Source organism: Streptomyces sp. NPDC005784, assembly GCF_042871525.1.
Classification (GTDB): domain Bacteria; phylum Actinomycetota; class Actinomycetes; order Streptomycetales; family Streptomycetaceae; genus Streptomyces.
Window position 1 is genome coordinate 1 of the sequence record NZ_JBIAIQ010000052.1, and the last position, 47,155, is coordinate 47,155.

Here is a 47,155-nt window from a genome sequence, read left to right on the forward strand (position 1 = left end):
CCAGGAACACCACTGGCCACACACCTGGGTTTCTGATGGCCACCAGCCTGGTCATCCAACGGCCACCCACCTGGGCATCTCAGTGGCCGTTGACAGTGCTCTGGCCGAGCAGCTCGATGCCGACGAGACCCCGGACCCTCACCACGCGGCGGCTCAGCTGATGCTGCAGGTCGGCCGGAGGCGTCGGCACGCCGAGGCAGAGGAAGAACTTCAGCACCACCGGCTGATGCCCGGTCCCGGCTACGGAGGAGTGCGGACATGACCGCCTTGAAGGCCGTCTCGCTACGAGACCAGCCCGGCCGCCCTCGGCCGACGGATGCGGACATCCCTCAGGGTGACGGCGCAGCCCGCGGTGACCGAGCCGACCGCGTACGGCTCGCGGACAAGTCGCTTCCGCTGTTCGTGCTTCGCGAACACGCCACCGACTACGCTGCACTCTTCACCCGGGCCAGAGCCGAAGTGGGCCACGGCCAATGCCTCTGCCAAACACCGGCACTCCGGCTGGTCATCCGGTGCAGCCGGGCCGGCCGCTACCACCTGGCCGGATGGCCCGGCGAAGGCGAACTCCACGATCCCAGCTGCAGTTTCCACAAACTCGCCTCGGAGCTGACCGGCCGCGACGCCTACAGCACGGAAGCCATTCACGAGGGAGATGACGGCGTCGCGATCCGCTTCTCGGCTGCACTCGCCCGCAAGCTCAGCGCCCCGGAGCCGGCCAAGGCCTCCACCGAACAACGCGAAGGCCGCGCTCGCCGTACCGTCGGCCTGCTCGGCCTTCTCCACTGGTTGTGGGAAGAAGCCCAACTCACCGCCTGGCATCCGCGCTGGCGACGACGCACCTGGTGGGTCTGCCACGCCCGGCTGAGCGAGCAGATCGCCGGATGCTCCATCAACCACGAGGAGTTGACCGAGGCCCTGTACGTCGTGCCCCCCTTTCGGGAGGAGTACGCCCGCCGCAACACCGCCGCCTTTGAGACGTTCCGTGTTGCCCGCCTGAAACGACGCGGGGACACACAGCGCCGGGGGCTCATCCTCGGCGAGATCAGAGATGTCAGACCGACCCGATACGGCGTCCGGTACGCCCTGGCTCACCACCGCGGCGCCCTGTTCGCCACCACAGCCCTCGACGAACGGCTTCGCCGCTCATACCGTCCCGCCTTTTCCGAGGCCGCAGCCGAACACGGAGCCCGACGTATCGGCCTGTTCCTGGTCGAACTCAGCCCGAAGGACAACGTCCGGGTGGTCGACATGGCTGCCATGCTGGTCAGCAAGCTCTACATACCCGCCGACTCCTCCCATGAAGTCGTCATGGCCAACGCCCTCGCCGACGGCGGCCGTGCCTATGTCAAGCCTGTGCGGTACGACGGCAGCGATCTCGTATTCCCGGACTTCGTCCTCACCGACACCCGCCCTCACTCTTATGTAGAGGTGTACGGAATCCATGGCAGGGAGTCGTATGACCAGCGCAAGAGTGTGAAGCAGGCCCACTACCAACGTCAAGGTGGCGGCTTGATCGAGTGGGACGTAGCCGACTCGATTCCTGAGGTTCGGCGCCGCTAGTTTGTGAGCGGATTGCCCGCGTCACGCGGGAGTTGGGTGGCGCTGGGGTCTGCCCCGCCAGGAACGCGGTCCTGCCCGTCTCCACCACGGTGATGTGGTGATACCCCGGAGTCGGATGGAGCTGCGAGGGATTGATTCGCGTGATCTCGGCAGTCATGACGCGAGTCTGGCGACCCGGCCGACGCAGCGCACCACGTTTACAGCAGGCCCACCCGCAAACCGGCCCACGGGCATCCGAAGCAACCCCACCAGCTCCAACCACGAGACCGCGAAGACCATCAACCCTGCGGAGCAGCACTAAGCGGTCTCGGTGATGTGGTCTTCGGTTTGGGTAGTCGTTCCAGTGGGGGTGGTGCCCGATGCCGAAGGTCTTGAAGGTGTCGCTGTCGCCGCAGGAACGGGCCGAGTTACGCGCGTGGCTCCAGCGGCGGGACCTGCCACGGTTCGAGCGGTTGCGCCTCGATGCGGTCCGGCTGCTCGACCGCGGCATGAGCGCACCGCGGACGGCCGGGGTGCTGGAGTGCGACGTGACCACGGTGCGCGGGGCCGTCCACCGCTTCGAGGAGGGCGGTCTTGCCGCGCTGGCCGAGGCGCCCCGGGCCGGGCGGCAGCCGCGGATCACGGCCGAGGACATCCATGCGGTGGCCGAACTGCTGGACGCCTCCGCCGAAGAGGGCCGGACCTGGACAGCGGGGGCGCTGACCGACTGGCTGTGGGCCGAGCGCGGCGTGAGAGTCTCAGCGGCCTGGCTGGCCGAGCTGCTGCACCGGGAGGGCTTCCGCTGGAAACGCACCCGCGACAGCCTGCGGCACAAGGCCGACCCCGCCCTCCAGCACGCGGCACGGGCCCGGCTGGAGGGCGCACGGCTGCACGGCTGGAGGCCGCCGCGGGCAGGCGCGATCTGATCTTCCTGGACGAGTCCGGATTCGCCCCGACCATGCCCACCGGCTACACCTGGTCGAGGATCGGGCAGCGCGCCGTGGTGGGACGCGAGGACACCCGGGGCCGGCGGGTCAACGTGCTCGGCGCGCTGGTCTGCGGCACCGCTGCAGATCTGGTCTGGCAGCGCACCGAAGGCAAGATCGACGCCGGGATGCTGCTGGACTTCGTCTGCAAGAGGCTGGCCGGCCTGCCGGGCGGTGCCCGCGTGCTGGACCTGGCCGCCGACGGGACCGGCACCCCTATGCCGCTGTGGTGCCGGTCGAAGCCGTGCACGGTGGTGCTGGACAACGCCTCCGCGCACGTGGCCAAGGCGTTCAAGGGTCGCCGTGACCAACTCGCCAGGATCGGCGTGGAGTTGTTCTATCTCCCGCCGCGCAGCCCCGAGCTCAACGACATCGAGCGCGTCTGGCGCTCGGCCAAGTACGAGGACTACCCGCAACGCGCTCACACCAGCACCGATGCCCTCGGCGCCGCCGTCGATCAGGCCCTGACCCGCCAACGCGACCGCATCCGCCAATCAGCAGAGAACCTCACCGAAGCCGCTTAGTTCATCGATCAGGGCTAGCCGAGCATCCTCGGCACCCTTCACTGCCCTCACTACTCGGGGAGCGGGGAGAGATGGGGTGGAGGCAGGGTCAACCCCTGCCGTCCTCTGCTGGCTACGGAGAGGGTTCTTCCTGGCTGCTGTGGTCACGGTGACTGACTCCTGTGTCCGTCCCGCTAGACAAGTGCCTGTCACCCAAGCGTCTTGCGTAGCGGGGTCTGCATGGTCAGTCGCAGCACCAACGAGAGAGGGGCCCAACCTGCTAAGTCGCAGGTCAAGCCCCTTCTGGCGGAGGATACGAGATTCGAACTCGTGAGGGGTTGCCCCCAACACGCTTTCCAACTGTCCGCGTGGCCGTACGAGGGCGTGCGTACGGGTTCACGGGGCAGGTCAGACGGGGTGCGCGTACGGCGGTGAACGGTGGCGGCCGTCGGCGCACTGGACAAAGACCAGGACAACGAGTGGCACTGAGCCGAGCTCCCACACAACATGCGGCTGCCGTCTGCGCGAGGCAGGCTGGGAGAAAGACCCGGGGGAGGCGGACGGTCTACGAGCCGGTCAGGCCGAGCTGTGGGTGCCGCTGCACGCCGAGATGGTGTGGGAATGTGCAACCCCTCAGGCGTAGCTACCTGTGCGGTAAGTCGTAGCTACCTGTGCGGTAATTTCGGTGGAGGTAATTGTAGGAGGTCGGCATGAATGCTGAAGGAATGCTTGATGAAGTTGTGGAAACACTGGAACCTCACGCAATGTACTACAACCATGGCCGTGACGATAACGCCAGACACTTTCCTGACGCGCAGGTACTCCACTATCTAAGTCTCGTGTTGACATCTGTTATTTTGCCAATCCTGGCCAATGTCATCAGTGATGAGATCAAGGAAAAGTTGAAGAAAAAGCGAGATGCGTCCGATATCAATGAAGCAGTGAGGCAAGCATCGGCTGGTTCAGCGCCATCCCGAGAAGCCGTGGAGGCCGCGACCGAGGCGGCGGCTCAAGTATTGCACCGATATGGCTGGCCTTCAGCACCCGCGGACTCGGATGCGGAGAGCGTGGTCACGAGAGTGACGGACTCTATTTTCAGGGCGACGCGAATGGAATGGTCCGATCTGCGCCATCTCCAGGATGCTTCGATTCTCGAAGGTGCGAATGTTTATGTAGGAGCGTCCGAGATTTGGGGCCGTCCACTTAATGGCGAAGCGGCCTTGGGTCGCACTCGGGCCGCCCTAATGGATTTGGTCAGAGAGTTCCCGCATCGCAGACCATCTGACGGCTCCCTTACTGTAGTAAATCATCCATCTCTGACGATTGAGTCGGGTTCTGGTTACCGCATTGTCCGGGGGTCCGTAGATGTTTCGACCTATTGGAATAATTGGGAGACCTGCTGCGACGCATGGTTCTTTACCCCTAATAAGCCTGACGAAAGTCATGCCTCGGCCAGCGCGATATTCCGGGCAATAAACGAAGAGAGTGATCTATCGTTCCTTGAGCGTCGTGACTTGGTTCAACGCCTTTGGAGCGATAGATGGATTTTCGAAGCAGATGATGCTGCGCTCATAATGCGCCTATTTGAGCAGATGGCGAAAATTCCGCAGGATGCCGATCGCCTTGAGGGTCTAGTCGAAGAGGTGACTTCGCGACTGGCGGTTTTGAAGAACAACTGTCGTTCGCTCGACGAGTGGTTTGAGGGTTTGCGGGAGCTTGTGCCGCTCATTATGCGAGGCTATGTCATGGCGATGAGGCTTAGGGATAACACGACACATCGACTATTTGACGAGATGCAGGCAGACCTTCGTGTGGTCCTTGGCCTTCCGTTCGATATGTACGCTAGTCGAAGCAATTTCTTCGAACGTCAGATAGGCATTATGAGTCGTGATCGTACAGAACGGAAGCGGGAGTTGCGCTTCAAGTTGAACGCACGGATCTTCTTTCCGAGGTTCTGGTATGACAGCGCTCTAGCGTATCTCGAAGCTGGCGAAGTCGACGTGCCGACGGAACTTACCCAATTTGACATCCCAACCGCAGTGGCTTGTTGGATGACCGCAGACCTGGGGTTTGCTATGGATAGAATAAAGGGGATGGATGTTGTACCCCCCGATAGGCCCCTGACCGCCGAGGTGTTGCCGTTTCCGCCTTTCTAGGAAGGCTGACCTCCGGATCACCGAACACGGCTGCTGCGGCAAGGCGAAGCGCGACACCGCCAACGCCCCGACACCTGCGCCGGCCGCGTCGCGGCGCACAGCCATGCGGTGCAGGTAGAGGGCTGCGGCTGGTTCGTCGTCCTTCGTCCAGAACTCCGGATCGGCGAACTCGTCTACCTGGAGCGTTGCGACTGTGGGTTCGCTGGGCAGGTCAGGCGGGGTGCGCGTACGGCGGTGAACGCTGGCGGCCGTTGGCGCACTGGATAAAGACCAGGACAACGAGCGACCCAATAGGGCCAGGTCAGTGCATTGCTGGACTGCCACAACTAGCCCAGAGTGTCAGTGGCTGCCGCTACCCTGACAGTGACCGACTTCCGGGGGGTGGCAGTGTCAACTGTTCGTGCGAGCCGCAAGATCGAGAGGGCGGGCGTCAACGCCTTGCGCGCACTTCTTGAGGAACACGAGCACATCGTTCAGGAGATCGATGGAGGGAACGATCATGGCGAGGACATGATCGTCAACTTCACGCGCGCCGGCAAGAGAACGCCGTATTGGATCGCCATTCAGGTGAAGAGCGGCAAGAAGTACAAACGGGCGAACGGTTACGCAATTCCTGTCGAGGATCACTTCGACGATTGGCGGCAGAGCCGAATTCCCATTCTTGGTGTCGTCTACGACATGAAGAAGAGGGAATTGTTCTGGGTAAATCTCACTGAACAGTTACGGTCCGTGGACGAGAGTCCCGGGTGGGTTCAAGTGGCAAACTCCTCTATGCTAAATCCTGAAACTGTCGAGGACTTCTATAAAGAAGTAGCCACTTATGCTGGCGACGCAAGGATGCGGATCCGTGCAGCGACTGATGACGAAGCGTTGACTGAAGCGGTCCGGGCTAGAAAAGGGCTGGATCCTTTAACTGCACCTAACCCGTTGTATGAAGGCCTTGCGGATATCGCCCTTCAGTATGAGGAGCGCATTAAGGAAATTCGCAGGAATCTGTTTAGATCCTTGCCGGTACTGATAGTGGTAGTGCTCATGCTGTGGGCGTGGCCGTACCAAATTCGCTTCGTTGAGGGTTCCTCGGACATGAGTCCCGTGCTGTGGGTTTCCAACCTCTACACGTTCATGGTCATGATGGCTCTGACTATATTCTTTGAGTTCAGGGCTGGAAGGTTTCCAATTGAAACCGGAAAGTGGCTATGGATGATCGCTGCCAACTTCTTCTGGCTTCCAATTATGGACCCTGGCGGGGATCGTGGCTGGTGGGGGACGTGTTGGATCTGGGCTGGAGTTATCGTTCCGTCCTTTGGTACGAAATTGCTACTCCTCACATTCGTTGGATTTGCCGTGGATCGGAAAAGGAAGCAGCGCGAAGCGGAAATCTGACAGGCTGTCGTGGACACTGTCAGCCTGCGAAGTCGTGGACCGGCGCCATGTGCGCAAACGCTGCGGCCTTACTTGCGAGCCGCCGCGGGACAGGGCTTCGGCAGCTCCCTGGGACCCCTCCTTCTACAAAAAGTCCGGGAAGTGGTCGGGGTTGATGCGCCAGACCATCTACAACTGATTCCAGCGGCTGCTCGTCGCCGAGGGCGACCGGCGCTGCGTAGGCATCGAACTCCATGAGCCCGAGCCTGAGGAGCAGTCCGTGGCTGTCCTCGCCGTCGCCGACTACAAGAAGGATCTCGGGCTCGCTGAGTGACGGAATCGGCGCACCGGTGTCCACCCCATGACTGCGTTCTAATCCGCTGTCATGGACGGAAGCACAGCGACGGTCTTAGGAACTTTCATCGGTGCCCTGGGAGGTGGCCGCCAGCAACGCGCCGAACACGCGCGTTGGCGAGACGGGGTCCGGCGCGACGCCTACACCACCTGCGTCAGCGCCTCGAAGCAGCTCTCGGCAGCGTGGTGGAAGATGGCCGACCTTCTCGCTGATGACAGCAGCACCCGAGAACAGCGGCAGGCTGGCTTCGTCCGAGCGCATGACGCCTGGACTGAGTTCAGCGGTGCTGTGGCTGCGGTGGCAGTCGTTGGGCCCCGGTCCGTTGCTGACGCTGCCGACACGTTCCGGCAAGCCCTCTACGAGATGGACATGATTGGCCTGGCTTGGTACGAAGCCGCCCGCACGTCCAGTCGCGGGCACGTCGAAGAGTTCAACTCCCGCTTCGTGAGCGCCGCGAGGGCCAAGCGTCAACCGGACAAGAACTTTCAGCTAGCCGCACGTGCGGCTTTGAACACCGAGACGTAACTGTGGACCCTACGGCTGGGGGCTCATGCTCACGACCTGATGGCCTGGTCAGCCTTACTCGAATTGATGGATCTCGCTCTGACTGGCCAGCAGCATCTTGGTGACCGGCGCTGGGGAGTGTCCTGTTTGGAGGACGACTTGTCGTGCGGCTTGGTGTACGAGCATCGGCAGCCCTCCCACTACGCGCCTCCCGGCTTCTTGGGCGGCGTGCGCAAAGCGGCTGGGCCAGGGGCGGTAGACGACGTCCATGAGGATGCCGGTGCCTGGCGTCCACAGCGGTGCGAGGGCATCCGCGGCGTAGGGCGGCAGAGCGGAGACGACGAGGTCAGTGGCCAGGTGGTATCCGGCGGCTGCCCAAGGTTCGATGGTGGCTGTGATGCCGATTCGTTCGGCAGTAGCGCCGAGGAGGGAACGGGCCCTGCCTGTGTCGCGAGCGATCACGACTGCCTGATCGCAGCCCAGTTCGTACGCGGCGGCGAGAGCTGTGCAGGCTGTCGCCCCGGCGCCAAGGACGGTGACGCCGGGCGCGGTGGTCACGCCCGCGTCGCGCAGTGCCTGCACCATCCCGTACAGGTCGGTGTTCTCGCCGACGAGCCGGCCTCCGGGCGTCACGACGACGGTGTTCGCCGCGCCGATCCGCGAGACCGTCTCCGACACCTCGTCCAGGAGCGGGACGACGGTGCGCTTGAGCGGCATGGTCAGCGAGAATCCGCCCCAGCTGTCGTCAAGGGTGTCCAGGAAACGCGGCAGGTCCTGTGGAAGGCATTCGATGGCGTGGTAGGTCCAGGGCAAGCCCATCGCCGCGTAGGCCGCCTGGTGCAGAACAGGTGACAGCGCGCCGTCGAGTGGGAAGCCGAGCAGGGCCAGCCGTGTCACGGCGCGTGGTGGAGCATCGCGGCAACTCCTTCGTCGCTGCCCTCGTAGGCGATGCCCCGCAGTACGGCGACGGGGGCGCCGCGTCCGCGTTGTCCGAGGATCAGGCCGGCTGCCGCGGCTACTAGGTCGGTCAGAGTCTCCTCCTGCCGTTTGGTCTTCCCGCCGGGCTCGGCGTGCTCGGTGACGCGCAGTGGCGCGATGCCCGCAGCCCCGATGCTGATGACGGTGGCGCCCCGCCGGTCCGGGCGTCCGTCGGAGTCGGCGATCACCACGGCGACGGTGACGCCGCTGAACGCCGTGATCGCGTCGCGCAGCGCGCGGGCCGACGCGTCGGGGTCCTTGGGCAGTAGCCACGCCCCGTCGGCTCCGGCGCGGTCGATGCCGGCCGACGTCAGCTGATACCCGAGGTGATGTCGGGCGATGATCGGCCCGCGCTCCCCGGCCACGAAGTGCTCGCTGGATTCGTTGAGAATGAGCTCCACGATCTCGGCCGGTTTGCCGGTGCGCGCGGACAGGTCGAGGGCGGCCGGGCTGGGGGTCACACCCGCGAGATCGACGAACCGCCCTTCGGCGATCGAGACGACCTTCGAGGCGACAACGATCACGTCGCCGTCCTGCAGATCCGTGTCCTGGGCGGACAGGACATCCGTGATCACGCCGGAGATGTCATCGCCGCGAGCGATGGTGGGAAAGGGCTCCAGGGCGAATGCGCAGAAAGCGCCGGTCGGGGTGCTCATGAGATGCGGCTCCGGGTGGAGTGGGTGGTCAGGACGCCGAACAGCCGGGTGTGAGTGGCGGCGAGCTGCGCCGCCCTCTCGTTCGGTGGTGTCGCGGCGGTGAGCCAAGTGCGGACGCGGTGGACGTAGTGCGGCCACAATCCGTGGGCTGCCTCGTGAGGGACGGCGCCGTTCCTGACGGAGTGCCAGGCGTCGGCTACAGCCACCGGCCACGGGCAGGCATCGTATCGGGGGTCCGGGGGCGCGAGTGCATCGAGCGTGGCCAGCATGGCGGCGCGGCGGTCGGGGGCGAGGGTGCGGTGCGCGGGACGGTAGGGCGGCGCACTCGCTCCCGGTACGGGCCGGTGGGGCCAGCTGGCGGTGAGAGCCAGGAGGACCGGCACGGCCTGGTCGTAGATCTGTGGCAGGTGTGGGAACGACGCGGCGTGCGTCTTCGGGGCCTGCACGGTGACGGAGGTGAGGCGGTCGGTGGAGGCGGCAGTCAGCAGGAGGAACGCGTCGATGCCGTATCCGTCGACAGCCCGGCGGAGTTGGGCGTCCACCGTGTCAGTGGCGGTCCGTACGGCGCGGATGGCGCGGGCGGAGAGTGCGAGGTCGCCGGCGAGCGGCTGGGGGACGTCGTGGCCGGTGGCGGCGGCGATCAGCGGGCGAGCGAGGTGGGAGGTCAGGTTGGCCTCGTCCCAGTAGCGCGGGTAGTCGGCGATGGCGTACCCGTGTTCTCCGTGTGCGAGGAGTTCGCGGTACACGTCGGGGTCGGGGTTGCGAGTGTCGGTGTCGGCGATGAGGACGGAGCCGTCCGTGTCCGGCAGGTGTGCGAGCGCCTCCAGGATCTGCGCGCCCTTGCCCCGGGGGAGATTGGTGAGGCTGATCTTTCGGGCGAGGGTCGCGGTAGCGGTGAAGTGGTCGCTGGTCGCGGGGTGGTCGGAGGAGTCGGCATGGATGATGACCGCGCGCGGGTCGTTCAGCGCGGTGTCGACGGCCGTGGTGACGGCGGCGATGGTGGCGGGTTCGTCCCGGCTGGGCAGGATCGCGGCGGCGGTCGTCACGCGTACTCCTCGATGATGAGATCGGCGGCGGTCTGCGCATCGGGGGCGTAGAGGTAGGCGTACGGGTGCTGTTCGAGGCGCGCGATCAGATGGGCGCGCCAGCGGGCCAGTCGGGGGCTGTCGAGCGGCCAGACGGGTCCGTACGGTGCTCTGCTGGGGCCGGTCAGCGGGGTGGGGAGGCCGCTGATGTAGCGGGCGAGGGCTTCGTGGAGGCGGAGCTGTTCGTTCGCGGAGAACGGTGTGGCCGACGCCAGGACCGCGCGCGGTATGGCGGGGTGGACGGTGAGGCGGACGGCCGCCGTGAGCGGGACGGGATCACGGATGAAGGGGGCGAGGATGATGATCGGCTTCGGCGCCTGCCACAGTTGTGGATCCTGCGGTCGCACGGCTGCGGTCGCCTTGCCCGGGTACAGCAGCAGCTGCGGGTCGTGCTCGGCCAGGATGGCCAGGTCGTCGCCGGCGTGTGTCCATCCGCGCTCGCCGAGCGCGAGCGTGACGCTGGTCTTCCCGGCGCCTTTGGTGCCCAGCAGCAGGACGCCGCGCCCGCTCGGGGTGACGGCGGCGTTGGCGTGCAGGGTCAGCATCTGCCGCTGTTGTCGCGTCCGTTCCAGCGCGGTGTACGTCGCGTAGGCGAGGGTGGCAGCCCCGGCGGCGGTGTGGCTGAGCCGCATGCGGACCGTCCGCCCCTGAACGGTGACGGTGGGGTCACCAGCGGTGCAGGCCACCGTGACGACCGGGTAGTCCCCGTCCACCGTGCCGGAGAGGTGCCAGCCGCCGGGGAGCCGGTCGGCCGCCGCGGCGGCCGGGCCCGTGTCCAGCCCCGGCGGAAGCTCCAGGGCAGCGGTGACGTGGCCGGTCGCCACGGCGGCCCGGTTCACGGCAGCGCGGGCGGGTCGAGTTCGGCAAGGAGTTCGTCGACCGGCAGGACGACGGGCAGATAGCGCTGGCCGTGAACGAGGTCCGGTACCCAGTCCGTGCGGCGCAGCGTGTCGCGCACCAGCTCGGGGCCCGCCGCGTCGGGGCCCGAGGTAGTGATGTCGAGCGAGGCGGGTTCGGGGTAGCGGTCGCCGTTGCGCCACATCACCGCGATGCGGCACGGCCCGGCCTGCTCGGCGAGTGCCCGGGCGGCTTCGTCGACCAGCCAGCCGCCGACCTTGCCGACGTGGTAGGCGGGGTTCTTCCCGAACAGTGCTTCGTTGCCGGCCTGCTGGCCTGGAGTGATCAGCCCGGAGCGGGCGTTGCCCCGTCCGACCAGCCCGTCCTCGCCGTAGTCGATGGCCGAGCCGGAGACGGTGAAGTACTGCCCCGACAGCGGTCCCGTCCGGGTGTTGCGGGTGTTGCACACCACCGTGACCGGGCCGGGCAGGCGCTTGAGGAGTTCGGTGGTGAGTTCCTGGACGGTGTGGCGGACCGCGTCGTCGAACTCGGCGCTGCTGCTCAGGTGCCCGGCGACGGTCGGCACGCACGTGGTGACCGTCAGCGCGTGCCCGTCGCGGATGACCAGGGCCTTGATGTCGCTGCCTGCCCACGGCTGCCGTCGGAACCACGCCTCGGTGAGCAGCGCGACGCTCTCGGCCGTGGTGCGCGGCGCGGTGCCGACGAGGAACGCGTTGTCGTTCGAGAATGCGGTGGGACGCTCCGGGAGGTCCTCCAGGCCGCGGGGGGCGAACCAGTGCGCGAACTTGGAGGAGTCGGTCGTCTCGTGCTGGACCTGCCAGGTGATGCGGTTGAAACCCGGGAGGGCGGCGGCGAGTTGCTCGGCGGCGGCGTCTTCGAGGATCTCGCGGACGGGGATCGCACGGCCGGCGAAGGACGTGGAGATCCGCCCGCCGAAGATCACGCGCACGGGCCGGTCGTACGTGCCGTCCCTGTCGCCGAAGCGGGCGCGGCCACCGAGGACGGCGACTTTGTCGAGGTTGTGGTGCAGGACGGCGCCGAACTCGCGCAGGCAGTAGGCGCTGTAGCGGATCGAGGCGAGTTCGGCGATGGAGTCGGCCAGGGTGTCGGGGTGTCCGACGCCCTTGCGCTCGACGACCTCGACGCCGAGGTCATGCGGCAGAACCGGCCTCAGGAACCTCGTGCGCGCTGCGGTAGACATGGTCGATGACCTCCAGGGTGCGCCTGAGCGCCGGGAGCGGGAACAGGGAAGGGTGGTGCGGACCCGCATCGCCCGCGGGCAGGGCGCGGTACAGGGCCTGGCGCAAGTCCAGATCGCTGGGGGCACGCGCCGGATCGCCGAGGCCGGCTTCGAGGTTCCGGCCGCGCACATGGAGGGTCCGGCCGTCCTCCAGGTGCAGGGTCAGTTCGTGGCGGCGTGGCTGGTCGCTGTCGACCCGTGCGTCCACCGTGAGGACGGAGCCGCCTTCGATGACGGCCTGGGCGATGATGTGGTCTTCGGATTCGGCCCACTGCCGGATACGGCGCACACCGGCAGTGCAGGACGTGATCGGCGAGGGCGGCAGGAGGCGCAGGGCGAGGGCGAGGCCGTGGATGGCCTGCTGGTGCAGTACGCCCCCGGCGGTGGCGTACCGCGTGCGCCAGGTCCTGTAGTACCCGCGGTCCCTCCGGCACACCAGCGTCACGTCGGCCCGGCGTACCGCGGGCGCCCGGTCGAGCAGTTCGGCGAGTCCGGGGGCGAAGTGCGGCTGGAAGGCGACGAAGATCCGTCCGTCTTCTGCTGCCGGCACCAGAGCGGAAGGGTCGAGTGTGGCGGGCTTCTCGACCAGTACGGTCGCGCCGCTACGGGCGGCGGCGCGTGCCGCCTCCAGGGCGATGCCGGGGGGAGTCGCCACCACGACGACGTCCGGGGCCAGCGCGTCCAGCGCCGTGCCCCACCGGGCGAGCAGCGGCACCCCGGTCGGCGGCACAGCGTCCGGGCGGGGATCGGCGACGCCCACCAGATACATCCCCTCGGCACGCGTGAGGGCGTCGGCGTGCTTGGCCCCGACCTCTCCGGTCCCGATCAGGAGAACCCGCCTCACGCCAGACCACCCGGAAGGGACGCGCGCAGGAACGCCGCACCGCGGGTCAGCGCGTCGCCCGGACTCTCCCGCACGTGCGTCTCCAGGGCGTACGGGAGCGCCGGCCTCACCCTGCAGAGGGCAGGGAGCAGCTCCGCGTACGGAACGTCGCCGTCGCCTGCCGCGACGAACTGCTTCATGCCGTCGTCGCGAGGCACGTAGTCCTTGATGTGGACGTACTCCGCGTACGGTGCGAGGGCCTCGACGGCTTCCGCCGTGCCGTGGCCGACCTCGTACAGGTTTCCCAGATCGAGCCACAGTCCGAGGCCGGTGTGCGCACGCAGCACGTCCAGGAGCGGCGTGGGCTCGGCGACCGTGCACACCGGCTCGTTCTCCAGCAGCAACCGCACTCCCGCTCGTTTGGCGTGTTTGAGGGCGTACGTCAGCAGCGGGTCGTCCACGAACGACTCGGTGAGGTTGTCGCCCACGGACAGGTGGGAGAAGACACGGACCAGGCCGGTGCCCAGGATGTCGGCCACGGCGAGCGCGCGATCCACCCAGCGTTCCCGGTCCTCGGCCGGCATCCGTGTGGGGAATCCGAAGCTGTCGACCTTGCCGGGGACGGCTTCGGGCCGACACCACTTCCACAGCGGGGACGCCAACGCCGTCACCTGAAGGCCCCGTTCGTCGGTCAGGCGGCGCACCTCGCGGAGCCGGCCGTCGTCCAACATCAGGGCGTTCGCGCCGTAGGCGGTGCGGATCTCCAGGTGGCGCACGCCGAGGGCAACGGCTAGGTCCATTCCGACCGCGGGGTCCTGCCCCAGCTCGTCGGGGTTGAGCACGATGAATTCCTGCACAGTGGTCTCCCGTGTCGTTACCTGGACTTGAGCCGGGGGGCGGCCGTGCGCCCTGGAATCGGGACGCACGGCCTGGAGCCGGGACTTACGAACCACCGCCCGGTGGTGGCGGGATCGGGATCGGTCCCGGAGGAGGCGGCGGAGGGGGTGGAGGGGGAGGCTGCGGCATGTCGGAACTCTCCTTAGGGATGAGCCCAGCGCAGGCCGGCGGAAACTGGCGGTTACCGGGGGCTGTGCCGGAGATGGTCCGTGCACTCACAGACTGGAAAGAAGCGATGGGAAAACCCATCCGAAGGCCCTATAGGACGGGCCTCTGGACGTCTGGCGAAGGCCCTGACAGGCAGTCATGGCGCCTCTACGCTGAGGTCATTCATGCCGCTGCCTCGAAGGGGGAGATCGCCGTGCGCAGCCCCTCCCAGCTCGCCGTTCCTGCCGACCTGTGGGATCGGGAAAGGGCACGGCGAGCCCTCGCGGAACGCGACATCGCCACCGTGTTCAAGCACTTCCGGCAGTACACGGGCGCCAGCCAGACCACCGTGGGCTCGCTCGTTGGGCTCGCCCAGTCAGACATCAGCGAGATCGAGCGCGGACTGCGCCAAGTGCAGAGCGTCGACGTCCTGACCCGAATCGCCGAGGGACTGGGCATCCCACCCGGCCGTCTGGGCCTGGGCGACGATGCAGCCGACGCCGACCACCCGTCGCGCCGCAACGCGCACATCCCCCTGCCGACGGCCGCTAAGGTGACCGAAACCGAGCAGGAGCAGGAGGACGATGTGCGACGTCGCGAACTCATGGGTGGTGCACTGGGACTCGGCGCCAGCCTGATCGCCGGCACCAGCTCCGAGCCTGCCGCGGCAGCACCGGCCACCCACAATCCGGCCGCCGCCATGGAACGGGCCTTGTTCGAACCGGTGGCTGGACAGCCGACAAGCCTCAAAGACCTCGACACGGGGCTCACGATCGCCCGCGAGTTGTTCTCCGGCGCCCACTACAGCGCCCTGGGAAGCGCCCTGCCCTCGCTCATCGCGACGGCGGAAGCCACCCGGGACGCCACCACCGGCCGCACGCGGGAGCACGCCCAGGCAGCCGTCGCCCGCTCCTACGTCCTGGCCACCGAACTCGCCGTCAAGCAACACTCCGAGGCGGCCTGGGCCACCGCCGACCGCGCCCTCATCGCCGCACGGGCCAGCGGCGACCCGCGCCCCCTCAGCGACGCCGCCCGAGTCCTGGCCATCACCATGCGCCGCGCCGGCCGCAGCGCCGCCGCCGTCGACTTCCTCGCCCGGACCGCGACCACGCTCACCGCGGAGAAGGGCCAGCCGCAGGCCGACACCCTTGCCGCCCGCGTCTGCCTCCTCATGACCGCCGCCTACACAGCCGCCTCCGGAGGCCGCCGCAGTACCGCGCTCGACCTGCTCCAGGAAGCCGAAGAAACCGCCGGCCGTATCCCTCTCACTCAGAACGGGAAGCCAGCCGGGCTGTTCACCATCTCGGCAAGCCCCGCCGAGGTCGCGATGTACCGGATCAGCAGTCTCACGGTCCTCGGAACGCCCGATGACGCCGTTCCGTACGTCCAACGTGTCGTGCCGACACAACTGGCCAACACCGAAAGAGTCGCGCGCTACCTCACCGACACAGCCCGCATGTGGCACCAACTCGGCGACGGGCGTCGCACCTTCAGCGCGCTGCGAGCCATCGAGTACACCGCACCCGAAGAAGTCCGACGCCCCGCAATCCGCACCCTCACCGCCGACCTCCTCTACACCCCGGGAAGCCTGCCCGGCCTGCGGGAGTTCGCGGTACGTACCGGCGCCGTCGCCGCCTGACGAACAGCGCGTGGCCATGGGGATTCGCCCCCAAGGCGGGCAAGCTCCGCCAGACCGTGCACACCGACGGGCAGCGGCGCTACCCCCACGCCGCGGACATCGGAGGGCCGCCATCAAGCGGTGGTGTCAGATGCCGCGCTCCAGCCCTGCTCGGTAGTCGAACGGGTAGAGGGCGGCGTGCAGCGCGAATTAGACTTTTGACCTAAAGCGGGCGCTGCTTCTTGTATGGCGTCGGTCCTGTCAGTGGCACCATCTACATTTTCGTCTATGGACCAGCACCGTCACTGGTCAGCCTCTCAGCGGGTGCTCCCTGCATCCGTGCCAGGAAGGACAACTTAAGTGGTCGACCTGAACAAGGACGTCTGGGCCGTCGCCGACACCCTGCGCGGTGTCTATGCCCGCAACAAGGCAGGTGACGTCATCCTGCCTATGACGATCCTGCGCCGCTTGGAGTGCGTCATGGCACCCCACCGCGCTCAGGTTGCCGCGATCATCGCCCAGCAGCCGAACGAGACGCTGCGCGTGAAGATGATCAAGTCCTTCACTGGTGGTGTGAAGTTCTACAACACGACGAAGCACACCCTGGCCTCGGTGTATGACTCCGGTGACGACATGGCCGACAACCTGCTGGAGTACGTGCGAGGGTTCAGCACGGACATCGACGTCTTCGCGAACTTCCATCTGCCCCAGCACATCGAGCGGATGAGGAAGGGGGGCATCCTCGCCACGATCGTCCGCCAGTTCCGCGACCTCGACCTGACCCCCGAGGCCGTGCCGAACTCCAAGATGGGTGAATTGTTCGAGCACCTCATCTATATGGACTTCGAGTCGTCCAACGCTGAGTCCGGTGACCACTACACCCCCCGGGACGCGATCAACCTGCTTGTCGACTTGCTGTTCGCCGAGGACGACAACGCGCTGTCCGGGGACGCCATCCGCAGCATTTACGACCCCACCGTCGGCACCGGCGGCATGCTCAGCGTGGCAGAGGAGCACCTACACCGCATGAACGTGGATGCCGAGCTCCTCCTGTACGGGCAGGAACTGCGCCCCGAGTCCTATGCCATGTGCCGCTCCGACATGCTCGCCAAGGGCCAGAACCCGCAGAACATCGCGCTGGGCAATACCCTGACCAACGACCTGTTCCCGGACGACAGGTTCAACTACATCCTCTCCAACCCGCCCTACGGCGTGGACTGGAAGAACATCGCCGAGGACGTGGAGAGGGAGCACAAGAAGGGCTTCAGCGGTCGCTTCGGGGCCGGCTTGCCCCCGACCTCCGACGGCGCCCTGTTGTTCGTGCAACACGCGATCGCCAAGATGAACCCCGCTGACAGCCAGGACGGCGGAGCCCGCGCCGGCATCGTCCTGAACGGCTCCCCGCTGTTCTCCGGCGGAGCCGGGAGCGGCTCCAGCAACATCCGGGGGTGGCTGCTGGAGAACGACTTGATCGAGGCCATCGTCGCCCTGCCGAACGACATGTTCTACAACACCGGCATTCCCACGTATCTGTGGATTTTCGACAATAACAAGCGCCCCGAGCGCAAGGGCAAAGTGCAGCTCATCGACGCCACCGCCCTGGGTGCCAAGATCCGTAAGTCCCTGGGCTCCAAGCGCGTTGAGATCGACGAGGCCGCCCGCGAGCGCGTGTTGCAGCAATACGCGGACACGGAATCCTCGGACACCTCCAAGATCTTCGACAACCTCGACTTCGCCTCCTGGCAGATCACCGTCGAGCGGCCCCTGCGCCGGAACTTCGAGACCACACCCGAGCGCGTCGCCCTCGTCGCCGAGCACAAGACCCTTGGCGGCATCGGCGGCCTCATCGAGGCCCTGAACTCCTTCAGCGGGGGCCAGTACCTCAACCGCGAGGACTTCCTCAACGACCTGGGCAAGCACCTCGGTCCCCGCGGCATCAGCCTGACCTCCGCGGAACGCAAGGCTCTGTGGCAGACCCTCGGCGAGCGCGACGAGAACGCCGACATCTGCCGCGTCCAGTCCGGTAAGAACAAGGGCGAGCCAGAGCCCGACATCCCTCTTCGCGACACCGAGATCGTCCCCTTCGGCTGGGATGGGCACCCCAAGAGCCACGATGCCAAGGACGCCACCATCAAGGCGTACTTCAGCGCGGAGGTCAAGCCGCACGTCGACGAGGATGCCTGGATCGACTACACCAAGACCAAGGTGGGCTACGAGATCCCCTTCACCCGCCACTTCTACAAGTACGTACCCCCGCGCACCCTTGCTGAGATCGACGCCGACCTCGACGAGTCCGTGCAGGAGATCCTCGGCCTGCTTCACAAGGTGGAGGCAAACAAGTGAGCGCCCCTCTTCCCTGGGGAGACACCCAGCCGCCGTGGACGATCGGTCAGGTCAAGCACCTGGGCAGCGTCACTCTAGGCAAGATGCTTCAGGCAAAAGACACCGGCCAAGACGTTCTTGCTCCGTACATGAGGGCGGCCAACGTCCAGCCTGACGGTGTCCTCGCGCTGGACGACGTCAAGGAAATGTGGTTCTCGCCCTGCGAGTTGGACGACCTCACCCTTCGACAGGGTGACGTCGTCGTGGTCGAGGGCGGACAGGGGGGCTTCGGACGTGCCGCGTTCGTCGGTGAAGACCTCGACCGCTGGGGGTTCCAGAACTCGATCAACCGTATCCGATCAAACGTTGGTAATGATGGGCGATTTCTTGCGTACTACCTGATCGCCCTGCGCGCCACCGGGTTCATCCGGAGGTACTGCAACATCGTCTCCATGCCGCATCTGACGGCCGAGAAGCTGGCCGCTATTCCCCTCCCGCTTCCCTCCGGTCGTGAGCAACGTGCCATCGCTGACCACCTGGACCGCGAGACCGCGGAGATCGACAGTCTCATTGCCGCGCAGGAGCGGTTCATTGGATTTCTGCAGGAACGACGTCAAGCTGTTGTGGAGCATGAGCTTGCGGGGGTTGTGCCAGCGGTGCCTGGTACACGACTGAAGCACCTGGTGCGGTCCGTTCGCCAGGGGTGGAGCCCGCAGTGCTTTCCTTGGCCTAGTGACGGAGTCCAGACCTGGGCAATTCTGAAGGCCGGGGCAGCCAACCGTGGGGTCTTCCGGCCGGAAGAAAACAAGGAACTTCCAGAAGGCCTGGAGCCGCGTCCGTCAACCGTTGTACGGTGCGGCGATCTCTTGGTCTCCCGAGCTAACACTCGTGACCTTGTCGGTAGCGCAGCAGTGGTGTCCGGGGACTACCCGCGGCTCATGCTGAGCGACAAGCTCTACGCTCTCGCCCTTGACGAGTCCAAGGCTTCGCCGCGGTATGTCGCCCACCTGATGGCCAGTCGCCGAGTCAGGGATTTGATCGAGATGGCCGCGTCTGGTGCGAGCTCTTCGATGCTGAACATCAGCAGGGACGACATCGTGAATCTTCCGATGAATGTTCCTGAGCTCGTTGAACAGCGTCGCATCCTCGATCACCTGGACCGTGAAACAGCGGAGATCGACATCCTGATCGCGAAGACGCAGCGGCATGTCGAGCTCGCCAGGGAGCGCCGTATCGCGCTCATCACTGCGGCCGTGACCGGCCAGATCGACATCCCCAAGGAGGCCTGAGCCGTGGTGGACCTGACCTACGAGTCGGAGTTCGAGCAGCGCATCTGCGAATACCTGGCCGCCCAGGGGTGGCTGTACTCCCCGAACGGGGAGGGGTACGACGCTGAACGTGCCCTGTTCCCGGAGGACGTGTTCGATTGGTTCAAGGGCCTGGACCCGCAGGCGTGGAAGCGCAGCATCGGTTCCGGCCCGCGGGCAGACTCGGCGAAGGAGGCTCTGCTGGACCTCATCGTCCAGCTGCGCTCCACTCCGCTGGACAACAAGGGTGGCGGCCCTGGCGGGACCCTGCAGTTGCTGCGCTCGGACGTCCCCGTGGGGCTGCGCGACGAGCTGAAGATGGTCCAGTGGCGCCCGGCCGACCCGACGAACGCCACCCGCATGGCCGCCTACGACAAGGTGCGCCTGCGGATCATGCGACAGGTGCACTACTCGCGACAAAAGCCTCACGACAGCATCGATCTGGTCGCGTTCATCAACGGCATCCCGGTGGCCACGTTCGAACTGAAGACCAACTTCAAGCAGTCCATCGACGCTGCGGTCAAGCAGTACGCCCAGGACCGCAACCCCAAGGGAGAACCGCTGCTGGCGTTCGGTACCGGGGCGCTGGTGCACTTTGTGGTCACCGAGTCCGAGGTCCGTATGACCACCCAGCTGGACGGTGAGAACACCTACTTCCTGCCGTTCAACAAGGGCAACAACGGCGGCGCGGGCAACCAGGTCAATGAGTACGGGCCGGCCACCGCGTATCTGTGGGAGCAGGTCATGGCCCGCGACACGTGGCTGGACATCTTTGGGTCCACGCTGTTCGTGGACGTCAAGACCAGCGCGAACGCGATCACGCGTGAGCGCAAGACCTCGACCAACGTGATATTCCCGCGCTTCCACCAATGGCAGGCCGTCTCGCGGATGGTCGAGCAGATCAAGGCTGAAAGCGTGGGAGGACGGTTCCTGATCCAGCACTCAGCAGGGTCGGGCAAGACGAACACGATCGGATGGACCGCACACCGCCTGTCGAACCTGCACGACCACACTGGTTGCAAGATCTTCGACACGGTTGTGGTGATCACTGACCGCACGGTGCTCGACGACCAGATGCAGCGCGCGGTCCTGCAGATCGAGGGCAAGCCGGATTACGTCTACAACGTCGACAAGAGGGCCCGCACCGACCAGGGCTCCAAGTCCCGTGCGCTGCTCAAGGCTCTGCAGGACCGTCGCCGCATCGTGGTGGTGACCATCCAGACCTTCCCGGCCGTGCTCAAGCTCCTGGCGCAGGACGACTCGCTGGCCGGACACCGGTTTGCGGTCATCGCGGATGAGGCGCACTCCTCGCAGGCCGGCGCCACAGCCAAGAAGGTGCGGCAGGTACTGCGCGCCGGCGGTCAGGAAGTCGACGAGGGAACGGAAGTCGACGCCGAGGACACGATCAACGCACTGGCCGATGCCCCGACCCCGAACGTGTCGTTCCTCGCGTTCACCGCCACCCCGAAGCCCAAGACGATCGAGTTGTTCGGGCGCCGCGAGACGCCGGATGCCAAGCCGTCCGCGTTCGACGTGTACTCGATGAAGCAGGCCATTCAGGAGGGGTTCATCCTGGACGTCCTGCCTCGCTACCAGAACTACGGGACCGTTTATCAGATCGCCGAGGCGATCAAGAAGAACGGTGTCAACGTCTCGGCCGACGACGAGGACAACCTGGTCGAGAAGACCGCGGCGGCCAAGGCCCTGAAGCGGTTCGTGCGCCTGCACCCGACGAACATCGCCCAGAAGGTTGAGATCATCGTCGAGCACTTCCGTGCCAATGTGGCCGGCCTGCTGGGCGGCCACGCAAAGGCCATGATCGTGACCTCGGAGCGCAAGCACGCGCTGCGGTACAAGCTGGCGATCGACAAGTACATCAAGTCCAAGGGGTACGACCTGGGTACCCTGGTCGCGTTTTCCGGCACCCTGGACGACCCTGAGTCCGGCATCCACGACGAGGTCTCCGAGGCCAAGATGAACCCGGGTGCCGGACCGGACCTGGCCGAGGCGTTCGCCGAGCCGAACTACCGCGTGATGATAGCCGCGGACAAGTTCCAGACCGGGTTCGATCAACCACTACTGTGCGCGATGTATGTCGACAAGCGCCTGGACGGCATTCAGGCGGTGCAGACCCTCTCGCGCTTGAACCGCACCTTCCGGACGGGCAACCTGGTCAAGGATCGGGTGTTCATCCTGGACTTCATCAACGAGCCCAAGGACATCCGGGCGGCCTTCGCGCCGTACTACGAAGAAGCCGAGATCGAGACCGAGACCAACCCCAACCAACTGCACGTGCTGGCGATGGGGCTGCGCACCTTCGGTATCTTCGACACCCAGGACGTGGCCCAGTTCGTCCAAGGCGCCCAGGACGGTGACCGCAACGCGATCACCGCAGCGATGAGCCGGGCCCAGGACCGGTTCGCCCAGGCGTGGGACCAGGCCCAGGACGACGAGGACACTCAGGCCGAGGAGCGGCTGGAGCAGTTCCGGAAGAACGTCTCCTCGTTCGTGCGACTGTACGACTTCCTGTCCCAGGTATACGACTACTCCGGCTCCCCGCTGGAAGACCTGTGCGCGTTCTGCCGTGAACTGGCCCAGTGGATCGAGGCCGAGCGGACGCACGACGAGATCGACATCTCAAGCGCCCGGCTGGTCGCCATCGAGCAGAAGGACAAGGGCATCACGAATGCCTCGGTCACCGAGAAGGGCGACAAGCTGACCGGGCCGAGCGCGCTGGGCACAGCCAAGGTGAAGGACCCTGAGATGGTCCCGCTACTGGAGGTCATCGACACCCTCAACACCCTGTTCGACGACCTTTCGGAGTCTGCCGTCGCCGGACTGATGGCGCTTGTTATCCGGGCGGCAAAATCGGATGAGGTGCTGAGGTCGCGGGCGCTGGAGAACAGCCTGGAGAACTTCCTGAAGTCCGAGAAGGTCCGCGACCGGATCCTTGACACCCTGCTTGCTGCCCCCGGGGAGTTGGGGAAGGTGGTGGCAGAGGTCGTCGGTGACGGCAAGGGCCTGGACAGCATCATCGCTGGCGCCTTCCACGGCGTGCGTCTGGACGCCGAGCAGGAGGCCGGCTGACGGAAGAGCGAGACCCTCTGCGGCTGGACCGGGACGACCAACGCGACATGTTCCTGGGCCCCGGGCCGTGGAGCATCGTCAATGTTCGCGCCGTGTTCACAGTATGGGCCTGCCGCACGCGTAGGGCCGCGCTTCAGGGCCGAGACGGCAGGGTCTCGGCCTCGGTTACGGGAAAGCGCCAGGTCCGTCATCTCCGTTACGGGCCCGCGCCACCGCCTTGCGTGGGCCTAATAACCACTCATCCGGACAACTTCACCCTCCCGTAATGATCTTGATAGTACTGCTTGCTGTTGGACCGCTCCTCCGCCGTCCGGCGAGGGGAAGGTTGTGCAGGCATGGACAGCACTGCGCTTTATGTCTCGGCGCCGTCGTAGGCGAAAGGCGGCCAACTCCCGTAGTCGATGCGGCCATTGACCAGAAAGTGTGACACTCCTAGCCCGGCTAGCCCTGCAGGGGAGGGATGAGTCGGCCTGCGCGCCGCGCCAACGCGGCGCCTCTTCGAACGAGTTGAGCAAGTGGGTGCGCCATCGCCACTCAACGTGTCGAAAGCCACTCTCTGTTACTGGCCGGTTTGCCTGCGCGTTCTGAGGATCACGTGCCAAAGTGCGCAAGGGCTGCCCTATGCGACGCATGGTGCAGTTGCCCGCGTTTGCGTGAAATGGCAGGCATGGATTAACGGGGACGTGTTGGTGAACCAAAGCCAAGAAAAGCCGGAAGCTGGAATGTACTTGTCCAGGCTCGGCATTAAGAACTTCCGGTCCTGCTACGACGTGGAAGTGGAGTTCCGGCCGGGCATCACGCTCCTCGTCGGCGAGAACAACTCCGGCAAGTCCAACGTCATCGAAGCGCTCAGGCTCGCCACCACGCCCCTGAATCGCCGTGCCACGCGGTGGTTCGACGAATCCGACCTGTCACACGGTCGAGAAGCGGAGGAGGCACAGTTTCGGGCGTCCTACGACGGTCTGACGTCAGCGCAAAGGGCCCATTACATTGCCTCGCTCGACGTGGAAACCAATGAGGCTGCCTACACGACGACGTACAGGCGGGATGAGGCCCGGCAACAGATGCGTCCGACCGTGACGGCCGGACCGGTGGACGGGCCGGACGCCGAGCCGGAGAAGCGGGACCAGATCGCGCACGTCTACCTGGCGCCTCTTCGCGACGCGCAGCGGGAGCTGGACTCGTCGGACGGCAACCGGCTGCTGCGGATCATCCGCTACCTCACCGATGAAGACGAACAGGAAGCGTTCCGCGCGCAGGCCAACGACTCGTTCACCAAGCTCAAGGAACACCCTGTCCTGACCTCCACAACCAAAGAGATCCAGGGCCACCTGGGAGAACTGACCGACTCGGTCCGCGGGCAGAGCGTCGAGGTCACCTTCGCCGAGTACGAGCTGCACAGACTGGCCCGGAGCCTGCGGGTCAAGATGGCCGAAGCCGGCATCCCGCCCGCAGACCTCACCGAGTCCGGCCTGGGCTACGCCAACCTCCTCTTCATTGCCACCGTCATCCTGGAGCTGCGCAACGCCCAGCACATGGAACTGACGCTCTTCCTCGTCGAGGAGCCTGAAGCCCACCTCCACCCACAGCTCCAAGCGGTTCTGCTGGACTACCTGCGCGAACAGGCCGAAGCCTCGCTCAAAAACGACACGCACGGTCCCGCCGGTCGTATCCAGGTCATCGCAAGCACGCACTCACCGAACCTGGCCAGCAGCGTCGGCATCGAGAACGTCGTGGCGCTGCGCACGCGAGTGGACAAGGAGACGGTGCAGGACAACGAGGGCCAGGAGAAGGAGGTGCTGCGCCGCAAGACGCAGGCGCTCCCGCTGGCGAAGCTCGCCCTGACCGACGACGAGCGGCGAAAGATCAATCAGTACCTCGATGCCACCCGCGCCAGCCTGCTCTTCGCACGCCGGGTCATCCTGGTCGAGGGCATTGCCGAAGCGGTTCTGCTGCCAGTCATCGCCCGCCACTGCGTCTTCGGCGACGAGGATCAGGCGAAGCAGCGGCGCGACTTCCACGGCGTCACGATCATCAACGTCGGCAGCGTCGACTTCGCGCCGTACATCACGCTGCTGCTCTCGACGGTCAATGGGTGCCGACTGCTGGACAAGCTGACCGTCATCACCGACGGCGACCCGGACATTCCCAAGGAGAAGAAGGCTGGCGAGGACCGGGCCGAGGACGACCAGGGGGACGTCCAGGAGCTGATGGCCGCTGCCTCAGCTGAGGACGATCCCGGCGAGGACGACGCGGCTAACGACGATGAGCCGGAAGACGACGATGACGTCGCCGCTGTGAACAACCGCAAGGACCGGCTCACCGCTCACGCCGAGTCGATCGGAGCCGCAGACCACCTGATCGTCGCGGAAGCTCCCCACACCCTTGAGGCCGACCTCCTCGACCCCAAGGCCAACGAGCCGGTGCTCAAAGCGGCCTTCCTGAAGCAGCGTCCACGCTCCAAGAAGAAGTGGCAGGAGATCCTCGATAACGAGCGAGGCCGTGCCTGGGGTTTCTACCTGAAGCTCCGCAGGCACAAGAAGTTCATCGGCAAGGGCGAGTTCGCGCACGATGTGGCACTGGCCATCGAGAGCGGCGCGGAGTTCGAAGCTCCCCAGTACCTGGCTCACGCCATCCGCGGCGTCCTGATGCACACGCCGGGTGATGAAGGTTGAGCGACGCGAAGCTGACCGACGACCAGCAGGCTCTTGTCGACGCTGACGGCAGCTTGTTCGTGGCTGCCTGTCCCGGGGCCGGCAAGACACGCGCCATGGTCGCCCGATTCCTGAAGCGGACCGCCGAGGAGGACCGGCGCGGGATCGCACTGATCTCCTTCACCAATGCCGCGGTCGACGAGGTCCGGCGCCGGTGCGGGAACCAGGCGGAGGCCCTGCGGGCGCCCCACTTCGTCGGCACGTTCGACACCTTCATCCACCGCTTCATCGTCACCCCCTTGTACGCCAAGGCGTACAACCAGAAGCCGAACTACGTACAGTCCTGGCAGGACGTAGCCAGCACGAGCTTCCGGCTGCGCGACATGGGGCGGACAAAGAACCTGGAGCTGAAGTGGTTCGACTTCGACTCAGATGGTCGGGCCCACCTGAACGTGGGCCGCGTACCGCAGGACTTCGGTGACGCCGCCGCGCACCGCATGTTGGCGCTGCGTAAGCAGGAGGCGGAAGCCAACGCATCCCACATCTTCGGCCGACTCCTGAGGGCCGGAACGGTTACCTGCGAAGCTGCCCGTCTCCTGGCTGAGTTCTGGCTCAACAGCACAAAGGAGCGGGCCATCCTCGAAGCACTGTTGCGGGCTCGCTTCGCCGAAGTCATTGTGGACGAGGCGCAAGACTGCGGTCGGGAAGAACTTCACATACTGCAGTTCCTCCGCGACTGTGGGGTCCGCGTGGTCATGGTCGGCGACCTCGACCAGTCGATCTACGAGTTCCGAAACGCGACTCCAGCAGCCGTCCGGGAGTTCGCCGCTCGTCTGCCTGGCCAGCTCACGTTGGAGGACAACTGGCGAAGTTCCCCCGCGATTTGCGCCTTCAACAACGGGTTGAGGGCCGGGCAACTGGCGGAGACGGCGCGCGGTGACAACTCCCTCGTCGAGTCGCCGCTGCACTTGATCGAGTTCTCGTCCTTGGACCAGATCGTGCCTGCGGCGCTGGAGGTCGCCGAGCAGTACAAACTGACGGCAGATGATCTCGTGCTGCTGTCACACGCCGAGACCCACGGGATGAAGGCCGCAGGTGTGGTGAGCCTTGACAGCGCAAGTAGCAACCGCGTCCTGGCCATCGCCAATGCTGGCTCCAAGCTCAGGTCACGCGAGGCTGACCCGAAGGCTCGCCGCAAGGCCGTTGAACAGGCCCAGAAGGCTGTCCTGGCCACCCTCACAGTGGACCGAGACACGCAGCACCACAGCTTCGCCGCTGTCTGCGAGGAGATCGGCGTCGACCCTCGGTGGCTGGAGACTTTCGCGGTCCGGATGGCCATCAGCCTGAATGCCGAAGGCCAATCCAAGCAGGCGTTCGCCGCCGAAGTCCGTGCCTTCATGAAGACCGCCGACTGGGGCGACGTTCCGCCCCCGAACGTAAGCGATCTTGGCAAGCTGTTCAGGGCTCCGACGGACGTGTCCTGGGCAGGCGTTGCCAACTTCAGCAACGACCCAGCGGTTCGTTTCTCAACCGTGCACGGCGTCAAGGGCATGGAGTTCCGTGGCGTGGTGCTCGTCCTGCCCGAGAGACTGCGGGTGGATCGAGTCACCGAACGCACCGTCTTGGACGACTGGGAAGGGGACCACAACACCGAGGCGCGGCGCGTCCTCTACGTAGCTGGCTCACGGGCACAGGAGCTCCTCATGTTCGCGGTCCACCGCAAGCACGCGGCCCGAGTAGGGCATCTGCTGGCGGCCAGAGGCGTCCCGTACCTCAAGTCGTAGCCAGCACCTCCACAATCAGCGTCCGAGGCGGTTAGTTGGCCGGAGGGGTTCGGTACCGCCCCGGGAGCAGTGCGGCCATACACAGCGTGCGAAAGACTTCGAGCCCAGACCCTCTGCTATTGCCTCGTGTCGGCGACCAACTCGCCAGCCATGAAGGCTCGTACGGCGTCTTCGAGGATGGCCGTGTACCGCTTGAGTTCGTGGTTCTCCTGGACCAGCGGGTTGTCGCGGTCCGGGTGAGTTGTGAACGCGTCGTCCATATCCCGCAGTCGGGACTCAAGTTCGGACAGATCCGGTGCGCGACCTGAGGCCACGGCCAGTCGTGCGGCTCGCCGGGCGGCGAACTGCGTGAGCAGTTCCCGCTGTTCGTCGGTGAGCCCTTCGCCTGTGGTGTTCACGCTCTGCTCGTCCATGTTGTCTTCTCCTCGTTTACATTCCCGATTTTCGGCGCGGTCCCGGGTTGGGGCCGTTACGTCGGTGATGGTTCTGTTCGTCCTGTGCACTGTCGGCCCGCCGCCCGCGTGCGACATCGTCCGAGGGCATGGCCGATGCGACAGGGGCCAAGCCGCGCCGGTCTCGTTCGGCGTCGCGGTGGGCGCGGACTTCCCCCAGGCGCTGCTGGACGCGGGCCCGCTGGAAGAGCGTCATGGCCTCGTGCAACTCGGCCCACCGCTCGCGCTCTTCGACCTCATCAGGAGTCTCTCCCAAAGGCTCGTTGGAGTCGATCTGGTTCAGCATCCGATAGGCGGCGAGTGCTGCGACGAGCAGTTGCCACTGCTCCTGCTGAGTGGGGTCCTCCGAGTCCGGCGAAGGAATCTGCTCGACCCACTCCTCAGCGGGCTCCTGTCCTTCCAGCGCCCGGCGCAAGGCGAGTTCGGCAAATGCTGCGGCGGCGGCCGATACTGCCTCCCTGTCCTCAGGTTCGGAAACGTGGGCGTCGAGCAGCCGGTACTGGAAGTTCTCAGCCGTGCGGGCGGCGATCCGCATCCCGCCGGACGGCTCGTCGGGCCGATGCCGCGCGGCGGCGGACGCGCGGGCGCGGCGGCCGACCTCGGCGATGCGCTGCTGGAAGATCGACCAGGCATGGGCGTCGCGGGGATCAGCCGGCTGCTCACCAATACCGGGAACGTCGTCGGCGAGAGCGTGCCGGATGCGCCACACGTCGGCCACCGCCGCCGTGCGCTCCCACTGTTCGCGAAGGTCGGTTCCCGCGGCGGGGACCGGGCCGAGGACCCGGGCCCAGGAGGGCGGGGACTCGGCCAAGGCAAATCCCATCTGCTCCAGCCGTTCGGAGAGCACGAAGCGCCGCTCGACCAGGTGTTGACGCCAGCTCTCCGGAGTGTCCATGTCCCGTACGGCGGCCGAGGGAGCGATCCAGTCGGGCAGGTGACCGCTGTTGTCCAGGACCGGTGCCGGACCGTGCGGGAGCTCGTCGCGCAGCCTCTGTTCGGCTCGGATCTTGGCGGCAATGAGCTGGGCGCGCTTGAGTCGTTCCCGGGCCGTGTCCTGGCGCTGGAGGTTGGCAGTACGCTCGGCGCGGGTGGCTGCCACGGGCTGGTGGGCGGCGCGGCCAACGCCACGACCAGGTTCGCGCTGCCAGTCCTCGCGCATCCGTTCGCGCGCGGGCATCGCCCTGCGCAGCTGCTGCTCGCGCCGCAGCAGAGCGTGTTCTACAGCAGCGGAGCGTTCGGTTTCGTGGTCCCCTTCGTGTTCCGCGCGGCGGATGCGGGCCCGCACCTGGGCGATGGCCGCGGCGAGTTGGGCCCCGGTGAGGTGTCCGTGTGCCCGGTCGGGCCAGGCGGGACACGGAAGTCCGTTTGCCACGACCGGCCGCGGCTGGCTGTCGACAGCGGCGTCCGCACGCAGCAGTTCCTCCAGGGCGGTCCGCCGGTGCTGCTCGGCGAGTTCCAGAAGGCGCCCCAGCTGTTCCGTGCTGAGCGTCTTCAGCGGGCGGCTGCGACCCGGTTCGGCCTCCCGGCGGGCGGCACGTTCGGCTGCCTGCCCTCCAGCTTCTACGCGGTAGTCGATGCGCCAGGCCAGCACGGCAGCCGGGTCTTCGGCGTCCGTGAAGTCCCTCTCGTCGAAGGCGACCCGGATGAGTCGGCCGAGGTCCCATCCTTCGGCTTCGGCGGCGCGCAGCGAGCGCTCGGCGACCTCCCAGGCGTCCGCGGCGATGAACATCTCAGCCTCAGGCCCGAGGACCCGGCGGGTGAGGTTCTGCAGGCGCTGGCTGGTGGTGCGGGCGTAGACGTCGGTGTATTCGGCGACGAGCTGGGCGATGCTGTAGGCGCGTTCCTGTTCGGACTGGATCATCTCGTGAGCGGAGATGGAGGCCTGGCTGCTGTGGGCCACGGTGTCCAGCACGTCGCGCATGTTCTGGGCGTCGTCGGTGACGACGTACATGTGGTTGGAATTGCGGCCCCGGGTCGCCTCGACGTACGCAGCCTCCCGCGAGGTGCGCGCGGTGATGAGGCCGTGGGCGACGTCCACGGTGATGCCCTGGGCGCGGTGTGTGGTGTATGCGTACCCGAGTTCAGCGTGCCTGCACAGGTAGCCGCGGGCTAGGACGATCCGTCCGCCGTGGCCGGTGTGTCGGGCGTGGACGTTGCCGCGCCGGTCGATCCGCTCGATCAGCCACTGATCGCCGTTCTTCACGTAGTCGCGGCCCCCGAGCAAGGCGAGTTTGCGCTGGTTCTTGCGGGTCACGATGACATCGCCGACCGCGGCTTGGAGCTCGTCGCGCAACCGGGCGGTCCGGCTCAGGTCGAGTCGGCCGGAGGCGAGTTGGAAGGCCTGGGCCCGCAGGTTGAGTTCGCGGACCATCTCGGCGTCGTCGGCCATCATGAGCGCTTTCAGACCGGCCTCGACGTCGCGTTGCCACCCGGCGAAGACAGCGCCGAGCATCTCCTCGCGGGCGCCGCCCACGACCCGACCCTGGTCCAGGTACCAGCTCCAGGCATCAGCCGGGTCACCGTCGCGCAGGACAAGGGTTGCCTCTCCCTCGCCCTCGGTCTGGAAGCGGTGGAGTTCTTCCAATTCCACCACGCCGACATCGCGGGCGAGTTGGCGCAGCAGGCCTCCCGACTCGATCGAACCGAGCTGCGCGGGATCTCCGATGAGCCGGACCAGGGCGCCGGCGGACTCGGCCTCGGCCACCACGCGGGCGAGATTCCGCGTACCCGCCATGCCCGCCTCGTCCACCACGATGACGTCGCCCGGACGCAGCGCGTATTCCTCCGAGACGGTCTTCCGGCGCTTGCTACTGCGCCGTTTCAACACGCGGTGGACGATGCTGCCTTCGGTCAGCTGGTCGCGCTGGGCGAGCCAGCCGTGCAGCGTGTACGCCGTGGTGTCGAGATCGCCTTCGATGACCTTCGCCGCTCGCGAGGAGGGGGCAAGAGGTATGAGTCGTCCGCCCCCGGCGGCCACTGCGTCGCGGACGAGCTGGAGTGCGGTGGTCTTGCCTGCGCCGGCGGGGCCGATGCCGCCGACGACGAGGCGGTCTGAGCAGGCGAACGCCTTCGCGAGCCGACGCTGTCCGGCATCGAGCGCATGGCCCTGGAAGTGGTCGGCGGCCTCCGTGAACCGGTCCCCGGTGAGCGCGGGGACCACCACGGTGCGCGCCGCGTTCAAGACCCGGTCCTCTGCGGCCAGGACCTCACGCGAGGTGTACAGGAGGGACTCGTGGCGCCGGTAGATGCTCGTGCCGTCGGCCCGCAAGAGTGGGGCGAACGGCCGGTGCAGGTCGGGCGGTGTGATGCTCAGCGAATTGTGGTCCAGCACGCGTTCGGTGATGCGTTCGGCGAGTCCGTCGGCAGCCGAGCTGCGGCCCCGGGTGAGTCGTACGACGTGGCGTCGCGCCTCGGCCAGCACATGCCGCTCGCCCCACACGGCTCGCGCATCGGACACCACGGCAAGGACGTCCTCAGCGGCCTGCACCACATCGATCTCGGCAGGATCGCTACCGCCGTCACCGGGTGCGGACGTGTGCGCCTGCGCCGTGCGCAGCAGCGCGTCGACCCGTTCCCGGCCGACGGCGGCGATGGCCTGCCTGCGCCATGCCGCCCGCAACTGGGCCAGGGACCGCCCGTTCTTCTTGGCCGGCCTGGTCTCCAGCGTGGCCTGCTGGATGAGCGCCATCCGGGCCGCTGTCCCCGGTTCCTTGCCGTGCTGCTGACGGTAAGCCTGCAGCAGTTCCTCCAGCCGCCTGCCGATGTCCTTCGTGCGCTTCGAATGCGGCTGCAGCACCCCGCGGTCGAAGCCCTTGATCCCCATGACCGGCCGCTTGCCCGGGGTGACCTCACGCTCCTCGGCCTCCAGCCCGAGCCGCGCGCACACCTTCTCGACAACGACCTGGTTGTAGAACTCGGAGGCGGCAACTCCCATCGCGTACAGCAGCTTCCCGTCGATCGAGCGCCACTTGCCGTCGGCCCCGCGGACCTTGTTCGCCACGACCAGGTGATGGTGGAGAAGGGGTTCGCCGAGCCGGTTGTCGTAGTGCTTGAAGAGGGTGGCGACCAGTCCGCCCCGCACGTCTTCCTGGGCAACGCCGTTGATGCCCGTCCGGGTGGCGAGCGCGTGCTTCTCGATCCAGCCGATCGTCTCAAGGACCGCTTCGTCGTCGCACTCCATCGTGATCCGGCAGACGTCCTCGTCGCCCGCGCCGAACAGGCCCTTGCCGATCTCCTCCGGAGGACGCAGGACCAAGTCGTATCCGGCAACTGCCTGCTGCTTCGAGGCGGTGTTGGCGCTGATGTAGCGGGCGAGTTCCTCGGCATCCTTGGGAGAGCGGCCGAAGTCCGCCCGGAAGGCGATGGCGCCGGCCTTGGCACGTACCTTCTTGCGCTCATCGGCGGTGGCCGCCTCTCCCTTGCGGGCTTCGAGGGCCTCAATCTCGTCCTGGATCTTCGCTGCGAGAGGGCCGGCGGTTTGGTCGTACCGGTAGAAGCGGCGCCCCAGCCGTGCGCGTCGGGTGGCCTCGGCGGGTGAGAGCCCCTCGTCCACGGCCGCCTTGATGATCTCGTCCGCGTTCGGGTGCAGCCCCTCTCCGTACAGGGCTTCCATCTGCGCCTCGGTCACCGTGCCGAAGACGCCGAGTTCCGTGATTCCACCGCCCACCCATACGCCCGGGGGATTTCCCTCCGCCGTGTAGTAATCGCCCAGGTCACGGTCTGCGGAACGGCGTACATCTCCGGTGACGGTCTCGTGCGTGTAATAGCGATAGCCATCCCCAGCTGAGAGCTTGTGGATGGTCATCATGCACTCAGATTACCTTGTGTCATTGTGAATGCAAGAGCTTTGACCGTGAAGAAGGGGGGTGCAGGGAGGGGGAGTTGGTGAGCGAGGAACGAGCCGAGCCAACGAGCCGACCTGCACCTTCCTTCTTCACGGACCGCGAAGCGCCCCCGGTTTTCCGCAGGTCCGCTCTCCTGAGCGGACCTGCGGAAAACCCGCAGTTCGCGTTATCCACAGGCAAGATCAAGTGATTCTGAATGCCTCTGAATGCCTCTGGATGCGTCATTGAGACAAGGCCACCAATTCCCCATGTGGCGAGCGTGTATTCATCGGCCACAATGACCCAGAACCCACCGTTCAGGGGAGGCGAGTTGGATGGCTCAACGGAGACCGCGGAAATCGGCGCGGGAGGTCGACGCACGCGAGCGAGTGCGCGCACGCCGGGCCGAGCACTGGGAGCGAGAGCGGCGGCTGGAGGACCTGGCCACCGACTACGAACTGACAGCGCAGGAGATCGAGGACGTCACCACGGAGGCGGAGGAGAAGATCGCCGCCTACGCCGCCCGGCTACGCGGCCAGGCCAGGACCGCGAAGGAGAAGCTGCGGGACCGACAAGCCCAGAGCGTCGGCCAGATGCTCAAGCTCGACGGCGTCCGTTCCGTCGCCGACCGGCTCGGCGAGTCCGTGGAAGCAGTCCGCAAGCTCGCCGCCGCCGAGTCCAGCAGCACGCAGGAAGACCCTGCACCGGGCCACCGCCCCGCAGCGGCCACGGCGACCGCACACGAGACGCCGACCGACCAGCCTGTTACCGCCGCGGACACGCGGGCGGACACGCCGCGTAGGCCGACGCCGTCCGAGCCGGCAGAGGAAAGCACGGCCTCGATGTGAGAGGGGAAGGGATGACACCCAACAGGACGGTCGAACGGCCGATCGAGGACCTCAACCCCGAGTGGATCGGCCTCATGATGGAGGTGGAGGACGAAGGGGGAACGACGATCGGCTTCCGGCTCGGCCGCTATGAGAAGACGATGGTCGATGGCAAACCCATGTGGCGCCTCTTCAGCGACCAACCCGCCTGGAGCGTCACCTTGTACGCAGGGACCAAGCTCCGCTGTGTACCCCCGGCCCGCACCCCCGGGAGCCAGACCGGCCCCTACCCGCAGCAGCTGGTACCGGCCGCCCACCCCGCACCGCAGGTACCCCAGTACCCCGCCGCGGCGCCCCCCGGGCCCACTATCCGGAACCCGCAGTCCTGGGTGACTCCGCCAGCACACCCTTAGGGGCGACAGCACAGGCAGCGAACACAAAAGGCCGCGGCCCCCGTACCGGCCAAGCGGATGTCGGTACGGGGGTCGCGGCTTCGCTGCTCACGATTGGCTGTGCCTGGCGCACAGTGTGGCGGTCACGAGGGCGAGGGTCCTTCCTGATGGGGCGCGGGTGAGTCGGCGGGAGGCAGTCGGCGGCCCGGGACCCGGGCAGCGGGCTGGCTCGTCGGCTGGTGCGCGATGATGTGGTGCCGGGCCAGGGCGTCACGCAACTGATCGACGGAGACGGCGAGTTCGCTGGCCACGGGCGCCAGTTCGGCATCCGTGAAGCGGGGCCGCCGTGCGGCGTTCGCCTCGCGGTCGTTGCGCAGGCGAACCCTGCCCTGTTCAGCAAGCACGAGCAGGCGGCGGTGCACGCTGGCGTGATGCACGCCGTACTTGCGGCCGAGAGCGGGCGTGGACATGCGCAGCACCGTGTAGTCGTGGATCAGTGCGTCGTCGTCCCAGTCGATAGGTGTGCGGCTAATGCTCTGCTCCTTGAGGAGAGTCGCGGCCCGGGGTGCGCGCCCCCGGGCCGGCTGTCGGCTTCAGCGCTGGCCCATGGCCCCTCGGGGGGCGCGCGGCACGCGGGCCACGGCCGGGGCGGCCGGGGCGGCGGGCTCGTGCGCCTGCTGCTCTTCTTGGCGCGAGTCGCGGTGTACGGGAGGATCGAAGCGCCGGAGGATGCGGGCGATGGCGGCGGCGGCCGTACGGTCTTGGGAGTGCAGGTCGCGCTCCCAGAACTCCCACGGCGTGCCGCGCTTCTTCTCGAAGTCGCCCATGTATCCGAGGTCTCCCCATTCGGCGCCGTCGGGGAAGCTCCGCAGGCAGGTCCAGCCGTAGCCGTTCAGCGTCTTCGGGTCGATCTCGGTCACGACGATGTGGCCCCACGGGGAGTGGTAGACGACGCACGGCGACGCCTCAGGCTTGCGGCGAGGGTCGCAGGGTGCGAGGGAGCGCAGCACACGCGCGCCCGGGTAGAAGCTGTGGCCGCGCAGCGCGCGCTGTGTCTCGAACAGCGGCATGTCGGAGAGCGGATGGAAACGGGGGATGCGCAGTCCCATGGGGTTCCTCTCGTTCTTTGGGTTTCGGTTCTCGGGCGGGACGAGGGCGGCCCCCGGGGGCCGCACGGCTGCGGTCAGGCGAGGGACAGACCGGCCGCTGTGAGGGCGCCAGCCGCACCCGACGCGTCGTTACCGCACGCCCTGCCGACGATGTGGTGCCGGTCGGTCTCGTCCCACACGTACCAGCGGTCTGCGCCGAGCTGCGGGGTCCACACCAGAACCAGAACCCGGGTCGGGGTGGTGGCGCGCCACCCCCAGCGCCCCATCTGCTTGAACTCCAGCCCGGCGACGGCCGGGATCTCCGGCACGGGCCCGAACCGGCGCTCTATCAGGGCCAGGTGCTCATGGGTGGGGACGATCGCCACGCGGGCGAGGGGGGTAGCGGCGTGTCCGTCGGGCAGCATCGGCGCCCACGCTGCCCACTGTTCGGCCTCGCTTTCGCGCACGGGGTACGCCGTCCACTGCTCGCCCGGCGCGTAGTTGAACCCGTCCTTCATCAGGTGCCATCCGGCGGCCCGCAGTAGCCCCGCTGTCATCGCGCCAGCCGTGAGCGACCCCAGATAGATCCCGTCCGGGTTGTTCTCCCGACCGGCCGCGCCGCGTTCGGTCAGCGGCTCGCGGTCGACCTCGTTGCCGTGTGCGTCGTACAGGCACAGCGACGCACCGCCCCCGGCGAGCGGGTATGCCAGCCGGATTTCCGCCGTGACCGGCCGCTCGTTCTCCTCGCTCTTGCGGGTGCGCTCCAACTGCTCGGCCTCGGCTGACCTCGCCTGGTACTGGTCTCCGGGCTCTTGGGTGGCGATCCGGTGCGCCGCTGTACGGCCGCCCCGCGCGTTGTCCGCCGCACGCTCCCGCTCGCTGGCAACAGCGCTCACCGCGAGAGCTACCGCGCCCTTGCGGCTGGTGCTGCGGCTGCCGCGCTGCCGCCGTTCGCCGCCGACTTCGCGCACCATCCAGAACAGCATCCCGTGTTCGGACACCTGGAACGCCGCATGGGTGCGCTGGGGGAACCGTCGCCCGTTGAGCGTCTCGCCGGGGAGCGTGAACAGCCATCCGTCAACGCCGTACTCGGTGCCCTCCGGCCGCTCGCCGTTGGTGGGGGTGTAGCGGGTGTAGGACGGCCGAACGGTCTCCCGAACGATGCTGGGGGCCGTGGTGGTCATGGCTGGGGGTTCCCTCTCAGTCGGGGGCTTGCCCGGTCGGTCTCCGGGCGGGTGGTTGAGCCGGGGCGCGGATGCCGCGCCCCGGCTGGGAGGTCAGAGCCAGGAACGGACGACGCTCGGGCGCTCGCCGTAGCACTCCGCGACGACCTGGCGGAAGTCGGCTTCCGGGTTGTCGAGGAGAGTGAGCGCGGCGTTCACGACGAAGTTGTCGAGGTCGTCGGGGATCGCGCGCCCGTTGTGCTCGGCGGCGAGGTCGACGCCGTTGCTCACGACCTGCGAGATCTCGTCACGGGTGAACCGTGGGGTGTCGTCGTCGGCGGGCGGCTCGTCCGGGGTGGCCTTGCCGTGCTCGCTCTTCACCTCGGCCCACGCAGCGCCCGGCTTTTCCAGGAGGGTCATGGCGGCTGTCCGGGCCCACGTGAATCGGGCGGCGGAGCTGGAGAGATGGGCTTCGTCGGCGGCCATGGTCAGGCCGTTGGTGAGGGCGTCGCGGATCTGGGCGCGCGTGTACAGGAGGGGCATGGCGGGTGGTGTCCTTCGCTTCGGGACGGTGGACCGGGTGCTCTCCGGGCGGCGACCGCGCCCCGACCGGTTTCGTGGCCGGGGCGCGGTCGCGCGGGGTGGGTCAGTCGCCCTTGCAGAGTTCGCGGATGGTGTCGGCGACGCGGGCGGCTATGTCGCCGAGACGGTCGCTGGACCACACGTCGACGACGTCGGTGCGGTGTGCCTCGGGGAGGGTCTCGACGTACAGGACTCCGCTGTCGGAAACGGCGAGGGTGTAGCCGCCGTTCTCGCCGTCTGCCTGGAGGTAGCAGCGCACGCCCCACGAACCGGAGTCTGCGAACCACTCGTCGCCGAGGAGATCGGCGGCGGCGCGGCCGATGTCGGAGACGGCGAACGGGTATTCGGTGCCGGGCTCGGGGTGGTAGTGGCCCGCGTCGTCGCGCGAGAGAGAGACGGCGTACGCCTTCTCGTACGCCACGATGGCGTCCAGCGCGACACGGCTTGCGATCCGGCGGTACTTGCGGCGACGGCCGACCTGGGCGAAGCACACGGCGGCGATGGCCTCGTGCACCTGCTTGGCGGTCTCGGCCCAGACCGCGACGTGGTTACGGGCCGCCGCGTACTCCCGCATCACGGTCAGGCGCATGGCGAGCAGAGGGGCCACGCGTACGGGGAAGGCGGTGTATCCGCCGTGTGCGGCGCGCGCCTCGGGGGCGTGCGGGGCGATGGTGATACGCATGATTGAGTCCTTTCGAAGCAGGCCGGTTGCTCCCCGGCCGGAAGCTGCGGGGCGCGTGGAGGGCGCCCTGAAGAGCGGAAAAGGGGGGATGGGTGCCGGGCGCGGCGTTCCGGCCGGCTCGTGCGTCCGACGACGTTCACGAGCGAGCTCGTGCGTGGGCGCAGCCGCGCATCCCGGCGATTCGCTGGATCCCGACTCGCTGCTGGCAAGCTGGAGCCGGGCGGCACTCAGTCCATGCTCAGCGGCTTGTACGGCTCGTTGCGCTCCCAGTCCTCCGTGACGTCACGGCCGTCGCGCATGACGTTGATCGTGTAGCCGTACGGGTGGATCACACCCGACTCGCGGGCCGTCTCCTCGCCGTGCTTCTCGACGTCACGCTTGACGGCGGAGGTCAGCGCCTCGTAGGCGTCGTGGTAGTCGTCGAACGGCTCGATGTCGCCGGTCTCGCACACCATCCAGAACTCGGTCTGCTCGGTGTCTTCGGTGTCCTCGGCCAAGGTGATCTCCTCGGTGAGCGTGGGTTCCGGGGGCTTTGCCCTGCCCCCTCTCGATATAGGTAAATCTATCTTTCTTGGGTGGGGTGGTCAACGTGATATCCGGGCCCAACAGGGGGCAGTCTCTGCGGATTTCGTCCGGGACGTAGTGCCGTTGGGTTGTGCGGAAGCTCGTGTTGCCGCACACGGCTACGGCGCCGAGCCGCCCCCGGTCCGGTGCCGGTGGATGCCCCCCTCCCCATCCCGGCAAAGAAAAAGCGGGGCCCGAACGGGAGGGGTGCAAGGACGCGGCGAAGCCCGTCCTTGCACCCCTCCCGCCGAGGGCCCCACACTCGATCGCCGGGATGCGAAGGTGAGAATGCCGACCGCGGCCCGTCCGATCGGAGACGCGGTAGTCGGCGTGGTCACTCGGAAGGGGCGAGAAGCTCGGCGATGGCCGTTTCGTTGTAGTAGGGCGTACCGGCTACCGTGATAGCTGGGGCGGGGGCGCCTTTGCGCTTGAGGAGAGTCTTTACCCGTTCTCGGCGCTGGCCGGGCGTGAGTGAGGTGGACGTTGCGGGCAGACGCTCGGCCATCTGGCTGCGGGAGATCAGACCGCGTCCCGGAAGGACAGCTTCGGCCGCCTGCCTCAGATATCGGGCCGCGACATCGGTGCTCACGTCGAATTCCTCGGCCACCATCTGAGTGGTGAGGTCTTCGCCCTTGTCGATCGCCGTCTTCAGGCGCCTGGTCACCTCCTTGCGGCGAGTGTCCTTCGTACCTGACTCAGCTGCGATTTCGGCGGGCCGAGGGCCGGTGTATCCCGGGCGGGTGGTGTCGTACCAGAGGAACCAGTTCGAGACCTCGGCGGCGTCGCACATGTGGTCGAAGTCGTCGCGGGGCGGAAACGGACGCTCGGGGTGGTCCTGGTACTCGGCGGCGAGGACCCGTACGGCGGTCGGCGTCACACCGCGCAGCCTTGCCATATCAACCCACCGCCACCGCTCGCCAGGCGCGTAGGTCATGCGCTGGGGTTCGGCGGAGAGCCGGGGGCCCGTCCGCACTTCCGGCGCCTCCTTGCTGAGGCCGAAGAGTTGCTTGCGTACCCACTCGGCGCCCTCCTCGAAGGGGAAGAGCTGGGCCCGCCGTGCGCCGGTCCGGGCTTTGGACACGAAGCCCGGGTCGGCGTCCAGCCAGTTGCGGACCGTCTTCTCGGCGACGCCGGCGAGGTGCGCGAAGTCCTTGCGGGTGAGCTCCTGGGCGTCGGGCCGGAGCTGCGCGAGCCGCTGCTCGAACTGTTCTCTGGTCGTGGTCATCGTGCTCATCCTGTCTGATGCAAGGCTCTACACTGTTGGGTACCTCAGATGGTGCCGCGCTGTCGTTGGGCGCTTCGCTGGCTGTGGGTTCCAGGGGCCGGCGGCTTTGCCCAAGTCAGCACACTTCGGTGGTGCTGGTACGGACTTCGTCCGTGTCGTCGGCCCCGCTCTCGTCTCCGGAAGCCTCGGCGGTTGCCTGGCGCGAGGCAAACCAGTCGGCGACCGCCTTCGCGCACGCGGCGCCGTGGGCCATGAGGTCCCCTCCGGGTTCTGCCTCGTAGACCCGCTCGATGTCGCAGTAGTCCGAGCCGTCGTAGCCCTCGTATGCCATGGCGCACAGGCCGCCCGTGTACTGGGCAACGGGGCCGCTGACATAGCGGGGGGTGCAGAGAATGACGTGCTCGCTGTGCAGGGCCTTGTCCTGGGGAAGATGCGGGGGGTGGGCGATGACGAAGTCCTCTCCGAGTTCCAGGAAACCGGGGACTTCAAGGACGGCCAGGGCGTGCAGCAGCACGGCGGCGACGGGAGTGGCGGCAGGGTTGTTCATGGGAGACGTGCCTTTCGACGGGGGGATTGCGTTGCCGGGGCGTTGTGGAGAGGAAGAAGGCGGCCAAGCCGTCCAGCTTGAGCAGCCGGGGCCGGTCAGCGGGGCCCGGCGTCTACAGGGCTGAGGACGCCGACGCTGATTGCGAGGGCCTCCACGTCGGCATCTGTGGGAGGGACTGCCGTGGCTGTGCGCCGGGGCCGCGCGGCGACCAGGCGCAACCTGGCTGGCGTGACCAGGCGCAGGGCCTGGCGTGCCGCCCGCTCGAAGTCCGCGCCGGGGTCGGCTGGCGTGCTCGCGGTGGTGGACATGGGCTCCGCTCGTGGGCCGTTCCTGGTGGGCGGACCGGCTTGGTCCGCCCACCAGGAACGGCGTGGGTTCCGGGTCCGCCGCTCGGCTTGCCCTGCCGGACGGTGGACGAGAGGGGTTCGGTTCAGTTCGGGAAGGAATCGGTCCGGGTGCTTCCGGGCTTCTCCGGGCGCGGCGGGAGGAGGGCGCGGCGTCGCTCGGCGTAGGCGATGACCTCTGCGGTGAGCAGGACCGTACGGTCGACCGGGTTCTCCTGGACCTGCCACATGCCGCTGCCTTCGTCGCCGTGCGGCCGGAAGTCAACGATGAGCTTCAGGTCCGCCAGGGTGGCCAGGGCGATGTGCGCCTGCTGCTCGGCGCGTGGGAGCTGTTCGAACTTCAGCTGGTTCAGGTCGGCGACGAAGAACCGCAGTCCGTTCTTGAAGAGGTCCTCGGAGCTGAGGTTCAGCCGCTCGGCGCACAGCAGCAGATCGGCCAGAAAGCGGGCGATGACCTCGGCTACGTCGGACGGAGCCAGGGCCGCGAGTTCCGCTTCGTCGACGAACCTGCCGAAGTCGAAGGGCTCGAATTCCCCGCGCAGGTCCCAGACGCGGTGCTGCAAAAAGTCGAAGTTGTTGAGGTTGCGGCGGGTCCAGTAGTGCAGGACGTCGCCGAACAGCGTGGTGATGGCGGTCTCCGCCACGCTGCGGAAGGCGGGGCTGGTGCGGAGTTCCTCCCACCCGGCCGTCCACCAGTCTCGGCCGCAGGCCAGGACGGCGCGCATGCCGCGGACGGCGGGGTCCTGGTTGAAGACGGCGCCGACACACGAGGTGTCGAGGTATTCCCACACGGCAGCTTCGCCGCGGTCGGTGCGGGTCTTGATACGGGACGGGGTGTCCATGCTCGGTTGCCTTTCGAATGCGGCCGGACGGTAGTTCGCCGGCTGGACGAAGTGACGGGCCGAGTCCGGGACGCGGGCGGTCGTGCGTGTCCGCGGCCCGGACTTCAAGGGCTGAGTCAGATCCCGGGGAGGTGCGCGTGCGCGTTGTCGCGGATCCATGAAGCGGCGAACTTCGCGCAGTCGGCGGACTCCTCGGCGATGCCTTGGGGCACGTGGGAACCGCTGTACAGCGTGTCGATCTCGTCGCCGTCAGCGTTGTGTAGCGTGATCGCCCACGGCTCATCGTGGTCCTCGATCGGCCGCGTCGCGTGCTCGAAGGACTGGACGAACAGGCGCGGGCCCGTGTGGACGTCCTCACCGGTGGCGGCGATGTCGAGCGGGATCACGCGGTACGTGATGCCGCACTCCCACATCGGATAGGACGGCAGGCCGTACGCGCTGAGGGCGGCGTGCAGCACGTCGCCCTCGGTCGGCGCGGGCTCGTCGACGGGGCGCAGCTCGATGTAGCTGCCGGGCAGGGCCACGGTGTACGTGCACGATGCATCGAGGAGGGTCCGCGCGTACGGAACCTTCTGCCACTGACTGAGGACGAATTCGACGCGGTCGGCCGACAGAGAAGAGGGGCGCTCGGTCTCGTCACCGTCGTGTGAACTGGTGTATGCCGCCGTGTAGTTGACGGCGTGCGCGACCGGATTGGCCGGAGCGATCACGGTTCCTCGTTCGGGCACGGGGTGCACCTCGCGGTGTGCCGCGCCGAGGGTCAGCCGGTGGGCGGCGGCAACAACTTCATAGGCGGCCGTGAGGGCAGTCTCTTCCCGGAGGGAGTGCTCGCGGACCATCCGCTGCTCCTCCGCGGCTTCGATCCGCTCACCGCTGAAGTCGGCAGGAAGGAGCCGCTGTTCGTCGCGGAACTGGACGAGACGGCCGTCCGTCCGGCTGATCTGTCGCTTGTGCCTCGCTGCTGCCCTCTGGCGGAACTCCAGCACGGCCAGGGTCAGATCCAGCTGATGCCGCGCGGCCGTGAGCCGCTCGCGGGCTGCGGTGCGCATGGCGTGTGTCTGCATGGGGTGGTCCTTCGCGTTGGTGGGTTCGGCTCCGGTGCGCGGCTTTGCCCTGCCGCGCACCGGAGAGATCGGAGGACGGGGCGTCAGTCGAGGTCTTCGGCCAGGGAGTTGAGCGCGGTCCGCAGGGAGAGCCGAAGGCCCTCGATCCCGGCTGCCTCCCACACGTAGGCGAGGAGGCTGGCGCAGATCTCCCCGGCCAGTTCGGGGGCGTAGGAGGCGTTGAACGTCTCCCAGCCATCGGGCGCCGTGGCCCAGCCCTCCGCGATGACGTGGCCCTCGCGGTCGATCTTCGTGCCGTCCTCGCCGACCCAGCGGAGGGCGTAGGCCAGGTGAGCGTGCCCCAGCTCCGCCGCCGTCGACTTGATGTGGGTGGAGTAATCGGTGGGCGCCTCGATGTCGAGAGGTCCGGTGAAGTCCATATGCAACTGCCTTTCACGGTTGTGGGTTTGGTGCCGGAGCGCGGTTTGCCCTTCCGTGCTCCGGCCGGGAATCGAGACGGTCGACTCGGGCGGCTCGATGAAGATGAGAGGCCGCACCCGGAGACGTTGACCCCGTCTCGACATAGGTAAAACTATCTTTCTCGCGAGTTGGGGTCAACGGTGTTTCGGCTCTCTGGGACCCCGAACTGCAGGGTTCTTTGAGGATTTCCGGGCATCCGTCCGGGCGGGGTTGAGGCAGGCGGTGATCTGCGGCTGGGGTGGATCCCTTGGCCAGTCAGCTCCGGGCGAGTTCGATGATCTGCTTGAGGGTGAGGTTCTTCTTGAACGGCTTGCCCATACGCTCCTCGGCTCCGGCCCACTCCGCGAAGATCTCCGGGTTGATCCGCGCGGACGCGATCAGGTCCGCTCGCTTGGCCAGTGGGCAGGCACGGCAGCTGAGTCGTCCCACGTGCTCGTAGGCGGGATGCCACGGAATACCGTGATCGCGGTGGGCCTTCCAGACTTCGTCCGTCCTGAGGTGGTGGACCGGAAGCCACGTCGTGACCTCACGCAGCGTCTTCGCGGTCATGCGGTGCTGCTCGATGACCGGCTTCTTGGCGCGGGCCCGGGATTCCTCCGCCCGCATGCCCATCGCGTACCCTGCCCGGATAGGGCGGCCGAGCCGCAGCTCGGCGGCGACCTCGTCGACGTAGTCGCGGCCGACGGCGGTCTTCGTATCCGACGTGCAGAATCGCGCAAAATAGCCCGGCCAATTGCCGTGGTCCATGATCCGGTCCCACAGGGACGGCCACCGCCGACTGCGGCGGACGACGAACGGCACGCCGTACAGGGCGGCATGGCGGCGGGCAACGTCGAGCGCGCCCGGCCACTCGATCAGGTGCCCATTCGGGGTACGGCCGAGGTCACAGTGCAAGATCCGAACCTTGTGCAGCTGGCCCGCCTGATCAGCCTGCGTGCACACCTCGTGCACGAGGACACCCGAGTCCTTCCCGCCGCTGTCGCCGACGATCACGACATCGTTGCGGTCCCAGTCGAACTCGGCGGCTGGCGCGAGCCGGGGCGGCGGGGCGAAGAGTTCGAGCTGGGCGCCGCACGCGCTGCCGCACGGCGGAACGGTACTGAGGTTCTTCGGCATTGCTTTCTCCCAGGTTGGGTGTTCGGTGGGGCTGCCCGGATCCCGGGCAGCAAGGTCGGTCAGCCCGGCTGCCCTGGCCGCCGCCGGGGTGGCGCCCGCCAGGACAGCCGGCTGGATCAACGCGGCGAGATCTCGCCCACGTACGCGGTGATGACCGCGTGAGCCGCCGACTCGCTGAGGCGGAGGATCTCCAGGTGGCACACGGCCGTCATATCGGGGCCGGACAGCTCCAGGTGAGTGATCGCCTCCACCTGCCAGCGTCCGGACAACTCCGAGGAGTAGGTCGGCGTGTCGGACGACTCCTCGTCGTAGCCGGGCATCGGGCGACTGTCGACCACGCCGAGCAGACCGGTGGTCTGCTCGTCCAGCCACCGAGCGGCGTCGCCTTCGTAGTCCTTCGGGTCGTGGAAGGCGGCCAACTCGCTGTCAGGGGCGCTGCTTACGGCGGCGAGAACGGTGGGCACCAGGGTGAGCGGCAGGAGCTTGAAGCGCACGCTGTGCCCGTTGCGGTAATAGGTGTTGAACCACCTGACGGAGGTGGCTCCGTGGGCGAACGTCACGTCCACCCACGGCGACTCGGTCGGGCGGGAACGGGTCACATGAGGGCGGATGCCCCGGGTGAGCAGGAGCCGGACCGCCTCTCGGGCGGTGCGGGTGTGTTGGACGGTACGGGCGACGCGTTCGCGGGCCTCGTGCTGGGGGTCTGGGAAGACCATGCGGCGCTCCTTCGGCTTGTGGGCGCCGGGCCCGGTTTGCCCTCCGGGCCCGGCTGAAGGGGAGAGTGCCGTGGGGCCGCCGCCGGGGCGGCCCCACGGGAGTTACAGAACGGCGGCCACGCGCTCGCCGAGCCACTGCGCGACGTTGCAGCTCACCGCGTTTCCGGCCTGGACCGTCTTTGCGGCGTTGCTGGTGCCCGTGACGATGTAGCTGGACGGGAAACGCTGGGCGTTCATCTGCTCGCGCCACTTGAGCATTCGGAAGTGGCAGTCCTCGATCCGTGCCGCCTGCCGCAGGAGACCGGCCGAGTCGTGCGTGGAGAGGGTGTGTAGCGGCTCGGACGTCGGTTTGGCCTTCGCGCCCTTCCGGTACGGGATGACCAGCCCGTGGTGATTGCCGCCCGCCGTGACCACGGACAGCGGCCGGTCGACCCGGCGAGCCTTGCCGTGGTTGCGGAGCTCGACGACGAACGGCGGAGCCGCCAGATCCGGGGACGAAGTGGCGTACGGGAAGACCCCGGGCGGAACGAGCAGCCCTTCCCCGATCTTCGCGCACCGGGACGGCAGCGGGGCCGTGTCCGGCCGGAACGCGCGGCCGTCGTGGCCGCTGTGGTTCAGGGTCACCACCGAGGGGTCCTCGGGGAACATCTCCAGCCCCGCCTCAATGCGAGCAATGGTGTTCTCGGCCAGTGGCTCAAGCCCGTGCTCGTGACGGTCGGCGATGCGTATGCCTCCGTCCTCCCAGTTGATGATGGAGGACGCGGGCTGGACGTACGGCTCCACGAGCCCGTGGCCGCAGGGGCACGTGTAGTCGTACTGCACGCCGTACTTGCCGACTCCGCTCCTCCGGGGCTTTTGGCCCTTGCGGGGCTTACGGGGCTTGCGCCAGGTCTGCACCGCGTGCACGTCCTGGTCGCAGACTTCGCAGAACGCAAGCGGCGTCGGCTTCACGTCCGGCAGGCGCATCCCGGTCCGGGTGAAGACGATGTACAGCCGGTCGCGCCACTGCGGAGCGGGGAGATTGAACGCGTCCCCGATGTGGGCCGAGGAGACACAGACGATCTGGTATTCGTAGCCCAGCTGTGCCATTCCGGACAGCCACCAGTCGAACAATTCCCAGTCGGTTGCGAACTCGATGACGTTCTCGACCAATACGGCCTTGTAGCGGTGGATGGTCACGGCGCGGATGACTTCGAAAGCAGTGGCCCGGGTCCGCTGGAACGCCTTGTCCGGAAGGGCCTTCCATTCCTCGTCGTCTACTTGCCCCTTGGTCCGGGGGCGGCCCCCGGCGGGACTTATCTCCGTACAGATGGGACTAGCCCAAAGGATGTCGGACCTCGGGAGGCGCCTCATGTCGTAGTACTCCAGCTCGGCGCACAGATGCTCGGCGTCGGGATGGTTGGCGGTGTGCGTATCTACCGCGACTTGCCAATGATTGGCGGCGAGTTTGAGTTCGAGGCCTGCATTGACCAGGCCCGTGCTGGAGCCGCCCGCGCCCGCGTACATGTCGGTGAATGTGTAGCTCAAATGCTCTTCCTGCGTGTGTGGGTTCCGGGCGCGTCAGGACCGGTTTGCCCTCCGGTCCTGACGCGGTGGAAAGGCTGCGGCGCAGTTACTCGCTGCGGGTCTGGCAGCTGAACCAGACCGCGGTGTCGATGACGTTCTCGACCGTGATCACCTCGAAATTGCGGGTCTCCGCTTCGCGGATCAAGTCCCAGGTGGAAGAGGTACTGAGTTCGACTGCCAGAAGGCGGGCGATACGGGAGCGGGGGTCCTCGGCCTGCGGGGAGGGCCGTTGGCCTGCGGTGCTCAAGGTCGGCGGACAGGGCGGGGATGCCCACAGCAGCGGCGTCGTCTGAATGTGGTCGGGAAGCCTCGCTGGTTCGGGGTCGCTGGTGTAGTGGCCGGAGAGCGCCAGGGGCCAGTGGTTGTGAGCCCGGGGAATGCGGGTGGTCATGTGTCCGTCTGTGGTTGTGGGTTCGTGCGTGCCGGGCCCGGTTTGCCCTCCGGGCCCGGCACGCTGGGGATGTGCGTCGGCTGTTAGCCGCCGTAGGTCTCGATGAACTGCCGCTCCACGGAGAGGAGGCGGCAGAGGCGGGTCACGATTTCGGCCGGGACGGCGATGGTGGCGCCGTTGTAGCCGTCGGCGTCGAAGATGGTCATCAGGGCGCCGCCGGGGGTCGTGTGGTCAAGGCGTCGCAGGTCGGACAGGTCGGAGATGAGGCCGTAGAGCTTGTCCGGCCCGTCCTCCGGCTCGTCAGGCACCGAGGCCCCGAGCGGATGATGGCCGCCGTAGCGGGTGGCAGTGGCCTGCAAGTAGCGCTGGGTGGTGCTGACCATCTTGTGGAGCTCGGGGCCGTGATAGATGACGCCGATGTGCTCGTTCACGCCCTCGTGCTGCACGTGCCAGTTCGCGACCTGGTCGACTCGGCTGGGCAGCCCCTCGTCGCCCCCGATGGTCAGGTACGTGGAGTCCGGTAGCGCAACGTGGAGGAGGTGGCCGACCCCTTGGACGGGGACGATGTTGGCGATCACGTTGTGCTCGCGCAGCGTGGCGAGGACGGGCGCGTATTGCGGGCCGATCTCGTCGGCCGAGTACGCCATGCCGATCGCCCATTGCACGAGCGGCTTCGGGTCGCTGGTCCAGGACAGTTCACCGCGCGCGATCTTCTGGCCCTCCGGCGACCGGCGCAGCCAGAACAGGGTCAGAGGCGAGGAGGGCTTGGAAGGCGCAGGCCACACTGCGACCTCGTCCCCGGAGCTGGGGAGGGTGAACAGCACCGACTTGCCGAAGTTGTGGTTCGCCTCAAGCGTCGCCCCCTCTCGGATGGCGATGGCGAGATCGGTCATGGAAATCGGGGTGTCAGTCACGTAGGTGACTCCATTCAGAGGTGTGGGTTCCCGGGGGCTTTGCCCTGCCCCCTGCGGAATTCAGGCTCTTGATTTCACGTCAATGTTCTGCGGATTCAAATTAAGCACTCTATGGAGTTTTAAAGGATCAGTTACCGCGTTGGTCTATTCGTTGCTGACGTTCCCGGCGGGCGGTTTTTCTTTTTCTATCCCCACCCCCCTTCGACATAGGTAAATCTACGTTCTCTTGAGGGGTTGGTCAACCTTGTAATTCGGATTCCAGAAGGGTAATTAGAAGAAACCCCTGCGTCGCTGCAAGAGATGTTTCCGCGTGTACGGTCTGCGGTCGGCTGCCGGGCGGTACCCGCCACGGTGCGGTGCCGTGGAGTGGCCCCCTCCCCTTCCCGGCGAAAAGAAAAAAGGGGCCCGAACGGGAGGGGTGGGGGGGCGCGGCGCCCCCCCCCCCCGGGCCCCCCCCCCCCCCGGGCCCCCCCGCCCCCCCCCCCGCCCGACGGGGGGGGGGGGGGGCCCGGGCCCGCGGACCCCCCCCGGGGGGCA

At 67.1% G+C, this 47,155-nt stretch carries 40 protein-coding genes and 1 pseudogene; 14 read left to right on the plus strand and 27 right to left on the minus strand.

Features of this window, described 5'->3' with window-relative positions; genetic code table 11:
- Positions 1–79: 79 nt before the first annotated feature.
- Positions 80–217 (minus strand): hypothetical protein, encoded by a 138-nt coding sequence (locus tag ACFYR3_RS41165; protein ID WP_389287270.1) that lies wholly within the window; start codon positions 215–217, stop codon positions 80–82.
- A 41-nt stretch (positions 218–258) separates the two neighbouring features.
- Here ACFYR3_RS41165 and ACFYR3_RS41170 point away from each other — a divergent pair, with 41 nt between their 5' ends.
- On the plus strand, positions 259–1,560 hold the full coding sequence (locus tag ACFYR3_RS41170; protein WP_389287272.1) for a DUF1173 family protein: 1,302 nt from the start codon (positions 259–261) through the stop codon (positions 1,558–1,560).
- 34 nt (positions 1,561–1,594) lie between these two features.
- Here ACFYR3_RS41170 and ACFYR3_RS41175 read toward each other — a convergent pair.
- Positions 1,595–1,717, minus strand: a pseudogene (locus ACFYR3_RS41175) (RidA family protein); the annotation flags it as partial.
- A 202-nt stretch (positions 1,718–1,919) separates the two neighbouring features.
- Here ACFYR3_RS41175 and ACFYR3_RS41180 point away from each other — a divergent pair.
- From ACFYR3_RS41180 to ACFYR3_RS41200, 5 genes are all read left to right on the plus strand, one after another.
- Positions 1,920–2,465: a helix-turn-helix domain-containing protein gene (locus tag ACFYR3_RS41180; protein ID WP_389287274.1), complete on the plus strand. Its 546-nt coding sequence runs from the start codon at positions 1,920–1,922 to the stop codon at positions 2,463–2,465.
- 32 nt (positions 2,466–2,497) lie between these two features.
- Positions 2,498–3,049: a transposase gene (locus tag ACFYR3_RS41185; RefSeq protein WP_389287276.1), complete on the plus strand. Its 552-nt coding sequence runs from the start codon at positions 2,498–2,500 to the stop codon at positions 3,047–3,049.
- Positions 3,050–3,738: 689 nt separating this feature from the next.
- Positions 3,739–5,184 (plus strand): hypothetical protein, encoded by a 1,446-nt coding sequence (locus tag ACFYR3_RS41190; RefSeq protein WP_389287278.1) that lies wholly within the window; start codon positions 3,739–3,741, stop codon positions 5,182–5,184.
- 363 nt (positions 5,185–5,547) lie between these two features.
- A complete protein-coding gene (locus ACFYR3_RS41195) occupies positions 5,548–6,567 on the plus strand; it encodes a DUF4365 domain-containing protein (RefSeq protein WP_389287280.1) in 1,020 nt (339 codons plus the stop codon).
- A gap of 364 nt (positions 6,568–6,931) precedes the next feature.
- Positions 6,932–7,426, plus strand: a complete 495-nt coding sequence (locus ACFYR3_RS41200; protein ID WP_389287281.1) for a hypothetical protein — start codon at positions 6,932–6,934, stop codon at positions 7,424–7,426.
- 54 nt (positions 7,427–7,480) lie between these two features.
- Here ACFYR3_RS41200 and ACFYR3_RS41205 read toward each other — a convergent pair whose 3' ends face one another.
- Genes ACFYR3_RS41205 through ACFYR3_RS41235 form a run of 7 tightly spaced genes read right to left on the minus strand, consistent with a single transcriptional unit; the run spans position 7,481 to position 13,902 of the window.
- A complete protein-coding gene (locus ACFYR3_RS41205; protein WP_389287283.1) occupies positions 7,481–8,302 on the minus strand; it encodes a shikimate dehydrogenase in 822 nt (273 codons plus the stop codon).
- Positions 8,299–9,039 (minus strand): coenzyme F420-0:L-glutamate ligase, encoded by a 741-nt coding sequence (locus ACFYR3_RS41210; protein ID WP_389287285.1) that lies wholly within the window; start codon positions 9,037–9,039, stop codon positions 8,299–8,301. The genes ACFYR3_RS41205 and ACFYR3_RS41210 overlap by 4 nt, the downstream gene beginning before the upstream one ends.
- Positions 9,036–10,085: a hypothetical protein gene (locus ACFYR3_RS41215; RefSeq protein ID WP_389287287.1), complete on the minus strand. Its 1,050-nt coding sequence runs from the start codon at positions 10,083–10,085 to the stop codon at positions 9,036–9,038. Before ACFYR3_RS41215 ends, ACFYR3_RS41210 begins: the two co-directional genes overlap by 4 nt.
- Entirely contained in the window at positions 10,082–10,948 is an 867-nt protein-coding gene (locus ACFYR3_RS41220; RefSeq protein WP_389287289.1) for a hypothetical protein, read from the minus strand. Before ACFYR3_RS41220 ends, ACFYR3_RS41215 begins: the two co-directional genes overlap by 4 nt.
- 11 nt (positions 10,949–10,959) lie before the next feature.
- On the minus strand, positions 10,960–12,183 hold the full coding sequence (locus tag ACFYR3_RS41225; protein WP_389287291.1) for a methionine adenosyltransferase: 1,224 nt from the start codon (positions 12,181–12,183) through the stop codon (positions 10,960–10,962).
- Positions 12,134–13,066: a Gfo/Idh/MocA family protein gene (locus tag ACFYR3_RS41230; protein ID WP_389287293.1), complete on the minus strand. Its 933-nt coding sequence runs from the start codon at positions 13,064–13,066 to the stop codon at positions 12,134–12,136. The genes ACFYR3_RS41225 and ACFYR3_RS41230 overlap by 50 nt, the downstream gene beginning before the upstream one ends.
- A complete protein-coding gene (locus ACFYR3_RS41235; protein ID WP_389287295.1) occupies positions 13,063–13,902 on the minus strand; it encodes a sugar phosphate isomerase/epimerase family protein in 840 nt (279 codons plus the stop codon). Before ACFYR3_RS41235 ends, ACFYR3_RS41230 begins: the two co-directional genes overlap by 4 nt.
- Before the next feature lie 401 nt (positions 13,903–14,303).
- Here ACFYR3_RS41235 and ACFYR3_RS41240 point away from each other — a divergent pair, with 401 nt between their 5' ends.
- The 6 genes from ACFYR3_RS41240 (at position 14,304) to ACFYR3_RS41265 (ending at position 26,861) form a co-directional block, all read left to right on the plus strand.
- Positions 14,304–15,728, plus strand: coding sequence for a helix-turn-helix domain-containing protein (locus ACFYR3_RS41240; RefSeq protein ID WP_389287297.1), 1,425 nt, complete (start codon positions 14,304–14,306; stop codon positions 15,726–15,728).
- Between the two features lie 339 nt (positions 15,729–16,067).
- A complete protein-coding gene (locus ACFYR3_RS41245; protein ID WP_389287299.1) occupies positions 16,068–18,050 on the plus strand; it encodes an N-6 DNA methylase in 1,983 nt (660 codons plus the stop codon).
- The gene (locus tag ACFYR3_RS41250) at positions 18,047–19,318 is read left to right on the plus strand and encodes a restriction endonuclease subunit S (RefSeq protein WP_389287301.1); all 1,272 of its coding nucleotides are present in this window, start codon (positions 18,047–18,049) and stop codon (positions 19,316–19,318) included. Before ACFYR3_RS41245 ends, ACFYR3_RS41250 begins: the two co-directional genes overlap by 4 nt.
- A gap of 3 nt (positions 19,319–19,321) precedes the next feature.
- Positions 19,322–22,423 (plus strand): type I restriction endonuclease subunit R, encoded by a 3,102-nt coding sequence (locus ACFYR3_RS41255; protein ID WP_389287303.1) that lies wholly within the window; start codon positions 19,322–19,324, stop codon positions 22,421–22,423.
- 689 nt (positions 22,424–23,112) lie between these two features.
- Entirely contained in the window at positions 23,113–25,098 is a 1,986-nt protein-coding gene (locus ACFYR3_RS41260) for an ATP-dependent endonuclease (protein WP_389287305.1), read from the plus strand.
- Positions 25,095–26,861, plus strand: a complete 1,767-nt coding sequence (locus tag ACFYR3_RS41265) for a UvrD-helicase domain-containing protein (RefSeq protein ID WP_389287307.1) — start codon at positions 25,095–25,097, stop codon at positions 26,859–26,861. The genes ACFYR3_RS41260 and ACFYR3_RS41265 overlap by 4 nt, the downstream gene beginning before the upstream one ends.
- A gap of 116 nt (positions 26,862–26,977) precedes the next feature.
- Here ACFYR3_RS41265 and ACFYR3_RS41270 read toward each other — a convergent pair whose 3' ends face one another.
- Together ACFYR3_RS41270 and mobF are read right to left on the minus strand one after the other, a co-directional pair.
- Positions 26,978–27,274 (minus strand): hypothetical protein, encoded by a 297-nt coding sequence (locus ACFYR3_RS41270; protein ID WP_389287309.1) that lies wholly within the window; start codon positions 27,272–27,274, stop codon positions 26,978–26,980.
- Positions 27,275–27,290: 16 nt separating this feature from the next.
- Complete coding sequence (mobF, locus tag ACFYR3_RS41275) at positions 27,291–32,120, minus strand: MobF family relaxase (RefSeq protein ID WP_389287311.1); 4,830 nt, start codon at positions 32,118–32,120, stop codon at positions 27,291–27,293.
- A gap of 351 nt (positions 32,121–32,471) precedes the next feature.
- On the opposite strand from mobF, the gene ACFYR3_RS41280 reads away from it, so the two are divergent.
- Both ACFYR3_RS41280 and ACFYR3_RS41285 read left to right on the plus strand, forming a co-directional pair.
- Entirely contained in the window at positions 32,472–32,984 is a 513-nt protein-coding gene (locus tag ACFYR3_RS41280; RefSeq protein ID WP_389287313.1) for a hypothetical protein, read from the plus strand.
- An 11-nt stretch (positions 32,985–32,995) separates the two neighbouring features.
- The gene (locus ACFYR3_RS41285; RefSeq protein ID WP_389287315.1) at positions 32,996–33,376 is read left to right on the plus strand and encodes a hypothetical protein; all 381 of its coding nucleotides are present in this window, start codon (positions 32,996–32,998) and stop codon (positions 33,374–33,376) included.
- A gap of 122 nt (positions 33,377–33,498) precedes the next feature.
- Here the strand turns inward: ACFYR3_RS41285 and ACFYR3_RS41290 are convergent, their stop codons facing one another.
- The 16 genes from ACFYR3_RS41290 to ACFYR3_RS41365 form a co-directional block, all read right to left on the minus strand.
- Complete coding sequence (locus ACFYR3_RS41290) at positions 33,499–33,825, minus strand: hypothetical protein (RefSeq protein WP_389287317.1); 327 nt, start codon at positions 33,823–33,825, stop codon at positions 33,499–33,501.
- A 123-nt stretch (positions 33,826–33,948) separates the two neighbouring features.
- The gene (locus ACFYR3_RS41295) at positions 33,949–34,464 is read right to left on the minus strand and encodes a hypothetical protein (protein ID WP_389287319.1); all 516 of its coding nucleotides are present in this window, start codon (positions 34,462–34,464) and stop codon (positions 33,949–33,951) included.
- A gap of 74 nt (positions 34,465–34,538) precedes the next feature.
- Positions 34,539–35,627 carry a hypothetical protein gene (locus ACFYR3_RS41300; protein WP_389287321.1) on the minus strand — a complete coding sequence of 363 codons (1,089 nt, stop codon included), beginning with the start codon at positions 35,625–35,627 and terminating at the stop codon, positions 34,539–34,541.
- 93 nt (positions 35,628–35,720) lie between these two features.
- Positions 35,721–36,149, minus strand: coding sequence for a hypothetical protein (locus tag ACFYR3_RS41305; protein ID WP_389287323.1), 429 nt, complete (start codon positions 36,147–36,149; stop codon positions 35,721–35,723).
- 103 nt (positions 36,150–36,252) lie between these two features.
- On the minus strand, positions 36,253–36,870 hold the full coding sequence (locus ACFYR3_RS41310) for a hypothetical protein (RefSeq protein WP_389287325.1): 618 nt from the start codon (positions 36,868–36,870) through the stop codon (positions 36,253–36,255).
- Positions 36,871–37,097: 227 nt separating this feature from the next.
- The gene (locus ACFYR3_RS41315) at positions 37,098–37,367 is read right to left on the minus strand and encodes a hypothetical protein (RefSeq protein ID WP_389287327.1); all 270 of its coding nucleotides are present in this window, start codon (positions 37,365–37,367) and stop codon (positions 37,098–37,100) included.
- Positions 37,368–37,768: 401 nt separating this feature from the next.
- Positions 37,769–38,659, minus strand: coding sequence for a hypothetical protein (locus tag ACFYR3_RS41320; RefSeq protein WP_389287329.1), 891 nt, complete (start codon positions 38,657–38,659; stop codon positions 37,769–37,771).
- A gap of 115 nt (positions 38,660–38,774) precedes the next feature.
- Positions 38,775–39,206: a hypothetical protein gene (locus ACFYR3_RS41325; RefSeq protein ID WP_389287331.1), complete on the minus strand. Its 432-nt coding sequence runs from the start codon at positions 39,204–39,206 to the stop codon at positions 38,775–38,777.
- Between the two features lie 430 nt (positions 39,207–39,636).
- Positions 39,637–40,392, minus strand: coding sequence for a hypothetical protein (locus ACFYR3_RS41330; protein ID WP_389287333.1), 756 nt, complete (start codon positions 40,390–40,392; stop codon positions 39,637–39,639).
- Positions 40,393–40,508: 116 nt separating this feature from the next.
- Positions 40,509–41,456, minus strand: coding sequence for a hypothetical protein (locus ACFYR3_RS41335; RefSeq protein WP_389287335.1), 948 nt, complete (start codon positions 41,454–41,456; stop codon positions 40,509–40,511).
- 83 nt (positions 41,457–41,539) lie between these two features.
- Entirely contained in the window at positions 41,540–41,875 is a 336-nt protein-coding gene (locus tag ACFYR3_RS41340) for a hypothetical protein (RefSeq protein WP_389287337.1), read from the minus strand.
- A gap of 295 nt (positions 41,876–42,170) precedes the next feature.
- Positions 42,171–43,031 carry a phosphoadenosine phosphosulfate reductase family protein gene (locus ACFYR3_RS41345; RefSeq protein ID WP_389287339.1) on the minus strand — a complete coding sequence of 287 codons (861 nt, stop codon included), beginning with the start codon at positions 43,029–43,031 and terminating at the stop codon, positions 42,171–42,173.
- Positions 43,032–43,147: 116 nt separating this feature from the next.
- The gene (locus ACFYR3_RS41350) at positions 43,148–43,747 is read right to left on the minus strand and encodes a hypothetical protein (RefSeq protein ID WP_389287341.1); all 600 of its coding nucleotides are present in this window, start codon (positions 43,745–43,747) and stop codon (positions 43,148–43,150) included.
- Between the two features lie 102 nt (positions 43,748–43,849).
- Positions 43,850–45,274: a DNA cytosine methyltransferase gene (locus ACFYR3_RS41355; RefSeq protein ID WP_389287343.1), complete on the minus strand. Its 1,425-nt coding sequence runs from the start codon at positions 45,272–45,274 to the stop codon at positions 43,850–43,852.
- 85 nt (positions 45,275–45,359) lie between these two features.
- Positions 45,360–45,704, minus strand: coding sequence for a hypothetical protein (locus tag ACFYR3_RS41360; protein WP_389287345.1), 345 nt, complete (start codon positions 45,702–45,704; stop codon positions 45,360–45,362).
- 83 nt (positions 45,705–45,787) lie between these two features.
- On the minus strand, positions 45,788–46,618 hold the full coding sequence (locus ACFYR3_RS41365) for a hypothetical protein (RefSeq protein WP_389287347.1): 831 nt from the start codon (positions 46,616–46,618) through the stop codon (positions 45,788–45,790).
- Between the last annotated feature and the right edge of the window lie 537 nt (positions 46,619–47,155).

Excerpts from the sequence above, each read along its gene's own strand:
- ACFYR3_RS41170 (WP_389287272.1), top strand. The coding sequence starts at position 259 with ATGACCGCCTTGAAGGCCGTCTCGCTACGAGACCAGCCCGGCCGCCCT.
- ACFYR3_RS41180 (WP_389287274.1), top strand. The coding sequence starts at position 1,920 with ATGCCGAAGGTCTTGAAGGTGTCGCTGTCGCCGCAGGAACGGGCCGAG.
- ACFYR3_RS41185 (WP_389287276.1), top strand. The coding sequence starts at position 2,498 with ATGCCCACCGGCTACACCTGGTCGAGGATCGGGCAGCGCGCCGTGGTG.
- ACFYR3_RS41190 (WP_389287278.1), top strand. The coding sequence starts at position 3,739 with ATGAATGCTGAAGGAATGCTTGATGAAGTTGTGGAAACACTGGAACCT.
- ACFYR3_RS41200 (WP_389287281.1), top strand. The coding sequence starts at position 6,932 with ATGGACGGAAGCACAGCGACGGTCTTAGGAACTTTCATCGGTGCCCTG.
- ACFYR3_RS41210 (WP_389287285.1), bottom strand. The coding sequence starts at position 9,039 with ATGAGCACCCCGACCGGCGCTTTCTGCGCATTCGCCCTGGAGCCCTTT.
- ACFYR3_RS41225 (WP_389287291.1), bottom strand. The coding sequence starts at position 12,183 with ATGTCTACCGCAGCGCGCACGAGGTTCCTGAGGCCGGTTCTGCCGCAT.
- ACFYR3_RS41270 (WP_389287309.1), bottom strand. The coding sequence starts at position 27,274 with ATGGACGAGCAGAGCGTGAACACCACAGGCGAAGGGCTCACCGACGAA.
- mobF (WP_389287311.1), bottom strand. The coding sequence starts at position 32,120 with ATGATGACCATCCACAAGCTCTCAGCTGGGGATGGCTATCGCTATTAC.
- ACFYR3_RS41280 (WP_389287313.1), top strand. The coding sequence starts at position 32,472 with ATGGCTCAACGGAGACCGCGGAAATCGGCGCGGGAGGTCGACGCACGC.
- ACFYR3_RS41285 (WP_389287315.1), top strand. The coding sequence starts at position 32,996 with ATGACACCCAACAGGACGGTCGAACGGCCGATCGAGGACCTCAACCCC.
- ACFYR3_RS41290 (WP_389287317.1), bottom strand. The coding sequence starts at position 33,825 with ATGTCCACGCCCGCTCTCGGCCGCAAGTACGGCGTGCATCACGCCAGC.
- ACFYR3_RS41295 (WP_389287319.1), bottom strand. The coding sequence starts at position 34,464 with ATGGGACTGCGCATCCCCCGTTTCCATCCGCTCTCCGACATGCCGCTG.
- ACFYR3_RS41300 (WP_389287321.1), bottom strand. The coding sequence starts at position 35,627 with ATGACCACCACGGCCCCCAGCATCGTTCGGGAGACCGTTCGGCCGTCC.
- ACFYR3_RS41305 (WP_389287323.1), bottom strand. The coding sequence starts at position 36,149 with ATGCCCCTCCTGTACACGCGCGCCCAGATCCGCGACGCCCTCACCAAC.
- ACFYR3_RS41310 (WP_389287325.1), bottom strand. The coding sequence starts at position 36,870 with ATGCGTATCACCATCGCCCCGCACGCCCCCGAGGCGCGCGCCGCACAC.
- ACFYR3_RS41320 (WP_389287329.1), bottom strand. The coding sequence starts at position 38,659 with ATGACCACGACCAGAGAACAGTTCGAGCAGCGGCTCGCGCAGCTCCGG.
- ACFYR3_RS41325 (WP_389287331.1), bottom strand. The coding sequence starts at position 39,206 with ATGAACAACCCTGCCGCCACTCCCGTCGCCGCCGTGCTGCTGCACGCC.
- ACFYR3_RS41330 (WP_389287333.1), bottom strand. The coding sequence starts at position 40,392 with ATGGACACCCCGTCCCGTATCAAGACCCGCACCGACCGCGGCGAAGCT.
- ACFYR3_RS41335 (WP_389287335.1), bottom strand. The coding sequence starts at position 41,456 with ATGCAGACACACGCCATGCGCACCGCAGCCCGCGAGCGGCTCACGGCC.
- ACFYR3_RS41340 (WP_389287337.1), bottom strand. The coding sequence starts at position 41,875 with ATGGACTTCACCGGACCTCTCGACATCGAGGCGCCCACCGATTACTCC.
- ACFYR3_RS41345 (WP_389287339.1), bottom strand. The coding sequence starts at position 43,031 with ATGCCGAAGAACCTCAGTACCGTTCCGCCGTGCGGCAGCGCGTGCGGC.
- ACFYR3_RS41350 (WP_389287341.1), bottom strand. The coding sequence starts at position 43,747 with ATGGTCTTCCCAGACCCCCAGCACGAGGCCCGCGAACGCGTCGCCCGT.
- ACFYR3_RS41360 (WP_389287345.1), bottom strand. The coding sequence starts at position 45,704 with ATGACCACCCGCATTCCCCGGGCTCACAACCACTGGCCCCTGGCGCTC.